The sequence below is a fragment of the Ahrensia sp. 13_GOM-1096m genome, from assembly GCF_000620605.1.
Classification (GTDB): Bacteria; Pseudomonadota; Alphaproteobacteria; order Rhizobiales; family Rhizobiaceae; genus Ahrensia; species Ahrensia kielensis.
This window is the reverse complement of record NZ_JIAX01000015.1, coordinates 1-56,300: the sequence shown is the minus strand read 5'-3', so window position 1 is coordinate 56,300 and position 56,300 is coordinate 1. Positions and strand designations below refer to the sequence as shown.

General features: G+C 48.7%; 62 protein-coding genes and 2 pseudogenes. 24 read left to right on the top strand and 40 right to left on the bottom strand.

What is annotated here, in order from left to right; translation table 11 throughout:
• The first annotated feature begins 55 nt into the window (after positions 1-55).
• From N530_RS0113535 to N530_RS0113525, 3 genes are read left to right on the top strand one after another with little or no spacing between them, the layout of a single operon-like run.
• Positions 56-2,266, top strand: coding sequence for a heavy metal translocating P-type ATPase (locus tag N530_RS0113535; protein ID WP_026481127.1), 2,211 nt, complete (start codon positions 56-58; stop codon positions 2,264-2,266).
• Between the two features lie 53 nt (positions 2,267-2,319).
• Complete coding sequence (locus N530_RS0113530; RefSeq protein WP_247869204.1) at positions 2,320-2,853, top strand: DUF411 domain-containing protein; 534 nt, start codon at positions 2,320-2,322, stop codon at positions 2,851-2,853.
• 39 nt (positions 2,854-2,892) lie between these two features.
• Positions 2,893-3,624 carry a heparan-alpha-glucosaminide N-acetyltransferase gene (locus tag N530_RS0113525; RefSeq protein ID WP_026481125.1) on the top strand — a complete coding sequence of 244 codons (732 nt, stop codon included), beginning with the start codon at positions 2,893-2,895 and terminating at the stop codon, positions 3,622-3,624.
• 8 nt (positions 3,625-3,632) lie between these two features.
• Here the strand turns inward: N530_RS0113525 and N530_RS0113520 are convergent, their stop codons facing one another.
• From N530_RS0113520 to N530_RS0113480, 9 genes are all read right to left on the bottom strand, one after another.
• Positions 3,633-4,634, bottom strand: coding sequence for a murein L,D-transpeptidase family protein (locus tag N530_RS0113520; protein WP_035267187.1), 1,002 nt, complete (start codon positions 4,632-4,634; stop codon positions 3,633-3,635).
• Between the two features lie 49 nt (positions 4,635-4,683).
• A complete protein-coding gene (locus tag N530_RS0113515) occupies positions 4,684-5,352 on the bottom strand; it encodes a L,D-transpeptidase (protein WP_026481123.1) in 669 nt (222 codons plus the stop codon).
• 75 nt (positions 5,353-5,427) lie between these two features.
• Complete coding sequence (locus N530_RS0113510; protein ID WP_035267185.1) at positions 5,428-5,988, bottom strand: L,D-transpeptidase; 561 nt, start codon at positions 5,986-5,988, stop codon at positions 5,428-5,430.
• A 59-nt stretch (positions 5,989-6,047) separates the two neighbouring features.
• Positions 6,048-6,329: a hypothetical protein gene (locus tag N530_RS0113505; RefSeq protein WP_155852007.1), complete on the bottom strand. Its 282-nt coding sequence runs from the start codon at positions 6,327-6,329 to the stop codon at positions 6,048-6,050.
• Between the two features lie 170 nt (positions 6,330-6,499).
• Complete coding sequence (locus N530_RS0113500; RefSeq protein WP_026481120.1) at positions 6,500-7,012, bottom strand: hypothetical protein; 513 nt, start codon at positions 7,010-7,012, stop codon at positions 6,500-6,502.
• Between the two features lie 76 nt (positions 7,013-7,088).
• A complete protein-coding gene (locus N530_RS0113495) occupies positions 7,089-7,694 on the bottom strand; it encodes an SCO family protein (protein WP_026481119.1) in 606 nt (201 codons plus the stop codon).
• Positions 7,691-8,173, bottom strand: coding sequence for a copper chaperone PCu(A)C (locus tag N530_RS0113490; RefSeq protein ID WP_051540962.1), 483 nt, complete (start codon positions 8,171-8,173; stop codon positions 7,691-7,693). Before N530_RS0113490 ends, N530_RS0113495 begins: the two co-directional genes overlap by 4 nt.
• Before the next feature lie 14 nt (positions 8,174-8,187).
• On the bottom strand, positions 8,188-8,898 hold the full coding sequence (locus tag N530_RS0113485) for a thioredoxin domain-containing protein (protein ID WP_026481117.1): 711 nt from the start codon (positions 8,896-8,898) through the stop codon (positions 8,188-8,190).
• The gene (locus N530_RS0113480) at positions 8,895-9,338 is read right to left on the bottom strand and encodes a disulfide bond formation protein B (protein ID WP_081773976.1); all 444 of its coding nucleotides are present in this window, start codon (positions 9,336-9,338) and stop codon (positions 8,895-8,897) included. Before N530_RS0113480 ends, N530_RS0113485 begins: the two co-directional genes overlap by 4 nt.
• Before the next feature lie 283 nt (positions 9,339-9,621).
• On the opposite strand from N530_RS0113480, the gene N530_RS0113475 reads away from it, so the two are divergent.
• Positions 9,622-10,530, top strand: a complete 909-nt coding sequence (locus tag N530_RS0113475; RefSeq protein ID WP_026481115.1) for a cation diffusion facilitator family transporter — start codon at positions 9,622-9,624, stop codon at positions 10,528-10,530.
• A gap of 28 nt (positions 10,531-10,558) precedes the next feature.
• Here N530_RS0113475 and N530_RS0113470 read toward each other — a convergent pair whose 3' ends face one another.
• Positions 10,559-11,368: a ZIP family metal transporter gene (locus N530_RS0113470; RefSeq protein ID WP_247869203.1), complete on the bottom strand. Its 810-nt coding sequence runs from the start codon at positions 11,366-11,368 to the stop codon at positions 10,559-10,561.
• 223 nt (positions 11,369-11,591) lie between these two features.
• On the opposite strand from N530_RS0113470, the gene mntR reads away from it, so the two are divergent.
• Together mntR and N530_RS0113460 are read left to right on the top strand one after the other, a co-directional pair.
• On the top strand, positions 11,592-12,059 hold the full coding sequence (gene mntR, locus N530_RS0113465; protein WP_051540961.1) for a manganese-binding transcriptional regulator MntR: 468 nt from the start codon (positions 11,592-11,594) through the stop codon (positions 12,057-12,059).
• A gap of 141 nt (positions 12,060-12,200) precedes the next feature.
• Complete coding sequence (locus N530_RS0113460) at positions 12,201-12,791, top strand: transglutaminase-like cysteine peptidase (RefSeq protein WP_026481112.1); 591 nt, start codon at positions 12,201-12,203, stop codon at positions 12,789-12,791.
• A gap of 79 nt (positions 12,792-12,870) precedes the next feature.
• On the opposite strand, the gene N530_RS0113455 is transcribed toward N530_RS0113460, so the two are convergent.
• Positions 12,871-13,065, bottom strand: a complete 195-nt coding sequence (locus N530_RS0113455; RefSeq protein WP_026481111.1) for a hypothetical protein — start codon at positions 13,063-13,065, stop codon at positions 12,871-12,873.
• A complete protein-coding gene (lspA, locus tag N530_RS18195; protein WP_051540960.1) occupies positions 13,055-13,552 on the bottom strand; it encodes a signal peptidase II in 498 nt (165 codons plus the stop codon). Before lspA ends, N530_RS0113455 begins: the two co-directional genes overlap by 11 nt.
• Positions 13,553-13,868: 316 nt before the next feature.
• Between lspA and N530_RS0113445 the strand changes: the two genes are divergently transcribed.
• Positions 13,869-14,453 (top strand): transglutaminase-like cysteine peptidase, encoded by a 585-nt coding sequence (locus tag N530_RS0113445; RefSeq protein WP_051540977.1) that lies wholly within the window; start codon positions 13,869-13,871, stop codon positions 14,451-14,453.
• A 39-nt stretch (positions 14,454-14,492) separates the two neighbouring features.
• On the opposite strand, the gene N530_RS0113440 is transcribed toward N530_RS0113445, so the two are convergent.
• The 23 genes and pseudogenes from N530_RS0113440 to N530_RS0113330 all read right to left on the bottom strand — a co-directional run bounded on the left by N530_RS0113440 (position 14,493) and on the right by N530_RS0113330 (position 35,198).
• Positions 14,493-15,062, bottom strand: a complete 570-nt coding sequence (locus N530_RS0113440; protein WP_202899084.1) for a DedA family protein — start codon at positions 15,060-15,062, stop codon at positions 14,493-14,495.
• Between the two features lie 174 nt (positions 15,063-15,236).
• The gene (locus tag N530_RS0113435; RefSeq protein WP_035267183.1) at positions 15,237-16,736 is read right to left on the bottom strand and encodes a multicopper oxidase family protein; all 1,500 of its coding nucleotides are present in this window, start codon (positions 16,734-16,736) and stop codon (positions 15,237-15,239) included.
• Positions 16,737-16,840: 104 nt separating this feature from the next.
• Entirely contained in the window at positions 16,841-17,566 is a 726-nt protein-coding gene (locus N530_RS18190) for a TVP38/TMEM64 family protein (RefSeq protein WP_211097909.1), read from the bottom strand.
• A gap of 83 nt (positions 17,567-17,649) precedes the next feature.
• On the bottom strand, positions 17,650-18,426 hold the full coding sequence (locus tag N530_RS0113425) for a DsbA family protein (RefSeq protein WP_211097908.1): 777 nt from the start codon (positions 18,424-18,426) through the stop codon (positions 17,650-17,652).
• Positions 18,427-18,433: 7 nt separating this feature from the next.
• Positions 18,434-18,973 carry a disulfide bond formation protein B gene (locus N530_RS0113420; RefSeq protein ID WP_026481106.1) on the bottom strand — a complete coding sequence of 180 codons (540 nt, stop codon included), beginning with the start codon at positions 18,971-18,973 and terminating at the stop codon, positions 18,434-18,436.
• Between the two features lie 2 nt (positions 18,974-18,975).
• Positions 18,976-19,464, bottom strand: a complete 489-nt coding sequence (locus N530_RS0113415) for a cytochrome c (protein ID WP_026481105.1) — start codon at positions 19,462-19,464, stop codon at positions 18,976-18,978.
• A gap of 14 nt (positions 19,465-19,478) precedes the next feature.
• A complete protein-coding gene (locus N530_RS0113410; RefSeq protein WP_035267211.1) occupies positions 19,479-20,159 on the bottom strand; it encodes a L,D-transpeptidase in 681 nt (226 codons plus the stop codon).
• A gap of 5 nt (positions 20,160-20,164) precedes the next feature.
• Positions 20,165-20,653: a DUF411 domain-containing protein gene (locus tag N530_RS0113405; RefSeq protein WP_035267181.1), complete on the bottom strand. Its 489-nt coding sequence runs from the start codon at positions 20,651-20,653 to the stop codon at positions 20,165-20,167.
• Positions 20,650-20,958, bottom strand: a complete 309-nt coding sequence (locus N530_RS18185) for a hypothetical protein (protein ID WP_051540958.1) — start codon at positions 20,956-20,958, stop codon at positions 20,650-20,652. Before N530_RS18185 ends, N530_RS0113405 begins: the two co-directional genes overlap by 4 nt.
• Positions 20,955-21,470, bottom strand: a complete 516-nt coding sequence (locus N530_RS0113395; RefSeq protein ID WP_247869202.1) for a L,D-transpeptidase — start codon at positions 21,468-21,470, stop codon at positions 20,955-20,957. Before N530_RS0113395 ends, N530_RS18185 begins: the two co-directional genes overlap by 4 nt.
• Before the next feature lie 98 nt (positions 21,471-21,568).
• Positions 21,569-21,898, bottom strand: coding sequence for a hypothetical protein (locus N530_RS0113390; RefSeq protein ID WP_026481101.1), 330 nt, complete (start codon positions 21,896-21,898; stop codon positions 21,569-21,571).
• 97 nt (positions 21,899-21,995) lie between these two features.
• Positions 21,996-22,352, bottom strand: coding sequence for a copper-binding protein (locus N530_RS0113385; protein ID WP_247869201.1), 357 nt, complete (start codon positions 22,350-22,352; stop codon positions 21,996-21,998).
• 27 nt (positions 22,353-22,379) lie between these two features.
• Positions 22,380-25,583, bottom strand: a complete 3,204-nt coding sequence (locus N530_RS0113380) for an efflux RND transporter permease subunit (protein WP_026481099.1) — start codon at positions 25,581-25,583, stop codon at positions 22,380-22,382.
• A complete protein-coding gene (locus tag N530_RS0113375) occupies positions 25,580-27,802 on the bottom strand; it encodes an efflux RND transporter periplasmic adaptor subunit (protein WP_026481098.1) in 2,223 nt (740 codons plus the stop codon). Before N530_RS0113375 ends, N530_RS0113380 begins: the two co-directional genes overlap by 4 nt.
• Positions 27,803-27,883: 81 nt before the next feature.
• Entirely contained in the window at positions 27,884-28,246 is a 363-nt protein-coding gene (locus N530_RS0113370; protein WP_026481097.1) for a hypothetical protein, read from the bottom strand.
• Positions 28,247-28,352: 106 nt separating this feature from the next.
• Positions 28,353-29,744 carry a multicopper oxidase family protein gene (locus N530_RS0113365; protein ID WP_026481096.1) on the bottom strand — a complete coding sequence of 464 codons (1,392 nt, stop codon included), beginning with the start codon at positions 29,742-29,744 and terminating at the stop codon, positions 28,353-28,355.
• Positions 29,745-29,755: 11 nt separating this feature from the next.
• Positions 29,756-30,667, bottom strand: coding sequence for a copper resistance D family protein (locus N530_RS0113360; RefSeq protein WP_155852006.1), 912 nt, complete (start codon positions 30,665-30,667; stop codon positions 29,756-29,758).
• A gap of 6 nt (positions 30,668-30,673) precedes the next feature.
• Positions 30,674-31,033, bottom strand: coding sequence for a copper resistance protein CopC (locus N530_RS0113355; protein ID WP_051540957.1), 360 nt, complete (start codon positions 31,031-31,033; stop codon positions 30,674-30,676).
• A 54-nt stretch (positions 31,034-31,087) separates the two neighbouring features.
• Entirely contained in the window at positions 31,088-31,528 is a 441-nt protein-coding gene (locus N530_RS0113350; protein WP_026481093.1) for a cytochrome c, read from the bottom strand.
• Positions 31,525-31,920 carry a Cu(I)-responsive transcriptional regulator gene (gene cueR / locus N530_RS0113345; protein ID WP_026481092.1) on the bottom strand — a complete coding sequence of 132 codons (396 nt, stop codon included), beginning with the start codon at positions 31,918-31,920 and terminating at the stop codon, positions 31,525-31,527. Before cueR ends, N530_RS0113350 begins: the two co-directional genes overlap by 4 nt.
• Positions 31,907-32,092 carry a hypothetical protein gene (locus tag N530_RS0113340; protein ID WP_026481091.1) on the bottom strand — a complete coding sequence of 62 codons (186 nt, stop codon included), beginning with the start codon at positions 32,090-32,092 and terminating at the stop codon, positions 31,907-31,909. Before N530_RS0113340 ends, cueR begins: the two co-directional genes overlap by 14 nt.
• 62 nt (positions 32,093-32,154) lie before the next feature.
• A pseudogene (gene petA / locus N530_RS18180) lies at positions 32,155-32,712 on the bottom strand (ubiquinol-cytochrome c reductase iron-sulfur subunit).
• A 35-nt stretch (positions 32,713-32,747) separates the two neighbouring features.
• Positions 32,748-35,198, bottom strand: a complete 2,451-nt coding sequence (locus N530_RS0113330; RefSeq protein ID WP_026481090.1) for a heavy metal translocating P-type ATPase — start codon at positions 35,196-35,198, stop codon at positions 32,748-32,750.
• Between the two features lie 133 nt (positions 35,199-35,331).
• Between N530_RS0113330 and N530_RS0113325 the strand changes: the two genes are divergently transcribed.
• The 5 genes from N530_RS0113325 (at position 35,332) to N530_RS0113300 (ending at position 39,353) form a co-directional block, all read left to right on the top strand.
• Positions 35,332-35,808, top strand: a complete 477-nt coding sequence (locus N530_RS0113325) for a DUF305 domain-containing protein (RefSeq protein WP_026481089.1) — start codon at positions 35,332-35,334, stop codon at positions 35,806-35,808.
• Entirely contained in the window at positions 35,808-36,554 is a 747-nt protein-coding gene (locus N530_RS0113320) for a MauE/DoxX family redox-associated membrane protein (protein ID WP_026481088.1), read from the top strand. The genes N530_RS0113325 and N530_RS0113320 overlap by 1 nt, the downstream gene beginning before the upstream one ends.
• A 98-nt stretch (positions 36,555-36,652) precedes the next feature.
• Positions 36,653-37,984, top strand: a complete 1,332-nt coding sequence (locus N530_RS0113315) for an APC family permease (protein WP_026481087.1) — start codon at positions 36,653-36,655, stop codon at positions 37,982-37,984.
• Positions 37,985-38,308: 324 nt separating this feature from the next.
• Positions 38,309-38,788, top strand: a complete 480-nt coding sequence (locus tag N530_RS0113310) for a hypothetical protein (protein WP_026481086.1) — start codon at positions 38,309-38,311, stop codon at positions 38,786-38,788.
• A 157-nt stretch (positions 38,789-38,945) separates the two neighbouring features.
• Positions 38,946-39,353: a DUF6010 family protein gene (locus N530_RS0113300; RefSeq protein ID WP_026481085.1), complete on the top strand. Its 408-nt coding sequence runs from the start codon at positions 38,946-38,948 to the stop codon at positions 39,351-39,353.
• Here N530_RS0113300 and N530_RS0113295 read toward each other — a convergent pair.
• On the bottom strand, positions 39,346-39,924 hold the full coding sequence (locus tag N530_RS0113295) for a Crp/Fnr family transcriptional regulator (RefSeq protein ID WP_162150962.1): 579 nt from the start codon (positions 39,922-39,924) through the stop codon (positions 39,346-39,348). The two genes, N530_RS0113300 and N530_RS0113295, sit on opposite strands and share 8 nt — an antisense overlap.
• A 67-nt stretch (positions 39,925-39,991) precedes the next feature.
• Here N530_RS0113295 and N530_RS0113290 point away from each other — a divergent pair, with 67 nt between their 5' ends.
• On the top strand, positions 39,992-40,576 hold the full coding sequence (locus N530_RS0113290; RefSeq protein ID WP_026481083.1) for a hypothetical protein: 585 nt from the start codon (positions 39,992-39,994) through the stop codon (positions 40,574-40,576).
• 260 nt (positions 40,577-40,836) lie between these two features.
• Here N530_RS0113290 and N530_RS0113285 read toward each other — a convergent pair whose 3' ends face one another.
• Complete coding sequence (locus N530_RS0113285; RefSeq protein ID WP_051540955.1) at positions 40,837-41,544, bottom strand: RES family NAD+ phosphorylase; 708 nt, start codon at positions 41,542-41,544, stop codon at positions 40,837-40,839.
• A complete protein-coding gene (locus N530_RS19370; protein WP_026481081.1) occupies positions 41,541-41,957 on the bottom strand; it encodes an antitoxin Xre-like helix-turn-helix domain-containing protein in 417 nt (138 codons plus the stop codon). The genes N530_RS0113285 and N530_RS19370 overlap by 4 nt, the downstream gene beginning before the upstream one ends.
• A 360-nt stretch (positions 41,958-42,317) precedes the next feature.
• Here N530_RS19370 and N530_RS0113270 point away from each other — a divergent pair, with 360 nt between their 5' ends.
• The 8 genes from N530_RS0113270 (at position 42,318) to N530_RS0113235 (ending at position 50,208) form a co-directional block, all read left to right on the top strand.
• Complete coding sequence (locus N530_RS0113270; RefSeq protein ID WP_026481079.1) at positions 42,318-42,662, top strand: DUF736 family protein; 345 nt, start codon at positions 42,318-42,320, stop codon at positions 42,660-42,662.
• Positions 42,663-42,803: 141 nt separating this feature from the next.
• The gene (locus N530_RS19090) at positions 42,804-43,274 is read left to right on the top strand and encodes a hypothetical protein (RefSeq protein ID WP_155852005.1); all 471 of its coding nucleotides are present in this window, start codon (positions 42,804-42,806) and stop codon (positions 43,272-43,274) included.
• Positions 43,274-44,665: a zeta toxin family protein gene (locus N530_RS18720; protein ID WP_051540954.1), complete on the top strand. Its 1,392-nt coding sequence runs from the start codon at positions 43,274-43,276 to the stop codon at positions 44,663-44,665. Before N530_RS19090 ends, N530_RS18720 begins: the two co-directional genes overlap by 1 nt.
• A 302-nt stretch (positions 44,666-44,967) precedes the next feature.
• The gene (gene repA / locus N530_RS0113255; RefSeq protein ID WP_026481078.1) at positions 44,968-46,173 is read left to right on the top strand and encodes a plasmid partitioning protein RepA; all 1,206 of its coding nucleotides are present in this window, start codon (positions 44,968-44,970) and stop codon (positions 46,171-46,173) included.
• Positions 46,174-46,244: 71 nt separating this feature from the next.
• On the top strand, positions 46,245-47,231 hold the full coding sequence (gene repB / locus N530_RS0113250) for a plasmid partitioning protein RepB (protein ID WP_026481077.1): 987 nt from the start codon (positions 46,245-46,247) through the stop codon (positions 47,229-47,231).
• 170 nt (positions 47,232-47,401) lie between these two features.
• On the top strand, positions 47,402-48,718 hold the full coding sequence (repC, locus tag N530_RS0113245; protein ID WP_026481076.1) for a plasmid replication protein RepC: 1,317 nt from the start codon (positions 47,402-47,404) through the stop codon (positions 48,716-48,718).
• Positions 48,719-49,001: 283 nt separating this feature from the next.
• Positions 49,002-49,382, top strand: coding sequence for a YkvA family protein (locus N530_RS0113240; RefSeq protein ID WP_026481075.1), 381 nt, complete (start codon positions 49,002-49,004; stop codon positions 49,380-49,382).
• 7 nt (positions 49,383-49,389) lie between these two features.
• Entirely contained in the window at positions 49,390-50,208 is an 819-nt protein-coding gene (locus tag N530_RS0113235; RefSeq protein WP_051540953.1) for a DUF1194 domain-containing protein, read from the top strand.
• A 243-nt stretch (positions 50,209-50,451) separates the two neighbouring features.
• Here N530_RS0113235 and N530_RS0113230 read toward each other — a convergent pair whose 3' ends face one another.
• Positions 50,452-51,624, bottom strand: coding sequence for a tyrosine-type recombinase/integrase (locus N530_RS0113230; protein ID WP_081773974.1), 1,173 nt, complete (start codon positions 51,622-51,624; stop codon positions 50,452-50,454).
• 124 nt (positions 51,625-51,748) lie between these two features.
• On the opposite strand from N530_RS0113230, the gene N530_RS0113225 reads away from it, so the two are divergent.
• The 3 genes and pseudogenes from N530_RS0113225 to N530_RS18165 form a co-directional block, all read left to right on the top strand.
• The gene (locus tag N530_RS0113225; RefSeq protein ID WP_026481072.1) at positions 51,749-52,729 is read left to right on the top strand and encodes a DUF1403 family protein; all 981 of its coding nucleotides are present in this window, start codon (positions 51,749-51,751) and stop codon (positions 52,727-52,729) included.
• Complete coding sequence (locus N530_RS0113220; protein WP_026481071.1) at positions 52,726-53,334, top strand: SMC-Scp complex subunit ScpB; 609 nt, start codon at positions 52,726-52,728, stop codon at positions 53,332-53,334. The genes N530_RS0113225 and N530_RS0113220 overlap by 4 nt, the downstream gene beginning before the upstream one ends.
• A gap of 114 nt (positions 53,335-53,448) precedes the next feature.
• Positions 53,449-53,853: pseudogene (locus N530_RS18165) on the top strand (phage tail protein); the annotation flags it as partial.
• A 19-nt stretch (positions 53,854-53,872) separates the two neighbouring features.
• On the opposite strand, the gene N530_RS0113210 reads toward N530_RS18165, so the two are convergent.
• Positions 53,873-56,023, bottom strand: coding sequence for an SbcC/MukB-like Walker B domain-containing protein (locus tag N530_RS0113210; protein ID WP_026481070.1), 2,151 nt, complete (start codon positions 56,021-56,023; stop codon positions 53,873-53,875).
• Positions 56,024-56,300 lie beyond the last annotated feature (277 nt).

Genomic DNA, 56,300 nt, shown 5'->3' with positions numbered 1-56,300 from the left:
AAGCAGCTAGAGGTCGTAGAAATGGATGACATACCAAAAGTTGGAGAATTAGAATATGAAGTTGGAAAAATACGAGTGGACTGTCTCAGGTATGGACTGCGCCTCTTGCGCTTCCAAAATTACCAAAGCTGTCGAGCGATTGCCAGGCGTTGGCACGGTCAATATATCCATCATGTCAGAGAAACTGAAAGTTGATCTTGATAACGATGCGGGAAATCCTGAGGCAATTGAGAGCACAATTAAAAAGCTGGGCTATGGCGTAACCCGGCAGAAACAGGTCAACTCTAATTTAGTTGAAAATGCAGAAGCCCATGGCGAAGACCATGATCATGATGAACATTCAGATTCGGCACGGCATACGCATGATAAGCCCGAAGATCGCGGCAAGAACTGGTATCAAACAGCCAAGGGCCAATTGGTTATCGGCACCGGCCTCCTTCTCGCGATTGCTTGGGTCGTTGAGCTTAGTGCAGGTGCAGAACTAGGAAAATGGGGGTTTGTAGCAGCTTGTTTAATCGGGTTAATTCCGGTTGCGCGTAGAGCTTTTGCTGCTTTGGCAACGGGTCAATTTTTCACTATAGAAATGTTGATGACAATAGCTGCAACAGGCGCTTTGTTCATCGATGCTGCAGAAGAAGCCGCCCTGGTCGTGTTCCTGTTTGCTGTTGGCGAGCTACTTGAGGGTGTCGCTGCAAACAAAGCACGTGATGGCATTCGCGCGCTGGCGCAGTTGGTGCCGAAGACAGCCCTTCTTGAGATAGATGGAACGACAAAGGAAGTCCCTGTAGCAGCATTGAAGGTTGGTGAAATTGTCTTGGTGCGCCCAGGTGATCGCGTTCCTGCTGATGGTGAGATTATATCAGGGTTCGGCGGTTTAGATGAAAGTCCTGTCACCGGGGAAAGCATACCTGTTGCGAAAGAGCCTGGCGATGAAGTCTTCGCTGGATCCATCAACACGGACGCAGCTTTGCGGATAACTGTAACGAAAACGGCGCAAGACAATACGATATCTCGCATTATTCAGCTCGTAGAAGAAGCAGAGTCCGCTCGCGCACCGACCGAACGTTTTATTGATCGTTTCAGTCGCTGGTATATGCCTGCCATCGTTATCGCGTCCGCCCTTGTTATTGTCATCCCTCCCCTAGTTTTTGGAGAAGCATGGGATACATGGATTTATCGTGGTCTGGCTTTGCTTTTAATCGGCTGTCCATGCGCGCTCGTCATTTCAGTACCGGCTTCCATTGCTTCTGCTTTGTCATCTGGTGCGAAAAAAGGTCTCCTATTTAAAGGTGGCGCTGTTATTGAAGCAGCCGCGAAAACGGATAAAATTGCCTTTGATAAAACGGGCACCTTGACCTACGGCCGGCCTGCTGTGACCGACATTGTAAGGCTCGGTGATCACACAAACGATGTAATCTTGGAAATCGCTGCTGGCGTAGAAACGGGCTCCAGCCATCCTCTGGCAACAGCCATTTTGCAAAAGGCCGAAGCAGAAAACATATCCCTACCCCAATCTTCAGGCGCCAAAGCGCTGATGGGCAAGGGAGTGGAAGCAATAGTAAATGGCATACCAGCTTGGGTCACGAGCCCCAAATATGCACTTTCTAACAAGGTGATCAGCGACGAAGTAATGGAAATTGCAGCCTCTCACGAGAGGCAGGGCAAAACTGTCGTTGTAGTTTACCGGAAAAATGAACCGCTTGGCTTGATCGCCATGCGTGACGAACCGCGTAAAGACGCTCCTGACGCGATCGCTCAAATCAAGGAACTTGGCATAACCCCGATAATCTTGACTGGCGATAACGAGCGCACGGCTGCTGCAATTGCGGGTGGATTGGGGATGGAATTTCGCGCAGGAATGCTGCCGGAAGACAAGTTAGAGCATATCCGTACATTGAACCTTACCGGCAGTGTTATGATGATCGGTGACGGCATCAATGATGCACCTGCATTAAAGCAAGCAGCGGTAGGCGTCGCAATGGGATCGGGGACAGATGTAGCGCTCGAAACGGCCGACGCGGCGATTTTGCGAGACCGGGTTACTGACATACCAGCGATGATCCGTATGTCGCGTGCAACCATGGCCAATATCAGGCAAAATGTTGCTATAGCTCTCGGGTTGAAGGCTGTGTTTCTTGTAACAACCGTGCTCGGTATGACAGGACTCTGGATTGCAATTTTGGCGGATACGGGTGCGACTGTACTTGTGACGATAAATGCATTGAGACTGCTAGGATATAATCCATCTAAAAACGATGCCAACTAACAACGAGAAGCAGCAGATGTGGACACAAGATTTGAACTATGTTCTGAGATGTATTGGAGCATGCTATTTTAACTGCTCGCTGCAACAGCATTAGCTTAAGAAAAAAGGGCCTCGAAATGGTAATGACTCGACGTAGTTTGATTATGGGATCGGCAGCAGTCTTTTGTGTTTCTGCTACGAAAGCGGTGAGCAACACTTCGCCAAAGCTTCATGTCATCAAAGGTCGCGGTTGCGGTTGTTGTTCAGCTTGGGCTGATTTGCTTGCCGATCAAGGGTTTGAAGTGACTTCCGAAGAGCTGCATCCTGCAGACCTAATCCAATTGAAACTTAAAAAAGGTGTCCCGCAGGAGCTTGCCTCATGTCACACCGCAGAGATTGATGGCTATATAATTGAAGGCCATGTGCCTTCGGCAGATATTCGGAGATTGATTTCAGAACGCCCAGACGCGCTTGGCATCGGCGTAGCTGGCATGCCTTTTGGATCACCAGGAATGGGGACAGAGGACGAACGTGAACAATATGATGTCGTCTTATTCAAGATGGATAACACTACAGAGATATTCAATTCATATGACTCAGCGAACTAAAAAATATGTCGAAGTTTTGCTTGGATTATTTCCCTCCAAATGACAGATAAATCTGCACGGCTCGTCGAAGTCGACATAATACGTGGAATGGCAATCCTCGGCGTGGTTGCCTTTCACATCGTATGGGATCTCGAATTTACCGGATTTATTTCAGGCTTTGCCTTCCATCCAATTTGGCTGGGATTTGGTAACTTGTTGGCGGGAACTTTCATGTTTCTTGTGGGATGCAGCCTCGTCTTAGCGCACGCGCGAACTTTCAAAAAAAGGGCGTTTCTCAAACGGCTGCTAGTAGTCGCGTTGGCAGCGTTTGTTATTAGTGCAGTGACTTGGTTCGCATTCCCAAATAGTTTTATCTACTACGGAATCTTGCATGCCATCACCGTGGCGAGTTTGATTAGCTTTCTATTTCTAAAACTGCCCGTACTTTTGATCATATTTGCAGGAGTGATATCATTGCTACTTCCGCAATGGTTTAGCTTTGAAACTTTTGATACACGCTGGCTTGCATGGACTGGGCTTTATAACCTTGCCCCAAGCAGCAACGATTTTGTGCCACTTTTTCCGTGGGTTGGCCTCAGCATTTTAGGCGTTGCCTTTGCAAAATTCGTAAATTTGCCGAAACGAAGTAGTGCACTATCGTCAAAGACGAGAAACAACCCAATTGTGAAGTTTATCGCCTGGGCAGGACAAAAAAGCTTGCCAATTTACCTCCTACATCAACCGATACTCTTGGCGCTCATCATCCCGCTCTCGTGGCTATTTGTCGCCTAAATTCTCATTCATTTGGGTAAGAACGGATCGGACAATGCTGCCTTTGGCCTGCTGACGGGAACCTGAGTTGAGGATGTGCGCTTTGACAAAAAATCAGCTCCCTTCTGTGACAATATACTGCGATAAGTCGGGTGCATTCCGCCATCAGAATATGCGTAGGTTTTCGTGTATCCATCGTCCAACAGTGTTGCCACCTTGCTTAAGTCGTTGGCCGTCTTTGATGCCACCATTTCTGGTTCTGGTGCAAACGTCGGGCAGCTTCCCATGGCACTAGCGGGCAACTGCCCCTCTACGGGCGAGCCAAATCGATAACCTCCTTCGCAAAAGTTGAACTTGGGCGGCTGTTTAGTGACCTCGAAGTGATCATATCCTTTTTTTAAGTCCAGCCAGAAGTCATAATTTGGGTTGCTGCTATAAACTGCTAAGTTCTCCGGTTCCATTCGGAATGGATAGGACTGAACTTGAAACGCAGTTTGCCCGCCTTTGAGCGCATCACGTACAATAGAATATAGTTCTGCAACATATTCATCTGAGATCGCAAAACAGCCAGAAGACGAACAGGCTCCATGCACCATTAGTGCGGAGCCCGTATATCCTTTTGCCTTTTCAAGTTTGTTAGGAAACCCCAAATCGAAGGATAGGTAGAACTGCGAGTTGGGGTTAAGCCGGCTATAGTTTACCTCGTAAAACCCTTCAGGTGCTTGGCGATCACCCTCGGCCTTTTTGGGACCTAGCTGTCCAGACCACCGACACATTGGATACGTGCGCAGAAGTGCATACTTGCCCGTGCTATCTTGTTTCCAAAGCTCTAGTTCGCTTTCCTTTTTGAAAATTCTGACCAAAACAGGAGAGCTTATGGACATGCCTCTCTCACGCATGTCTGTTCTAGCTTTTGATGGAATAGAAACAGACCCCCGATTAGAAAGATCGAGTGTACTGCTCACACATCCTGATATAGCGGCGGTCGTTAACAGCAGCAGAGAAATACGCAGTCCGTTCCGAATATTCATATCAGATCGCCCTTTTTATGCACTGTAATCAGCTGCGTTATTAAACAAATCACAGTACAACAAGTCGATTTTTTCCGGACGCACGCCCATAGAGGTCAATGACATCATGGTTTATCATTCTGACACAACCGCTGGATACGGACTTCCCGATCGTCCAAAATTCCGGCGTGCCATGAATACGATAAAGTGTGTCTTTTCCATCTTGGAAAATGTAGAGCGCTCTTGCTCCCAAGGCATTGCCTAATCCTGGCGGCTGACCACCATTCGCCGCACTCCACTTTTCAAGTTCAGGCTGCCTTGCAATCATTTCTGCTGGCGGTGTCCACTTTGGCCACTTTTGTTTCCATTGAATTACGCCTTCTCCAGACCATTCGAAACCTTGACGCCCCAGGCCCACACCGTAGCGCATCGCCTTCCCATTTGGTTGCACCAAATGTAGGTAATATGACCTCGTATCAACAATGATTGTGCCAACAGGATATTTGGTGGGAAAACTCACCTCCCGGCGCCAAAACTTACTTGGAACACGGCCAAGATCGATCCCGGGAATAGGAAACCGTTCTTGAGGTAACGGGCCGTACATTGACTTATAATTTGCAGGAATACTCGGCTCACTTTTCACTGCCGGATCGACAGCGTCTGTGGTCGTTGAGCATGCGGCAAGCGGCATAATAGACAATGCAGCCGAACCGGTTAAAAATTGGCGTCTTTTAATCATGATATAAACTTTGAACTGTGCCGCAACCAACACCGAGGTTACGGCTATTAAATGAATTTTGATCGGTTCTAATGTCTAGGTAACAACTACTTGCGCCCCGAGTGAAACACGCTCGTATAAGTCTTCAACATGGGCGTTGATCATACGAATGCATCCATTAGAAACAGACTGACCGATTGACGAGGGCTGAGTGGTCCCATGAATTCGGTATAACGTGTCTCTTCCGTTTTTGTATAAATAGAGAGCTCTTGCGCCCAACGGATTTTTTGGTCCGCCAGGCACGCCACCAGCAAATTTTTCATATTTCTGTGGTTCGCGCTTGATCATGTTTTGAGTTGGCGTCCAACGTGGCCACTTTGCTTTTCGTGCAATAGTCGCATTACCTTTGAACCTAAGACCCGCGCGGCCTACCCCGATACCATAACGCCGCGCCTTACCGTTTCGAAGTTGAAGATAGAGAAAATGGTTTTTAGTATCGACCACGATAGTACCCGGCTTATAGCCAGAGTATTTTACGGTTTGTGGCCGATATTTAGAAGCTACATTGGCATCTTTTTCATGCGCAAACGCGCTGATTGGATTCAATGATAGTGTTGTTGCGGCTACGCCGCATAGAATAGATCTGCGAGAAAGCATTAAATGTCTCCAAAAGTAAATGAAAGTCATACGGGCGAGCCGGTATTAATGAACTCGAATTATACTTTTGGTGGGCGTAGCAATTTGAAATAGTTTTCAGAAAGCACGATTTCAAAACTCATCATATTTTCAATATGTGATGTGATGACGAAATTCTGTCCCATTTCTTCAGGCACCATGAATACTGCGTGCGTTAAGCAGTGTTCGTTACTGTTGGCATCAATATCAAGTGACTGCGGTCTTGCAAAATCTGTTTCAGCTAAAACGGTCGAAGCATGCCCAACATCTTTGATGGACGGATGCTCAAAGGCCGCCTTTGCCGCATGCATAGAAAAAAACATACATGTTAGAAGCATGAGCGCACACAATAGAACATTTGAGCCTTTTAAAACCATGCAGTCTTTATACCGCGATTAAAGTCAACACGCAGTAAACATTTGCGTGAAATAGATTTTTGAGTTTTTGCAGATAAATTCTGTTGCAGTTTAGGCACAATTACTGTTTTGCCAATTCATTCACCATCAAGCAATCCGTGGTGATGATCTGTGGGATCGGTGCCAAACGGTAAAACCATTGCGGATGCTTCGACTGGCTGCCCGTCGACAAGTTGAAACAGCATACGGAGCTTATCGGCTTTGACATTATTGAGTACAGCAGCATCGACAATGAGGCGGAATAAGCCCTCTTTAGCGGTAAATTCGCTTTTAGGTGGTATTACTTTTGGCATAGAGGCGTTCTGCCATTGTAAGTCTCCATTTAGTTCTTTTGATTTTTGAAGAGTGAATACTAGACCGGATTGATCGGTAATTCTGGCTAAGTAGATACCCTGTTCGGTGCCGTTCCAAATGGTGAAATACGCTTGTGCATTCGGAGCACCTCGCAACGGTCTTATTATTTCGAGATGTTCAAGCGCTATCTTATCATTCAACATCAATTTTGCGTCCGATGCTGTATGGCCTGCCCCAGCTGACAATATCAGGGACAGCAGGACCACGAAGCGGCTGACGCCGGAATTGGATTTCATTTCTACTTCCTATCTATCGATATCAACGACAGCGGTGCCGCTGATTGACGTTAGAATACCAATCTGGTCTGGTATTCTAACGTTCGAGAATGGTTCGTTTGATTTTCGGCAAAGCCTGTTCTCTGGATTCATGATAATCGATTGTGCGCGCAAAGCGGCCATCTGCACGAAAGAGATATACACCTGATGTATGATCCATCGTATATTCGCCGTCGTCTGTTTCAACACGCTTGTAGGTTATTCCGAATAACCTCGCTGCTTCACGAATTTGCGCCTGATTGCCGACCCAGCCTTTAACTATTGGATTGAAATAACTGAGATATTCTGCCACGGCGTCCACATTATCGCGCTCAGGGTCTACTGTGATAAAAACCACGTTCAAGGACTTCGCGTCATCGCCTAGCGCTGCTATCCATGACGATATGTCATTCAACGTGGTTGGGCAAATATCCGGGCAGTAGGTGAAACCGAAGAACACCATTGTAGGCAAACCGACCAGTTCTCGTGGGTGAACTGTAAGCCCCAGATGATCTGTCATCTGAAAGTCCATATTGGCCAACGAAACTGGTACGTATCTGGGCCCGTCTTTTTTGCCGGGTCCATCAACCTGCCACCACCCAAAGGCGATGAGGACGGCTACAAAACAGATAGCAATACCGGCGGACTTAAAAGCTGACGTCATTTGGCGTCTGCGCTACGAGCGCCGATACTCAAAATTGGAACATTGAACAGCTTCTGCGAGCCATCATCAAAGATGAGAGACAAAGAAGTGGAAGCCCCTTCCAAAAGCGGCTCATTAAGCTCCATAAGCATAATGTGATAACTTCCAGGCTTAAACTCTAATGTTCCACCGGGCGATAAATGCACCTCTTCCACAGGTTTCATCGTTCCTACACCGTCGGCGCTTACCGACGTTTCGTGGATTGAACTTCGAACAGCAACTTCAGATACAACACCAGTAATAGTGATGATCTGCTCACCTGTATTGACAACGGTCAAATATGCTGCAGTTGGCCTCATGGTCCCAACACTGGCTCTAGCCCACGGTGAGGAAATTTGAACTAGCTCACTCTGAACAGCTTCTTGAGCCGACAAAACGCTGGGGAGAATTATGGCAATGAATGTTGTAAAGACCTTCATACATAACATTAGATGCTTCATAATCGTTGTCACCCTCACTTACTTACTTCGCGTGATTGCTCAACAGCTGCACGTACCTGCGCAATTAGTTGTTTTGCACCAAACTCAGCCAAAGGTTTTCCGTCGACAAAAAATGTCGGTGTCTGGCTGACGCCAACAGTCTGCACATCAGCTTTATCTTGATTGAGGATACCTACGATGCTGGGAGACTTAATTTGCCTGAGCGCCTCCTCCATATTAAGTCCCGCATCAGCAGCAATCTGTAGTATTTTTCTGGTATCAGGCGTGCCATGGGAGGCCCACTCATCTTGATTGTTTAGCAGCGCTTCTTTGACAGGAACAAAAATGTTTTGAATACGTGCGGCCTCCAATATTAGAATTGCCAATTCAGATCCCTCGCCGTGAAATGCCGTATATCTCACTACAACTTTTACCTCTTCGGGGTACTCGGCCATTATGTCTTTCAAGATAGGGTAAAATGCACGGCACGCCTCACATGCCGGATCGAAAAACTCAACGATAGTCACGGACGCATCTTCTGGCCCCATAATTGGTGAATATGGACGCACCAGTGCTTCTTGAATTAGGCCGTTAACTTCATTTGACTCGGAAACAGCCTCGGATGCTTGGTTTTCCATCGACAGTTGCGGTTGTGAATTGTCCTGCTGAGAGACTAGCCAGCCACCCACCGCAAATGCTCCGAGTGCTAAGACGAGGGTAGCTGTAACTAAAGTTTTCCGATTCATTTTGTTACCTTCCGAAGAGCTAATAGAAATATAAGAATTATTGTGAAAGCGCCGATAGCTAACGCTGGAATAGGCAATCCTAATATCAGCATCGATTCACCGGTACATGACGGCCCGCTGGCTGTACAAGGGACAATAGGCGCTGGAATGATGCCGGCATATAAAAGCGTGTGGTAAATTGCGATCAGCAAGCCGAACCCAGCCATGGGTATTGCATAGAGCCAAACTCCCCAATCTGATCGCCATAGTGCGATGCCTAGTATCAAAGGAAGCGGGAGCATAAATACGCGCTGAAACCAACAAAGATCACAAGGAGCCTGACCAAGAACTTCTCCGATAAAGAGAACGGCCAATGAAGCGGTGAGAGCGATTGTCCAAGCCGCAAAAAGATATGCGAAGGTCCGTTCGTTACTCACTTGCTCATTAATAACGCTCGACATACCAATCTCCTCTGGCGTTCATTACCTAGATCAATCTGCCGGCATTGGAAGCTTTGGCCTTGAGCGCAAAACGACGCGGGAAACTATTAGGCAATCAATGACGCTTATAAAACCTCAGGTAGGTAGAGGTTCAAGAGATTTCTTCACAACAAACAATTGGAACAAATTCGAGTGTTAGCGCCTTATAACTCAAGAAGTGATAACGATTGTGCCTGTTGCATGCGTTTCTGGGATCGGCTGTTTGCTTTTCGCAAATGAAGCCAAAATATGAGGGGTAAGAGAATTGCCGCATGATCATTCACATCTTGACGCTGACTCTGGAGATAAGCGCGTTGGAATTGCTATATTTGCTAATGCGTTACTCACTGTCGTCCAGATAATTGGCGGAATTTATTCGGGTAGTCTGGCGCTTATAGCTGACGCCATCCATAATTTCTCAGATATGGCATCGCTCGTCATCGCTTTCGTCGCGCGCAAAATAGCGCGTCGTCCAGCTGATTCAAAAATGACTTATGGATACGGGCGAGTAGAGATTGTAGCCGCTCTGATAAATTATACCTCACTTATAATTATTGGGTTTTATCTGGTCTATGAAGGCGCAATGCGGCTCATTGATCCGCCAGAAATCGCAGGTTGTACAGTTGTGGTTTTGGGTGGAGTAGCGTTGATCATTGACGCGCTGACAGCATTGCTAACCTATTCAATGCAGAAGGGTAGCGTGAACATACGTGCTCTATTTCTACATAATCTATCTGACGCACTGGCATCGGTCGCAGTTATTATTGGCGGCTCGTTAATACTTCTCTACGATATCCGTTGGGTGGATCCCGCCATTACCATCGGTATTGCAGCCTATATCTTGTATTTGTCTTTCACCGAAATCGGTGGGCCAATAAGAACACTTATGCTGGGAAGCCCCCCCGATATTGATGCCGAAAAGGTGATTAGTTTGATAAAGCAGATTGATGGTGTCAAAGAATTGCACCATGCGCATTTATGGCAAATGGAAGAAGGAGAAGCCGCGCTCGACACCCATGTTGTCATCACGAGCGATCAAATCAGCAAGCTTGAATCCATCAAGTCTGACATAAAGACGTTGCTTGTTGAGGAATTTGGTATTCGACACTCAACGCTAGAATTCGAAAATTTGGAACACCGGCACAAAAATCTTTCCAAAATTGGACACGAATAATTAATCGCATCAGTTTTTAAACCGATAGTTATCCGAGCCATACATCCAAAAACAGCATGATGACCAAGCCAATAGCAAGCCCCATCGTTGCATGATTTTGATGACCGCTTCGGTGCGTTTCCGGGATAATCTCATGGCTGATGACATAAAGCATCGCGCCAGCGGCAAAGGCTAAACCCCACGGCAACAAGGGTTGCGCAAACACGATGACGCTAGCGCCAAACAGGCCGGTGACAGGCTCCACAAGACCTGTAAGCGCCGCAATCGAGAATGCGCGTTTCGCCGTATATTTTTCGCCAAGCAAAGCAACTGCAACAGCAAGACCTTCCGGCGCATTCTGCAATCCAATACCCAATGCGACGGGAAATCCACCCTCAAAGCCCTCTGCGCCGAAGGAAACACCCACGGCAAGACCCTCAGGGGCATTGTGGATGGTAATCGCAATTATAAAGAGCCAAACTCGTCTTAGCGAAGCAGCCTCTGGACCCTCCCGCCCTGAGCTAAAATGCTCATGTGGGATCAGTTCATTCAACAAGGCTACAGCACCCATCCCTATCAAGATAGCAATGCATACAATAAACGCTGGTATCGACCCATCGCCGTAACGGATTTCTGCAATATCCAATGCTGGAATAATTAATGAGAAAAACGATGCGGCCAGCATAACCCCGGCAGCAAAACCGAGCGAGACATCGCGCCACTTCCGTGATGGTGTTTTGCCAAACAGGACTGGTAAAGCTCCAACACTCGTCATGAGACCAGCGGCTAAGCTACCAAAAAAACCAAGCGCTATTGGTGACATGCCATCTATTGCACTGAAAATCTCGGAACCGTTCACGTCAACTCCCTGATAAATAGCCAATTCTTTGCTGGCGTTGTTTTTGATTCATTGCGCCAACAGGATTGCTGCGTTGGCCAAAGATCTTAATTAGCCTTTTACTTAAAACATAGCAATGGCTATATTATTATGGACTTAACCAACTTGCGTAGCATTGGCATGATTGCGTACTGTGATGACTGCTAGACTATCTCTGGCGTTTTACATTATGAGATGACCAAAAATGAGCACATTGAAGAAAACGGCAACAACTTCAGAGAAGTTCAACGAAACTGACTTGCAAGTTCATGGATTTCGCCAAACGCGTCACAATCGCCGCTTGGAACTTGTTGAAGATTACGTCGAGCTCATTGCAGATTTGATTTCTAAACATGGCGAGGCACGGCAAGTTGATATAGCACGAGAACTTGGCGTTGCTCAGCCGACTGTTTCCAAGATGCTCAAACGGCTTGCCGCAGAAGAAATGATTGTGCAAAGGCCCTATCGCGGCGTATTCCTTACCGACAAGGGAACTAAGCTGGCGAAGCACTGTCGGGAGCGTCATGTCTTAGTTAAAACGTTTTTAGTAGCGCTGGGCGTACCAGCTGAAGTTGCGAGCATTGATGCTGAAGGTATTGAGCATCATGTAAGTGAGCAGACAATTTCTGCTATAAAGAAATTTCTGCATTCTGATGACGCGGCCAGAAATTAAGGCTACACAGAGTAAACAAACTACTGCCAATATTATTTGTGTTTTAATCGCATTTACTTTTAATCCAAGTATCTGATTTTACAGAGATTTCAGCCCTTTATGATAGTCATATATTGACTGGCTAAATGGAGGATGGACCAAATGCTGCGCGCTTCACTGATGACTGCAATCTTAATCTTGTCAATAATTTCGGCAAATGCCAACGCACTGCACTTAAACCCTAGCCAGCCTGAGACAGCGTTCAGCATGCAGGCTTTCGGAGCAACAACGATACCTATTGGTTACTACGAGTATTGTAAGCGCTATCAAGCGCGCTGCGCGCGTCCTTCCGGCGGTTCTTACATCGAATTGACACAACAGCGTTGGACAGAAATCGTCGATGTGAACTATCAGGTGAACCGAACAGTCAAACCGTTGACTGATCCGGAAATCTTCGGCGTTGAAGAACTTTGGGAATACCCAAAAAACGTGGGTGATTGCGAGGATTACGTACTTCAAAAGCGCAAAGTTCTTAACGAGATGGGCTATCCACTTGGCTCGTTATTGATCACCGTCGCACGCGATGCCCAAGGCGGTGGACATGCGGTCCTTACTGTTGTGACCGATAGGGGTGATTACATTCTGGATAACGTCGAGCAAAATGTGATGCTTTGGAAAGACGCGGAACTCTATTATTTGAAACGCCAATCTGGATCCAATCCTAATACATGGGTTAGCTTAGTGCAAAACTGATGGCGCTCAAGTACAGCGGAGCTAAGACGTGGGAACAGGTTGGAGTCGTGAATTTGTGAAAATAGCAGGCCTAACTGCGCTAATCGGGCTTAAATTTTTCGATTAAATTCTCATTCGACTCTTTTTGTAAATGTGTAAAACTAATGGTGAAAATTACTCCTGCAAAAAGGAAAAGTAAAAACAAAAAAAGAAAATTCGATTTGCGCCGTTTATTGATGAGCTCTGCACCTGTGGTCGGATTAGCTGAATCATCCACTTTTTTCTCAAACATCATTTTTGTGTTCCTGCTCAATATGAGAGCTCGCTGAAGTCATGACAAGAAATATAGAGCCCAGCACAATAGCCATATCGGCTAAATTGAAAGCAGGCCAAGATAGTCCTGCTATCTGAATATCGATAAAGTCAGTCACCGCGCCTCGCAGGCTCCGGTCTATAATGTTGCCGACAGCACCGCCAGAAATTAGCCCCGCACATAAAGCTTCTGCTGTCGTACGGTTAAAAATGCCACCCCAAATAAATACAAAGACTGAAATGATTGATGTAAGAGCAATCAACAATATTTGTGAACTTTGAAACTGACTTGCAAACAACCCAAAACTCACTCCAGTGTTATGGCTCAAAACAAAGTTTAAATTTGGCAATACGGCAATAACACGCGGCGGGTGCATGATGACTTCAACAATTATAAGCTTGCTAATCTGATCGATACAAATGACAGACACCAACATGAATAATGTGAGATATAGATTTCGCCAGCTCATCTAAAAGCCACTTCTTTCAATTAAAATAAATAATTTATCTTACGCTGAGCGACTATAAAATCTCTAGTAGGGTGAGGTGCAAGAGCGAACCAGAAATAATTCTGAACCATAGCAGATCTAGCCGATGCATCTATTAGGCTCTGCTCAATCCACTTTTTTAAGTGCACTACACGTCACCACCGAACGAGCGTCGAGTTATTAACCATTTCTTAATCAAGTGACTTCGTTTGTTGATTCCAAGCATCGATAATGATTAACTTTCTATTAACAAAATGTTTGGAGAGATGATGTGAAGAAAACCGTCAATATATATGGAATGGCCAGTTCCATATTATTTGCCATCCTCTTTTCGACAACAGCCATAGCAACCCCTATGCAAACTGGAAAACTCACTTCGCAACCGATTGGCCACTATGAGTTTTGTCTCGCCTATCCTGATGAATGCAAACAGCTTCGAGGTATCGACATTAAACCAGTGAAGCTAACCAAAGATATTTGGTCATCCATGGTGAACATAAACTCAGCTATTAACATGGTCATAGAACCAAAAAGCGACCTAGATATTTATGGCCGTGAAGAAGTTTGGACATTCCCTGATCAAGCGGGTGATTGCGAAGACTACGTACTGTTAAAACGACAGATGCTAATCAACGAAGGCGTTTCGCCATCTTCTCTACTAATCACTGTTGTACGACGTCCTGATGGAGAAGGTCATGCAGTTCTCACGGCAAGAACCGACCGAGGCGACTTCGTACTTGATAACTTAACAAATCAAGTGAAGTCTTGGGATCAGACGCCCTACACGTACCTTAAGCGCCAGTCTATAAGGCACCAAGGGCATTGGGTTAGTATAGAAACAACTGACGACACGCTAGTGGGTTCGGTGACGAAATCCGAGTAAGAAGTCTTAACAGCTAGGTTCTTAAATAACGTACTTGAACTAGCTTTCGACCACTGCCTCCGGAATTTTGAATATTCGGCGCCACAAGAGCGCAATAATCAAAACTACAATGAGAAGAAGAACGAAACTGAAGGCGCCCCAACCCTGCTCTACAGCCCTTTCAATTGCGGACCCCAAGAAGTAGCCGGCCCCAACCATTAGTGTTGCCCACAAGAGTGCGGACGCGCAATTCAAAACTGTGAATTTTTGCCACGAGATTTCTGTTAGACCCACAGGCAAAGCACCTATGGTGCGCATGCCCTTTGGATAGCGATAGATGAAAATATATGCCAAGCCATAGCGATCAAGCAAAGTTATTGCCTTATCCGCTCTCAATTTTAGCTTGGGGCGAGATTTAAGGAAACCAGCGCCATATCGCTTTGCGACGAAGAAACGTAGTTCATCTCCCAAATATCCTCCAGCAAACGAAACTGCAACCACGAGAGACAAATCCAACGCTCCGAATTGAGCTGCGTATCCACCGAATAAGGGGAGTGAGCCACTCTTGAGTGCGCAATATCCAAACAGGAAAAGATAAACAGCCGTGCCGTGGTTATTGATGAGCGTCAAAATTTCTTCCACTTATTTTTTGGGATGATGGCGATCGGTGCTCATCATCAGCCACACCATTTTGGAATAGCAACGGGTCAAATGACACACTAAATCACAAGGGTAGTGTCTGGACAGCGCTTAAATAGGCCCAGACACTCGATTGCCGACAAAAGGGCTTTTATGTATCACGGCTCACGACACTATAAATTGACCCATCATACCTCGATCCTCGTGTTCAAGAATATGGCAATGATACATGAATGGGTTTTCCTGACTTGCCGGCATATCAAACTTAACTAGCAATTCGGTGACTCCGTCCACAACGACGGTATCTTTCCAACCGATGCTTTCTGGTTTCGGCTTGCCACTATTTTCGCTCAGCACTTGAAAAGCGACACCATGAATATGAAACGGATGAGCAAGCATTGAAGTTGAAACGATCCATTTTTCGACTGTGCCGAGTTTGATGCTCAAATCCATACGAGACATATCAAAGCTCTGACCGTTGATGCCCATGTTTGACATCATACCGCCGCCCATCATGCCACCACCCATCATTCCGCCAGACCCCGTGTTCATGTCGAGCGAGAATTGTCGAACGGCAATTTCCTTGTTTTCCAAGTTTGGTTCATCACCATTTAATTGATCAGGCAGAGCCGCGAATTCAGCAGGTAACCTTTCGTCGACAACAAAGGGCATAACGACGAAGGAACGATCAACCACATTATCGATCACCCCGCGAACACGTCCCATCATGCCCCCTGGCCCGGTGTTTGGATCACCTGCTGAGATCATTGTCATGGAGTTCCCGTTGCCAAAATCAACAAGTAGCTCTGCGCGCTCGCCAGGAGAAAGCCGAAGCGTATCAATGGCTCTTGGTTTGTCCAAGTACCCGCCATCTGTAGCGATCAGATGGAGCGAACGATCGTCGTCGGCCGACAGGGTGTAAATGCGTGCGTTCGATCCATTGATCAGGCGCAGCCTCACAATCCCCTTGGGGACAGAAGCCACAGCATTCACCTGCCCGTTCACCAAAATGGTGTCAGCCGTAAAGCCATGCATTGCGTCCATCATAGATAAATCATAGCTAAGTTGGCCCCGGCTCGTGAACCTGCGATCCTGAATAACCATCGTCAAGTCATCAACACCATACTCACTCGGAATGGCGCGATCTTCATCACGGTCATCGGTCACATGAATAATCCCTCCCAAACCCGCGTAAACGTCTGAAGCGGTCCGGCCATGAATGTGGGTGTGGTAGAAAGCGGTTGCAGGCTGCTGATTAATTTGCATTTGCGGCATCCAACTTTCGCCAGACATTATGGGAATGTGTGGGCCACCATCATGTTCACCGGGCACCAAGAGTCCGTGCCAATGGACTGTCACTGGGTTCCGCAACTCGTTGTTGACCTCAGCCTGAAGTGCGCCGTTTTTCATGCGGATTGTTGGACCAAGATAGCTTTGATTAAACCCAATTGTGTCAGACACCATATTCTCGAAGAAGGCAGTTTTCCCCGATTGTGCCGTCAGGTTGAGCTTGCCGCTGTTTGTCGTGTCCAGAAGCGGCGGCATCTTCAGGGCCGTGCGCTTGCTCAAGTCTACTTTCAAGTTCCCGGAATTTGCGGCTAGCGCATATGCACCACCAAGTGCGATTAGCGCGCCTCCACCGAGTAGAAAATTTCGACGTTTCATGATCGATTTCCTTTATGTGTTTGAAACAGAGCGTAGGCGTTCCACCAGATGGAAGGTCAAGGCTTAGTTGCGAGTGGCATGAGCATAATTGCCCATCCGCGATATCAAGCGATCGCTGGACGAATTTTCCGATAGACGAGCAACAGTAACGGTATCGCAACCGCTATCCCAAGAAGCGCTGAGAACCACATAGCGATATCGGTATCGCCATCAATTGCCATTTCTCCCAGATGTGCCATGAGAAACGCCGTAGGAATAACGCCGATGAGCGTAGCCAAAGCAAACCGCCATGTTTTGATGACACTTAGCCCAGCTACATAGCTAATCATGTCGAATGAAACGAAGGGTAACAACCGACTAAAAAAGATTGTCGCGGTTAGCGCATTCTGTGAGCCTAGAAGTCCCTTGTCTGCTTTTTCACCAAACCACTTTTGAATAGCATTTCGTCCAAGCCACTTGGATAAATAGAATGCGATCATCGCACCAATGAAAGCGCCTATGATAACATAAATCGTGCCAACCGTTTGCCCGTAGGCAGCACCGGCTGCAATCGCAATCGGCGCAGTTGGAATTGGACTGGCAACGACTGCGGCCACCATAAATCCAATGATAATCAACGGGCCCCAATTTCCCGCACGCTCAAACCAGGCTGCGATGTTATTGGAATTTACACTATTGAATAACGAGCCAATAAGACCTGACGCCCACAAATACCCCAGTATCGTGATTGCAATGAGCGTGATCGTTACCTTTAACCAGATCATCTTTGAAGACTTTTCAGGCACCATAAATTCCAATTCTTGATCGGCAAAGCCGTCCGCCGAAACCATTCGTACGCCTTCCAGCAGATGGAAGGTCAAGCAATATTAAACGTAACTCAGTCGGCATACGAAATCTCCATAAAACTATATGACTACTGGCTCTCAAGCCTTGCTTCATCGACCATTTGAACCAAACGGTCTGTCTCGACCAAGCCTGGTGCTATTGAATTTCCGATAATGAATGTTGGTGTGCCAGTGATGTTTAGACCTTCAGCAAGGCTCATTGAGACAGCGATATGATTATCGATCTCTGGAGCATTCATGTCAGCTTGCAGTTGCTCAATGTCCAACCCGATTGAAGCTGCGGTCTCCAATATAGCCTCTTCTTCCGCCCGGCCTTCCAGTGACATCAAAGCCCAATGAAACTCCTCGTATTTCCCTTGTTGCTGCGAAGCCAACGCAGCGCGCGCGGCAAACACCGAACCTGGTCCAAGAATCGGCCATTCGCGATACACGAGACGCACATTGTCATCGCGCTCCAACAGCGCTGCAATCTCTGGCTTTACACGTCTGCAGTAGGGACAATTATAGTCAAAAAATTCGACGATCGTTACATCGCCGTCAGGATTACCTAATATTGGTGCATTGGGATCACGCTCCAACTCATCGCGTCGATCCGATAAAATAGATGCTAGCTGCGCATCTTGGCGCTCTTGAGCGATCTCTTCCAATCGCTCGAAAGCCTGTTGGATTATTTCGGGATTTTCCATGATTGCTTCAAGCGCTAATTGCTTGATTTGGTCTTCGCTCATTTGCTCATCGGCTGTTGCGGGGACATACATCCAGGCAAGGGCAAAAATCACGAGCGCGCCGCGTAAGAGATGGATGATCATGTTGGATCGTGTGATAGCTTTAGTGTTGGCTCTCATGATGAACTCACTTTGCGTTGCTTGATTTGTTTGAAACTGACGTAGCGGCTAGAAAACAAGCCGCTGACAAGCCGATGCTGGCCACGACGTTCCAACCGGCAAATGAAAGGCCAAAAAATCGCCCAGCAGCTTCATTACAAGATGGAGGACGAGTGGTGGATAACGCGCCTAGCAAGTCGTTAGCATCAGTAGTGGAGAAATTGCCTCCAGCACCGCAGCTTGTGGGTCCAGGCCAGAAACCCCATTCTACGCCTGAGTGATACATCGCAAGTAATGTACTGCCGACAAATATGAGACCCGCAACCAAAAGGATAGCTCGAAGCGCTCGTTTGCTTAGGCTGCCGCCGAACGCAATCAATCCGGCCCCTAATAGCAATGGTATCGCAACATAATATGGTATTCTCTGCCATAGACAGAGTTGGCAAGGCAGATAGCCTGCGAACTGAAAGGCCCATGCTGAGCCAACCACTGCGAGCGCTGCCGTGCCAAGTGCCAGTGTAACGGATGCGGTTTTTTCGCGCGCAACATTTTGGAGGTCGGCGATCATATTTATTCCTTTGCTTGGTAGGATTTGTTCATTTCATCGTGGCTAGCTCGCGTTTCCTCGGACCATGTGCTTTTGATGTACGAAAGCACGGCGATGATTTCTTTATCGGACAATACACCCTCATAGGCTGGCATCGCAGACTCGTAGTTTTTCAAGTTGGCCGCTTTAACAACGCCAAGCTTGGTAATGTTGAACAAGACTTGATCAGGATGATGCCAGGTATGGCCAGTTTCATCGTGAGGTGGTGCCGGCATCTTCCCGTCTGCACCAGGGCTTCTCCAGTCGGCAACCTGCCCCTCCAAATTCACACCATGACAGGACGCACAGCTTTCGCGGTATACGCGCTTACCAATAGAAACGAACTCGCCGTTGTCGGGTAAAAGAATGCCTACAGTGTCAGCGCGACTTGGAAGCAACCAAAAGCTGACCGCAGCGGCAACGATTGCTGCACAAAGTAAAGCGAACAGCGTGAAACGGAAATTCCTATTCATTTTACCGTTCCACCCTAAACGACAATCAGCGTTGAGCCCTTGGGCACCCGTGCATAAAGATCAATGATGTCTTGGTTCATCAATCGAACGCAGCCGCTGGAGACCGCGGTGCCTATTGACCAGTATTCTGGCGAACCATGAATACGATAAAGTGTGTCGACGTTTCCCTCGAATATATAAAGCGCGCGAGCACCAAGTGGATTATCCAAGCCTGGCGGCATCCCACCATTGGCAGCGCTCCATTTTTCGAGTTCAGGTTCACGTTCGATCATTTCAGCAGGTGGTGTCCACTTTGGCCACTCCTGCTTCCAAGCGATCCGTCCTTCCCCAGACCACGAAAAGCCGGCACGGCCGAGACCGACACCATAACGCATCGCAGTGCCACCCTCTTCGACCAGGTAAAGAAAAAAGGTACTCGTATCGACGATGATCGTCCCCACTGGATATGGCGTCGTGTAATCGATTTGCCGACGCCAGAATTTTCGTGGAACTTTGTTTAAGTCGACGGATGGTAATGGAAATTGCTCCTGCGGCATTGGTCCATATGCAGCGACATAGTTTGGTGGAATTGAAGGCTCTTTGGGCTCAACAGGTTTGTCCGAAAAGACATCTGTGGTTGTGCAGCCGGTTACGGCAAGCCCCAACAGGCTTGCCGACCCAGTTACAAAACGTCGTCTATGGATCGTTTTGTTCATCAATGTCATTTGCCACGGCCAGCTTCATAAAAGACGGTCGGCTCAACGGCAGAATCTATAGTAAACGCATAGACTGTGTATTGGGCGTTTTCGTCGTAGCCCATACCTAGTGAACCCATTGGCATCCCAGGTGTAGAAATCCCCTTGATAGCCGGCTTTTCCGATTGCAGTTTTTCAACTGCAGCTAGAGGTACATGGCCTTCCAGCACATATTTTCTCTCGCCACCTAAGACCGCTGTATGACAAGCCTCTAAATCCTTAGCGACGCCTGCCTGCTGTTTGATATTCGACAAATCATCCATGTCGTTGACTTCGACAATATACCCAGCCTTTTCCATTGCTTCCACCCAGACTTGGCAGCAGCCACACCAAGGCGTTTTGAAAACAGTAATGGTTTTATCATCGTGACCGCTTGCTGCGTGTGCAATCGCACCAGCTGACAATGTTGAAAAAGCAGCGAGAACCAACGAAGTAATAAGTTTTGATTTTGTCATTTTGTGTCCTTTTGGTCTGTTTTGCTGTGGCAAGATTTGCCCATGAATTTATGCACTACGAAGTGCAAAGCTACGCAGCCTGCTAACGGCGCAAGTGCGTAGAGGCGTGCTCCCAAACCAAGCTCCGCTGGGATCGAATAAAAGATAAGCGCGCCACCGATGACCATTGGAACGCAGCAAGCCATCATGAATAAATTCATGACTTTGCGGTTCTGTTGCTCTTTAGTTTGCGTTGATTTTTTAATTGCCGGTACGCCGCTTGTGTAAGTGTATGGCGACATTTTTTCTTTTGTTTGCTCAATCATAGCACCACCACTTTTGAGCCGATTGGCACGCGTTCATACAGATCCTCAACATGTGCATTGATCATACGAATGCAGCCATTTGAAACGGATCGTCCAATCGAGGATGGGTCGGTCGTGCCGTGGATTCGGTACATCGTATCTCTTTTTCCTCGATAGAGATAAAGCGCCCGAGCGCCCAGTGGATTGCGCGCTCCGCCCGCTACACCACCTGCGAATTTTGCATATTTTTCTGGCTCCCGCCGGATCATATTTTGTGTTGGTGTCCAACGAGGCCATTTTGCCTTTCTTGCAATTGTCGCAGTGCCCCGGAAAGCTCTGCCAGCCTTACCGACCCCGACACCATAGCGGCGAGCTTTGCCGCCCGGCAGCTGCAAATAAAGAAAATGATTACGTGGATCGACAACAATAGTACCGGCCGAATAACCTTTAAATCGCACAGTCTGTGGCTGATATTTCTTATCTAAATTGAATTTTTTATGCGCCATCGCCGGGGCGATAGGAGCAAGTGCCATGACCCCAAGGCCAAGCACAAAACTACGTTTCGTAAGCATGATATACCCTTTTTTCACTAATCAGAAAAGACGCCAATAAAGGCGCCAGCTAGGTTTGATTAGTTGAAAATAGGCGGGCGGAAGTGGCTCGAAGTCGTCTCAACAACGCGCTGATCGCTGCCAGATGGGGAGAACTGCACGGTGTCTGAACCAAAAGATATATTAGAATAATAGACCAATGTCTGATAGTCCATTGAACAGTGGACACTTCCATGATGCATTGAATTCATAGGCATTTCACAGCAATCAGCAAGTTTGTTTTCCGCTCCATCATGGGAAACAGATTCCATCAGATGGTTTTCAGCAGATGCATTGACACCTACCGTTTGCAACGGCAGCGAAACCATCGTCAAAACAAGAACCAACAATGTTGCTACAAACCTACGCATGCTAATATCGTACACTTTTTCTAATTAAATTGCCATAAACTTTTTGCTTCGAAGAAATGCGCGTGGCGCACTATTTCGCGCGCCACGCTTAGGTGTTTTATTCAGTCGGTATGAGAGCTTGCACGGCATAGATGCCGTCCTCACCCTTGACCAACATCATAGTGACTGTGTCACCAGGATTAACAGTGTCCATCATTTCTGCATTTGGTGACAAAGGCATATCCATTGTCATCGCAGGCCAACCGATTTCAGGGATTGGTCCATGAGAAACATTCACAGGGCCGTCACCAAGTGAGTTCACTACAACTTCTGCGTGAACTGCGCCTTCAACAGCCTCGGAACTCATGTCCATCTTGGAATGGTCCATGTTGTGAGTGGTTTGTGCTACAACTACGGCGGTTGTTAAGGCTGCAATTCCCATAACGACGGCGCCGATAATAAGTCGCTTTTTCAAAATGTAGTCCATCCTATTGTTCGGCGATTATTCACCGGGGGTTGGTAGAGGGGTAGGCAAAGATTCCGGCTCCTTATTTGTTACCGAGAGCTTTGTGAGTTCACGATTGACCCTTGGCAGAGCCAATCGTTTCCAGATGACAAAGACCGCTGGAATGACGAAGAGCGTAAGCAGTGTTGCAGTAGCCATGCCACCGACCATTGGAGCTGCGATACGCTGCATAATTTCGGAACCTGTTCCGGTCCCGTACATAATCGGGATGAGACCGGCAAAGATGGTTGCGACCGTCATGATTTTTGGCCGCACCCGCAAAAGTGCACCTTCAAATACCGCGTCTTCGACATCAGTTGTGGTAAGCGAACGTCGCTCTTCGACGGCCATCTTGCGCCGTTTTTCCCAAGCTAAGTTGAGATAAAGCAGCATGATGATAGCTGTCTCAACCGCAACGCCTGCTAGGGCAATAAAGCCAACAAGTACGGCAACAGAGATATCAAAATTCAAGTACCAAATAAACCAGACACCACCGGCCAAAGCCACAGGTAAAGCCGCCAGAATGATCGCCACTTCGGTCACCCGGCTAAAAGCCATAAAGAGCATCAAAGTGATAATGAGTAATGTAGCGGGTGCTACGAGTTTAAGCCGTTCCTGCATTCGTTGAATGTATTCATATTGCCCAGACCATGTAATCGAGTAGCCCGGAGGAAGCGTGACCTCTTCAGCCACCTTGTCGATAGCTTCATTCACATATCCACCAAGATCGCGACCAGCAATGTCGATAAATACAAAGCCAGTGCGCCGAGCATTTTCTGATCGGATCATACCCGGCCCATCCACAATGCCGACATCAGCAAGAGCTGACAACGGAATTTGAGCCCCGGACGGCGTTACAATAGGCAGATCACGAAGACGCTCGGGACTGTCACGCCACTCCTGCGGGTATCTGAGATTGATTGGAAACCGTTCTAGACCTTCAACGCTTTCCGAAACCTGCATGCCCCCAATAGCAGTTTGCACCACGTCCTGAATTTCACGCACACTCATATTGTATCGAGCAGCGTCTTCTCGTTTGACATTGATTTCGATGAAACGCCCACCAATAGGTCGCTCAGCGTAAGCAGATGTTGTGCCTTCTATATCTGCAACAGCCTTTTCAACCTCGATACCAATTTTTTCGATAACCGAAAGATCAGCACCAGATATTTTGACACCGACGGGTGTTTTGATGCCTGTCGCAAGCATATCAATCCGGTTCTTTATCGGCTGGATCCAGACATTCGTGACCCCGGGAATTTTCACAACACGGTCGAGCTCAGTGCGGATGCCATCCATCGTCATTCCCGGCCGCCAATCCTTTTCAGGATGCAACTGGATAGTAGTCTCAATCATTGTGAGTGGCGCAGGATCTGTAGCTGTTATCGCCCTTCCCAATTTGCCATGAACAGTTTTTACCTCTGGGATAGTTGCAATCAGTCGGTCAGATTGCTGTAGAACCTCTCGTGCCTTTCCAATCGAAACGCCTGGATAAAGCGTTGGCATATACAAGAAGTCGCCTTCGTTCAGTTCGGGCATAAATTCCGTTCCAAGACGCTGCAAAGGCCAAGCCATAGAAGCGACCAACAGTCCAGCCAGCAAGGTTGTCGCCCACGGCCATGCAACCGCTGCATCCAAAAACGGACGATAGGTAACGATAACCGCTTTGTTGAGCGGGTTTTTGTGCTCCGGTAGGATTTTGCCCCGCACGAAGTAGCCCATCAAAACCGGTACGAGCGTAATCGACAGAATTGCGGCGGCACCCATCGCATAGGTTTTGGTAAATGCGAGCGGCTTAAATAGTCGCCCCTCTTGGCTTTCCAGAACAAAGACTGGGAGAAAAGAAACTGTAATGATCGCCAGTGAGTAAAATAACGCAGGGCCAACCTCACTTGCGCACTCAGCTACTATTCTCCATCGATTTTCGTTCGTTAGTTTTTCCTTCTCAATGCGCCGATGCATAGCTTCAATCATGACAATTGCAGCATCAACCATTGCGCCGATGGCAATCGCAATCCCTCCTAGTGACATGATGTTGGCATTTACACCTTGCAGTTTCATAACGATGAACGCGACGAAAATGCCAAGCGGAAGCGACAACACAATCACGAGAGACGAGCGGACATGAAGAAGAAAAGCAGCGCATACTAAAACAACAACAAAGAACTCTTCGGTCAATTTCTTTCGAAGATTATCAATGGCTCTTTCGATCACCCCGGCACGATTGTAGGTGGTGACGATTTCAACACCTGCAGGCAAACTAGGTTTTAGTGTTTCTATCTTTGCTTCTACTGCTTTTATCGTCGTAAGAGCATTTCCACCCCAACGCATGATAACAACGCCGCCAACGGCATCGCCTTCGCCATTGAATTCGCCAACGCCGCGCCGCATTTCTGGTCCTAGCCGGATCTCGGCCACATCACCGAGTGTGATAGCCGCACCGCGAGAATTGACCATTAGAGGCGCACTGGAGAGGTCAGAAATTTCATCAACATATCCAGTGGAGCGAACCATAAATTCAGCTTCGCCCATCTCCACGACGCTACCACCCGTCTCACGGTTTGCGTTTTGAATTGATGATCTTATCTTCTCAAGTGTGAGGCCATATGCGCGCAACTTGTTGGGATCGACGACAACTTGGTACTGTTTGACCATGCCGCCAATGGTGGCGACTTCTGACACACCCTCAATCGTCTGCAATTCGTATTTTAAAAACCAGTCTTGCAGCGTGCGCAATTGCGACAGGTCATGACCGCCGGTTCGATCAATGAGTGCATACTGATATATCCAGCCAACACCTGTCGCGTCGGGGCCGAGTTCAGGGGTAACACCATCGGGCAAACGTGAAGTAATCTGGCCAAGATATTCAAGCACACGCGTTCTAGCCCAGTACAAATCCGTCCCATCTTCAAAAACGACATAAACGTAGCTGTCGCCAAAGAAAGAAAATCCACGAACATCTGTAGCGCCTGGAACAGAAAGCATAGCTGTAGCGATTGGATATGAAATTTGGTCCTCAACAACTTGAGGTGCCTGTCCGGGATAAGACGTTTTGATGATAACTTGAACGTCTGAAAGGTCGGGTATCGCATCGACAGGTGTATTGCGAATGGCCCATACGCCAGCGAATGCCATCATTATTGCGAGTGCAAGGACGATAAACCGATTTGCTATTGATCCACGAATAATTGCTTCAATCATTGTGTCACCGCATTTTCTTTCTCAAGACCGATCAGGGTCAAAGAGAAATCTGCGTTTTTAGAAAACAACAACATGGTTTCGGCTGAAATGGGCAGGTCGTCGACATTCAAATCTGGGCTGATGGAGAAATCCATCGTCATGCCCGGCATTCCAATTTCTGTCATTGGGCCATGCGTGATATTTGCCGTACGTTTCACTGGGTCAATTTCGTTTATAGTCCCGGCGACAATCATCGGTTTTGCTACTGGGTCTGCCGCTGCTAACACAATAGAAGCTGGGTCGGGCCTATCGAATGTAAGCATCATTTCAGAACCAGTTTTTAACTGAGCTGCGTCCAAATCGGGTGCAATTTTGAAGTCCATAGTCATGCCCGGCAAACCAATAGCCGTCATTGGACCGTGTGTGATGTTGGCTATGCCCGCGGCCTGATCAACAGAGTTGATAGTTCCTGACACCTGAATTGCTGGCAATGACATTTCAGACGACATCTCTTTAACTGCTGTCTCAGTCATATTACCGGCGTCGTTTGATTCTTTGTCCTCTGCGGATTTCGCTCTGACTGCCACGATGATAAAATTGCCATCATCTGCTTTTGTAAGGTCAAACTCTACAGGTTGATCAATGGGCACGGTTTCAGGATCAAATCCTGTGACCGCCATGTCCATTTGCATTGGCGGCCATCCGATATCAGGAATGGCATCATGCGCCATCGTCAGTTTTCCGTCGGATGTGATGGCTTTCACCATGCCATTGCCCGTTGCGGCTACTCCATCATCAGGCCCAAGTTCGAGTGCGCTCAAAACACCGTCCGCGCCACGTGCAATTCTAAATGCTACCTGGGAACCCACATCAAGTCTGTCGACGTCTATGCCAGCAGCTATCGGGAAAGCTGTTTCCATCGCAGGCCAATCCAATGAGGAAAGTTCGTCATGCTTGATCGTTGCAATGCGGCGATCGGTATCTAGTGCCAACAACATGCCAGCACCTTTCGCAGGTTCCTCATCAGTTGGCGCCATACGCATCAAACCAGCAGAAAGCGAGCTTTCGCTATCAATCAAGAACTGGGCTGACGCAACAACTTGCTCTCCTACGCTTAAGCCTTGAACAATTTCGGTTCGTCCGCCTTCGCCAAAGCTATTTCTAAGCCCTGTCGTCACTAGACGCGGTTTGAAGGTGCCATCTCCGGTTTTCACAATGACGCGCTCAGCGCGGCCAGTGCGAATAATCGCTTCGGATGGAAGTGTTACAGCAGTCCGCGTTTCTTTCGGCGTCAAACTAACTCTGCCAAACATGTTGGGCTTTAATAGGCCTTCAGAATTGTCAAATCGCAATCTAACGGGGAGCGTTCTGGTGGATTGATCTAACGCCGGATAGAAATACTCGATGGTTCCCTTGAAGGTCTTGCCCGTTATATGGTCAAAACTTGCAACAGCTTCCATATCCTCGGATAGCCGACCAATATCACGTTCAAAGATATCGACGATTAGCCAAACGCTTGACAGATCGGTCAGTGACACCGCCTGAATGTTTGGCTGCAGATACATACCTTCAGCGGCTTCTAAATTTATAACGACACCATCTTGTGGAGCATAAATATCAATGACACGGGTCATCGCACCTGATTTGGCAATTTCATCTATCTGGCGATCCGAAGCACCGTGGCTGCGCAATTTGCTTCGAGCAGACTCAATCGCGCGCTTGTTGCCTGTGTTGTAGATATTGATGAAATCGAAACTCGCGATGGCGAATTCCTGAGAAAACATCTGAAATAGACGATCTCCTTCTTTGACGATTTCACCAATTGAGCGCACATCAAGTGCTTCAATCCATCCGTCTACACGTGTGTGGACGTGCGCGGTGCGTTGTTCGTTATAGCTGACAAAGCCGACCGTCTCTATTTGGTGCGAGATATTGGAAATCTGCGCAACAGCGGTACGCACACCAATTGCATTGATTTCCTGCCCCGAAAGTGTGACTTCGGCAGGATCGCCACTGGCCTCCTGTCCGTCATAAACAGGGATTAGATCCATCCCCATCGGTGACTTACCAGGACTATCTTTCCTAAAGTTAGGATCCATCGGCGCTACCCAATATAAAATATTTGGGCCAGCATCCGCCATGCTTTGTTCAGCATTAAAATAGAAGCGTTCGGCTGCTATTCCTCCGGCGACGCCAGAAGCTAGGGCTAGAATTGAGAGTGCTATATATCGACCACGCATCGTAATCTCCGCGCCGATGGTCTAACCATCTGGCGTTGCGAACAAAATAAGCAGGACTTAGGCCCTGCAGTTAATTGAAAATTAGTTCGTGCGCGGAGGACGGTCTTCGATAACACCGCCGAATGAGGTTGCGGCTTCATAAGTCCAACCGGCCGCTACATCTTTCGAATAGCGACCCGTCACATATATATTCGTAAAATACTCAGAGAATTGTTGTGCGCATATACGTTCACAAATGTCGCGGCAATCATCACCATCGGTGTTGCCAGAGTGTTCAAATCCCTGATCACAATCGATTGTTGCCTGCATCGTGCTGTTATCACCATGCTGCATATCAATGTGATGCGTAGCAACAGCGTCAATCGTTTGACTCGCTATTGCCTGAGAAAAAGGCGCCAAGAAAAGCAGTGCCACAGCGATAAGCTGCGCAGCTACGAATCTCATTCGACCATTTTTTCTCATTCTCATAATTCTGATATGTCTCAATTATAATTTTTAGCAAGTCATATTTTCGTGTCGAAATCGACAGGCTTTAAAGATACTGCCAAATCTAGCTAATGTTAAACCAGGTGTTCATACCCGCTGCGGCATGCTCCAGCATATGACAATGATAGAGCCACTTGCCTTTATTATCTGCAACAAATGCTATTTGGGTTGTTTGTTCAGGACCAATCAAGAATGTGTCTCTCCACATCTCGCCCTCATCTATTTCAGCACCAGATCGATCGAGAATTTTAAAATGATGTCCATGCACATGCATGGCATGAACCCATCCTGTGTTGTTGATGGTTTCGATTATTACTGTTTCACCCGCCGCCACATCAAAGAATGGATCCTCCGCGAGATTGGCGACGCCGTTAAAGGCCCAAGCTTGTTTCGTTGTTCTGAAAGCCTCGCCTTCCAATATTTTGCCATTGTAGACCATCTCCACAAAGCCGCCCATCGCGCCGCCAGCCATGTTCAACGTAAATTTCTTGGCGTTCTGCAAATCAGGCACGGGTATGGAATTGGGAACCAACTTGATCTGATTTGGTGACGGTATTCCATCACCAGAGACTTCAAACTCAATCATCGAAAATGGATCATCGCCAGAAATTTCATCAAGCGTGAAATCATTATCTGATATGATTAAGAGATCCACACGTTGTGCTGGACCAAGCATCAATGGGCTGTAGTTTAAAGTTTGAGGTTCAGACAGCAGTTGCCCATCATAACCGAGCACCTTTGCGTTGAAGCTGTTTGGATCGATTTCAAACACACGTGCATTTGCGGCGTTTATAATTCGCAAGCGGTAATTTTCATTACGGTTCAATCTTATTTTTGGTACCGCTTTGCCATTTACAGTCAGCCAGTTACCCAATCTCCCGCCATGGCTCCAATCCATGAGAGACCCAAGGCTCGCTGCGTCGAGCGTACCCTCTCCGGCCAAACGCCAATCATCAATCATCAGTGTCAGATCATGCGCGGCATCGAACGCCGGTTCGACATCATCTATTATAAGCGGACCATATAGGCCGCGTGCAACTTGGTTCCAACTTTTATTGTGGGCATGGTACCAATAGGTACCAGCGTCAGGCGCAACGAAATCGTAGACAAAACTGTCGCCCGGCTGAACCGGTTCTTGAGTGAGGCCTGATACTCCGTCCATTGCATTTTCAATGCGTATGCCATGCCAATGAACTGAGGTTGGCTCTTCCAAATTATTGGTGAACTTAACCTGGACGCGCTCACCCTTTTTTACTCGGATTTCTGGCCCTGGGGCTGAACCATTATAAGTCCATAGATCAGATTCTGCGCCATCTGGCCTATACAATTTCTGCTTTGATGGGCCAGCTATTAGCTCAAAATACCCATCATCAACCTTTGCAAGCGCAAGGGTTGGCAGTTGAGCAGCTGCGGCTGCACCTGCAAATCCAAACAAAACATTACGGCGAGAAATCATAAATCGTGACCTTATATGGGAACTGTAAATGAGGTTGTTAGAACGGCGGTAACTGCAAAAACTAATAGAAAGACAAAACCTTCCCATCGCAACGAACGACGAAAGCGAATTGCTGCGCCCGGTACGGATTCGGCAAGATCTGGAACAAATTTGAGTTTATTTATTGCTGCAAACAATAAAATTATTGAAACGATCCCAAGTTTGACCAACAGGATGATACCATAATTTGTGCCAAATAGTTTTGCGGGACCGCCAAGAATAAACCATGAGAACGTAACGCCCGCAGCTATTAGCATAGGGACAATGATGCTTGCCTGTTTGCCAAATTTATCTGCTACTTCCGCGGCATGACCGGCGTCCTTGCTCGGGTGTGCCAATCTGTAAAGCGGTGGCAATGCGCCAAACCAATAACTCACTGCCAATAGATGAAATGTGATCAGACCACCGAGAAGCCATTGTGGGTCACGTATGGCATGTCCGGTTAAAGCGAACGATGCGGCGACCATTATAACGCCAAAAAGAGTAGCTGGCGCACGCACTGCACGTGATAGCACAGCAATCAAAAGCAACAGCAGTCCACCTAATCGTATATAGGTTGACTGGCCCAGTGGGCCTTCAAGACTAATCGCAATGATCTCTGGATCAAGCATGCCAGCGATGCCGTCGTCCATCATACGACCGGCTTGTACGAGCACACGAGCTATCGTGGATAAGGCTGCCACTGCGATAACAATCAAAGCCAATGGCCTTAAGGTATTAGATATTTCATCTCCAGCACGCGGCAATGCCATGCGAAAAAGCAATAACCCGACGGCCATCAAGCTGCTGATGTAAATCACAAATTTGGTGAGGCTTGCGGCAATCCCCCAAGAGGTGAAGGCCGTAGCGTTTAGAGTGCTCCAGAGAGAAACGACATTTTCCAATTTGGCTTATCCTGACACATCAAAAGTGAAATCGCCTTTGATTACATGACCGTCTTCGCCGAGCGCCCGCCATTCAATTTTGTAATTTCCTGCTCCCATGAATTCAGGCGTGAGATGCATTTCTTCTACCGCTTCTTTTGTCGGAAGTTCCATCCGCATCTCATTCGATGCATCTGCGGTCGAGTGCGTCATCACTACTTTTAGAACTCGCGCGGGCTTTGCAAAGTTAAGATGCAACATCTCCGGCGCAGTATCTAACGTTGCCTTATTTTCCGGCGATGTCGATTTCATTGGCGAATGCGCAAGCGACGCAAACGTTGAAAACAAGACTGCAAAGACGCTAAAAAGTATCGATTTCATCTTCATGTTCTTCTCCTAATTCGGCTCGCGCCAGATTTTCAATTGAGTATATGTAGGCCGTTATTGGATACCGTTTGCGCGTTGCAACTCGCGAACATAAGCCACGATTTGAGCCACTTCTTCGTCTTCAACGCTTTTAATTTGCGGCATGTTACCAAAGCGCCAATGGTGAGCCCGCACGCCATTCTTGACGGCAAGCAAGAACGATGCATCACCATGATGATTTGGCTCATAGATTTTATGAACCAATGGCGGTGCAACGCCGTCTTGCCCTGCGGCGTTTACGCCGTGGCAGCTCGCGCAATTAGCCTCAAAAGCAATTTGTCCAGTTTCTGCAACGGCCGATAATTCAGGAACATTCACATTGGCCAAGGGAGCACCCTGCTCACCAGAGGTCGCCTGGACTGAATGAGGATTTTGTTCAGCAGGTATAAATTGTTTGCCGATGAACACGACAGCCGCCAAACCAAAAAATCCGAGAACTAAATATTTGGGGTTCATTTATCCATATGTCCTGCAATGTCGTTGATGATTGGACAATCGGGACGTCCGTCGCCGTGGCAATGATCAGCCAATTGTTTGAGTGTTGATCGCAGCGATTTTATTTCTTTTAGTTTGCGGTCAATCTCGGTTATTTTTTCCAGTGCAAGATCTTTCACGTCTGAACTTGCGCGCTCTTTATCCTCATACAGTGACAATAGTGAGCGACATTCTTCAATTGTAAAACCCAAGCTGCGAGAACGTTGGACAAACGCCAAGCGATGAATGTCCGCATCGGCATAATCGCGGTAGCCATTGGCGGCGCGCGCTGGTTTCACGAGTTTGATATCCTCGTAGTAACGTATGGTCTTAGCCGGCAGACCAGTTGTCTCGGATGCTTCACCTATATTCATGTTTTGCCTCCTCTAGTTCTGCGCTGTAGATCTCATTTAACTCATCAATTTCTTGTTCGTTGAAGCCAATCTTACGGGCTATTGAAACGAAACTCACGCTTACTCCGTCGACATTCTTGGGATCATATCTCGTCCCAAGTAGTTTATCATGATCTGATTTAATACGACTCATGACAAAGCTCCTACTGCTTCCACCTGCTGTAAGGTCAAGCTAAATTTATGCGATTTCTTCCATCATCCAATTGCGATCAATGTCTCAGATTTAAAAGCATATGGAGGAACAACGAGATTCTTTGGCGCTGGACCCTTCATTATGCGCCCGGATTTATCATAGTGCCAACCATGACATGGGCAGAACCAACCACCCCAATCGCCACGTTCATCGCCGTTATTTTGGCCAAGCGGAATGCAGCCTAAATGCGTACAAACACCGACAACAACAAGCCACTCGTCCTACTCGACCCGCATTTGATCTGTTTGCGGATCGCGCAATTGAGAAATATCGACAGTTTGCATTTCGTTTATGGTTTCAGGCATTCGTCGGTCAATAAAAACGGGTTGGCCGCGCCAAGTAACCGTCACTCTTTGCCCCGGTTCAATTGATGACACATCTATTTCTACTGATGCCAAGCTTAAAACATCAGCAGCGGGGTTCATTTGATCAATAAATGGCCAGGCTGTCGCCGCTAGACCAAAAGCGCCCATCATACCGGTCGCTACGTAGATGAAGTCCCGACGCGTACCTTCGGGTTCTTGGTCTAATTTATTTCCTTCTACTGCTATTTTCGTCATCATATCTGCCTCCAATTATGGGCATTTGACTACTGTTAGAGTTTAACGGATCGAAGCCTTAGAGAGTTTGCTACTACAGACACCGATGACAAACTCATCGCAGCGGCAGCAATCATCGGCGACAAAAGTGTGCCGGTAAGCGGGTAGAGTATACCTGCCGCAATCGGTATGCCTGCGGTATTATATGCAAACGCAAAAAACAGATTCTGTTTGATGTTACTCAACGTTGCTACAGAGAGTTTTCTTGCACGTACAATGCCTGTGAGATCGCCTTTCAGCAGTGTCACACCCGCGCTCTCAACGGCCACATCAGCACCTGTTCCCATCGCGATGCCAACCTCTGCAGCAGCAAGTGCAGGCGCATCGTTTACACCGTCGCCAGCCATAGCCACCTTGTGACCTTGCGCATGAAGTTCGTCGACAAGCGCCTTCTTATCTTCCGGCAATACGCCTGCTCTCACTTCATCAATACCAAGTTGATCAGCAACAGCGCGCGCTGTTTTCTCATTATCGCCGGTCGCCATGATGATTTTTAAACCTGCTTCATGCAGCGCAGCTATCGCATCGCGGGATGTCGCTTTTATAGGATCGGCAACAGCGATCAAACCTGCTAGCTTTCCATCGATTGCGACATACATTGCCGTCTTGCCTTGTACACGCAGTGCATCGGCCTGTTTGTCGGCAGCTGTGTGATTTGCACCAGCGGCCTTCATCATCGCGGCATTGCCCAACGCGATTTTCTTTTTACCAGAAGTTCCTTGGACGCCTTTGCCAGTAATTGCCTCAAATTCGGCTATTGGTGCCGCTGCGATCTCTTTCGCCTCAATGCCTTCCACAATGGCTTCGGCCAATGGATGTTCGGATCCTGCTTCTATACCCCTCACCATTGCGAGCATGGCTTCCTCGGATACATTACCAAAAGTGACCACATCAGTTAGCGTGGGCTTGCCCTCGGTGAGCGTTCCAGTTTTATCGACCACCAATATATCAACCTTGGCCATACGTTCCAACGCTTCGGCATCTTTGATAAGAACACCCGCTTGGGCGCCACGCCCCGTGGCCGTCATGATCGACATGGGTGTCGCCAAACCAAGCGCACAGGGACATGCGATAATAAGCACGGAAACGGCCGATACAATTGCAAATACAAAGGACGGATCGGGACCAAAGACCAACCAAATGAAAAACGTAAGCACCGCGATGATGACAACCGTCGGCACAAAGTAAGACGCGACTCTGTCTGCCAGACCTTGGATAGCTGCACGCGAACGCTGCGCCGACGAGACCATCGAAACAATACGCGCGAGTACCGTCTCGTCACCGACGCGCGCCGCCTGTATGATAAGCGATCCATTCTTGTTAATCGTGCCGCCTGTAACCGCATCACCCTCTGATTTCTCAACGGGCAGCGGTTCTCCGGTCAACATGCTTTCATCGACCGATGTGCGCCCTTCCAAAACAATTGAATCCACAGGGATCGCTTCGCCGGGACGAACGCGCATGTGATCGCCTTCAATGATGTTTTCCAGCGGTGCATCATATTCATCACCATCTGGCGTGATACGGCGCGCCATCTTAGGCGCTAAATCTAGCAGAGCGCGGATCGCATCGCCGGTGCGTTCCCGGGCGCGCAGTTCCAAGACCTGCCCAACGAATACCAATGCGACAATGACAACTGCAGCCTCATAATAAACAGGCATGTGGCCGCCTGGCATTTGCAAGCCAGCAGGGAATAATCCGGGCAAGAACGTCGCGATAGCAGAATAGAGATAAGCCGCCCCGACACCGATCATGATTAGCGTCCACATGTTGAGGTTCCATGTTTTGATGGAAGTCCAACCGCGATGGAAAAACGGAGCTGCGGCCCACACGATCACTGGTGTTGCTAAAGCGAACTCTAGATACAAACTGACCTTCTCGCCTAGCCATTCGCGAATAGGTAGCCCGAGCATCGGGCCCATTGTCATAATTAGAAGAGGAACCGCTGCTCCGATACTCACCCACAGTCTGCGCGTGAAATCGATTAGCTCATGGTTAGGGCCTTCAGCAACACCGTCCATCGGCTCCAACGCCATGCCACAAATCGGGCATGTGCCCGGCCCTTCCTGAACAATCTCTGGGTCCATCGGGCAGGTAAACATGGCATTCTTGGGCGCAGTCTGCTTCTTTTTGGCTTTGTTGCCGGAGAGATAAAAATAGGGATCATTTCCAAACTTGTCGTGACAGCCTTGGCTACAAAAATGAAAATCGTCACTCTTATGTGAAAGCGTTGGCTTTCCCGCATCCAGTTTAACAGTCATGCCGCAAACCGGATCTTTTACCGCACCGTCTTGCAGCACGGTCGCATTTTTCAGAATATCTGCAGGTAAAGCTGTCTCAACAGCCTTGGCATCATGTTCAGAGTGATTGTGGTTATGACCACTGTGATCACCGCCGCAACAACTGCTCTTATCAGCCTTATGATCGCTGTGGTCTGCTTTTTCCATCGTCCTATCTCCAAGTTTGTATCGACCGTAAGGCTTCCGGCTGATGGAAGGTCAAGCGATATTTTTTATTTTCTTTGGAACCCTCCAGCGCTGGAATGTTGTTGTAACCGCGTAAGGCAAAAAGGAGATGACAATGGCTTACTCACGCTTCTTCGCAATGATTGTGACTTCGACCATAATCATGCTGGGGCTTATGTACCTAAATACCTATGCACTAGACCATGTGTTTTTCAGTGAAACACGCGCCTATATGGCGCTTTACATGGGCTCTGTGATGGCGATTGTGATGCTCGCATTTATGCTCGGCATGTATACCAATACTAAGATGAACATTGCGATCTTCGCTAGCGCGGTAATTATTTTTGTTGGATCGCTTTACTTGGTGCGCAGTCAGGACACGGTCGCAGACGTATCGTGGATGAAAGCGATGATACCACACCACTCAATTGCAATCCTTACTAGTAGCCGCGCAAACATCAGCGACCCGCGTGTTCAAAAACTGGCTGACGATATTATCAAAGCACAAGAACTTGAGATTGCTGAGATGAAAGCCCTGATCGCTGATCTTAACGGCGGTCCTGCTGCGACGCCAGAAATTGATGGGAAGTAATGATGACCAAGACCGCTGAGCTTCACCGTATGGTCATGGCAGATCATGTCTGCCCTTATGGCTTAAAATCCAAACATCTGCTCGAAAAAAATGGGTTTGAGGTTGATGACAATCATCTGACAACGCGCGAGGAGACTGACGCGTTCAAACGAAAGCATGGTGTCGAAACGACGCCGCAAACATTTATCGAGGGAGAGCGCATTGGCGGCCATGAGGCGTTACGCGAACACTTTGGCCAAGAAGTGCGCAACGAAGACGAGACGACCTATCAGCCTGTCATCGCAATATTTGCCGTCGCCGCAATGATGGCCGCTGCGCTTGGCATTGGATTGCTTGACATGATGCTGACAATGCGTGTTGTGGAATGGTTTATTGCGATTTCGATGTGTTTTCTCGCTGTGCAAAAGCTGCAGGACATCGAGAGTTTCTCGACTATGTTTTTAAATTACGACCTACTGGCACGCCGCTGGGTACCGTATGGCCGCGTTTATCCGTTTGGTGAGGCAATCGCTGGCATATTAATGGTTGGCGGTATCTTACCATTTGTCTCTGTGCCCATCGCTTTGTTCATAGGTTCAATTGGCGCGGCATCAGTTTTCAAGGCGGTTTACATAGACAGGCGTGAATTAAAGTGCGCATGCGTTGGTGGTGGCTCTAATGTGCCGCTCGGCTTTGTCTCGCTTACAGAGAACGTAATGATGGTCGTTATGGGTCTCTGGATGGGGTCTAAAGGGCTATTCTTTTAATCCGCTTGACCTTCCGCCCACTGTAAGCCGTAGCAACGCGGCGTGAGGCTCTATTGGCGAAGTACCAATGCACGATATTGAAAGAGAACTTTAAAGTTATGCAACATAACCAATCGGCACACGAAGGCAGTAAAAGCTCAATTACATTGAGCAGCGCGGTTGCAATGGGAACCGGCGTGATGATTGGAGCGGGGATATTTGCGCTGACAGGGCAAATCGCCGAACTTGCCGGCCCCCTATTTCCATTGGCTTTTATAGTAGGTGCGTTCATCTCAAGTGTGAGTGCGTACGGTTATATTAAAATGTCAAATAAGTGGCCGTCGTCAGGTGGCATCGCAATGATATTGCAAAAATGCTATGGATCTGGCGCGATCGCTGCTGGCGCTGCATTGTTGATGGCGCTGAGTATGGTGATTGCTGAAAGCTTAGTGGCTCGCACGTTCGCAAGTTATGTACTTCGCCCCTTCGATATCACAGATGGCCCGTTAGTACCGATACTCGCAGTCGGGGTCATTGCTTTTGCTTTTCTCGTGAACATAGCTGGCAACAAGTCAGTTGGCCTCTTTTCGGTTATAATGGCAGCCATAAAAATTGGCGGAATTGCGTTGTTCGGTATAGCTGCTCTTTGGTCGAGTGGCTTCCAATTTGCTGCTGCTTCGCAGTCGAGCCAAGCATTTACAATCACCGGCTTCATCGCCTCAGTCGCTCTAGCAATTTTGGCATTCAAAGGATTCACGACCATTACCAATAGCGGCGGAGAAATCGTAGAGCCCAACAAAAACGTGGGACGAGCAATCATTGTTTCGATAGCAATTTGCGTTGCCGTCTATTTATTGGTTGCGTTCGGTGTTGGGTCGAGCCTTACCATTGATGAAATTATCTCCGCGCGAGATTATTCGCTTGCAGAGGCGGCCGAGCCCGCGCTTGGACAAACAGGATTTTATTTGACGGTTCTACTTGCGGCAGTGGCAACCGCATCTGGCGTACTGGCAAGCGTTTTTGCAGTATCGCGGATGCTCGCTATGCTCACAGATATGAAGATGATCCCGCATAGCCATTTTGGCATGAAAGGGACGATCCAGCGTCACACGCTGATTTACACCGTAGTTATTGCTTCCGTTTTAGCCGTGTTCTTTGACCTAGGCCGTATCGCATCCCTTGGCGCTTTCTTTTATTTGGTTATGGACATGGTCGTTCAGTGGGGTGTTTATCGTTTTCGCCGGCAGGAAATTGGTGCATCTGCGGTCGTGCTATTGGCCGCCATAGCATTTGATGCGGTAGTACTATTAGCTTTCACAGTGATGAAGTTGCAAAGCGACCCTGCAATCGTAGCCTATGCGGTTATCGCAATTTCCGCCGTTTTCATTTTTGAAAGAGTCTACCTTTCAGCTTGGATAGCATCTGAAGGGAGCATCAAACATTCAAATTGACCGCATTGGGACGTCAGTTATTGGCATAGTTTTGCACCATAAGGGGCGCTTCTTCAACTTTGTTAGTCGCCTATGTGAGGGAAAACAATAATCCACACAAAAGCGGAAAGTACACCCGCAATTAGACCAAGAATTATGAAGCTAAATGTCATGGGCGCTTTCTAACAGGTTTCGAATTAAGCCAACGCGTTTCGGCTAATGGCGTCGTTCTTAGCAATCGTAAGGTGTCCACCGGTTGTAAGGTCAAGTGGAAAGCGCATTAATTTGAAAAAAAAGATTTGACCTTCTACCCACTGGAAGCGGTACCACACAATTGGAGGCCTCATGAGTAAACCATTAAAAGCAATAATAAACACACCAGAATTCAACATCGCGGTATTTTCGTTTTTGCTGCATTTCGTGTGGGAGTTCGTTCAAGCACCGACTTACGCGGGCATGATCGAAATGAACCATTGGGACGGCATAAAGCTGTGTATGTCCGCCACGTTTGGTGATGTAGGTTTTGCGCTTACGGCCTTTATTGTGACGAGCATAGCAGCGAGATCACGCGACTGGTATGCGTCTCCTAAAGCTTGGCAGCTTATGCTTTTCTTGAGCGTTGGGATCGCACTGACTGTCGGCTTTGAATATTACTACACAAACATCACCTTGCGTTGGACCTATTCTGAACTAATGCCTTTGGTGCCACCATTTGGAACCGGACTTAGTCCCCTTCTCCAATGGATTATCGTACCACTTCTCGCATTGGGAATAACACGTCGCCAAATTGCAGGTGCTGTAACAGCGGAGGTAACTCAACAATGAATGAAACAATGGGAAACGGCATGATGGGATTTGGCGGTATCGGGATGGCGCTATTTGGCCTCTTGGTTATCTTAGCAATCTTCGCACTTATAAAATACTTGATGAAGTGAAATATCGAAAGATGGCGGACTTAAAGATCGAGTGAGCGAAGAGAGCTATGAGCGACCATCAACTAAAGAAGCATCCGATACCAATTGCAGGACTGCTCGCGATAATCTCGGTTCCCCTTCACTTCTTTCTTCCGCAGGACGCGTCTTTTGCTGTTGCCGCTGTACTTTTGGCTGTAATCGCCGGAATCTATGTTGGTTTCGCTGTTGTCGCAGATCGCATCGGGCAGATCGTGCTTCAGCTGAGCGTCGCGCTCGCATTTGCTGGGTTTGCGGTGATCGCTTTGTTGACAAATCCAGTATGGATCGCTGCAGGCTATGTTGCGCACGGCCTATGGGATGCAGCTCACCATTTTCAATTATCTGATTTGAAATTTCCGCGCTGGTACATCCCAATGTGCGCTGCTTATGATATAGCCGCCGGAATTGGTCTGGCTTTAATCTGGACGATCAAGTGACATCGTATCGGCCACGCCCTGTTTTGACGAGGCGCTTCTGTCTTACCAGTTCTGCTAGAGAACGGTATACTGCCTCATGGCTAAGGCCAATCTCACGCGACAACTGCATGATGGAACCAGTCAGCATTTGATCGGTAATAGCCGCAAAAGTGCGCTCAGTTGCGTCATTAATAGTTAGCAATTCCAATCGACGCCGGTATCCTTGGATTTGCGACCCTAATCGTTTCATCAGTTTCTCGGCGAACGCGTAATCCGTTCGGATCGCCGCGAGAACGGAATTTTTGCTTAGCAGAACAACTTTGCTCGGCTCAGTTGCCCGAGCATCGCAATGGTAGAAATCCGAATAGAGAGAAGCTTCCGCGAATGTCTCGCCCTGCCCCGCTTTGTAAATGACGACTGAATGACCGTTTTGGTGATTACGGATCAACTCAAGTGAGCCTTCTATAACGCAGTACAGCCCCTTTGTTTCATCACCTTGCCTAAACACTGTTTCGCCGAGTTCAAGATCGATTATCCGCCGTTCAGGCGCGGCGATTAGATCAAATGGAGAAGGGATAATAAAATGGCTCATTATGACTGAAATCATATTTTATTTTTTGTACGCAGTCTAGGTTCGCTCAACACCCAAGGAGTACCCCATGCGTAAACCTATCATCTATTCAGCATTATTTGTGTCTGCAGCGCTCGCCATCGTAGGCTACAACACATATGCAACGGCTCAAAATGAACATAGTGGTCATGCTGGACATTCATCGTCTGACAATATGGTAATGGCCGGTGTACCCACTGAGCCAGGTCAGTCGGCATTTGCCGCTATTGCAGAGATTGTGAAAATCTTAGAAGACGACCCCAGTACAGATTGGTCCAAAGTCAATATCACCGCGTTACGCGATCATTTGGTCGACATGGAAATGCTCACGACTGAAGCTGTCGTCACCCAAGTTGAAACCCAAAACCAAGTTATTTTTGAAGTAACTGGCAGCGCAGCGGCGATAGATGCTGCCAAAAGCATGGTGCCTGCCCACTCAGCGGAATTACGAACGAGCTTTGGCTGGGATATCGAAGCGCAGGTAAAAGAAAGTCGCGTGGAAATGATTGTCAAATCATCGGAAAGCCTACCGCGCGAAAAGATTAAAGCACTAGGCTTCTTCGGCATCATGGCTACAGGCGCGCATCATCAACCGCATCATTTGGGGATGGCCACCGGCGCGATGATTCACTAGCCGGAGAGCCCCAATATTGCAGGTGGCTCACACACATACATAGTTCGGTATTGGTATTGTAGGATTTTCGTAGCTCAGGCATTTTCAAGCGTTGAAAATTTTGCCCACCAAAAGAACAGGCGAAAAAAATATCCTCTTGGCAATTTTGCGCTTCGTATCTCGCACCGCAACAAATATCTATTTGAGAACTTGAGCTAAAAATAAAGTGAAGTCGGTTTGTCCGCTGAGCCGACCTTTATAAAGAATGCTTAAACCTTCTATCAATTCCATTTCGATATCGAGGGGTTAGCTGAACCACGCCATTCAAAGAGCCATCGGTCGCCTTGCCGAACGTTTTGAACGACGCGAGGGCGAAACGCGGCAAGACAAAGCCCACATTCATTTCTGACGGACGGGTACAAGATTCCAGCCGACCCGTCTTGTCTCAGTGCCGAAGCTAGTAATTGCCCCTTTGGATAGGCTGCTTCAGGTTCAGAGGCAAAAACTTGATTGTCAGCAAATTCGCGTAAGTCGTGCATATCGACGATGAAGCCGGCAAGAAGTTCGCGATAAGATGTCATGTTGTCAAACACGTCGGTCGCTTCTAACTCTTTCGTGAGGTGCCATGACACTTCGGCGTGCGCGGTCTGAATTGCTCCCTGCCCCCAAGTGGCATACCAAGCACCTCTGTCAGGTCCATTGAAGCGGTTACCCGTCGACCGCGTATAACAAAAAGCAGCGTTTACATAGGACCATCCATAGCCATCCCGCTCGCTTAACAGCTCTTGTGGGAAGACGCCTATAGGCAATGGCATTGTCGAATTTTGACGGGTAGATGTCAGGCCTTCGAATGCTTCCAAGAAAGCTAGTTCATCATCATCATCAACAAGCGGTGCGATTGCAGGTTCATCGATATAGGCCGTTGATATGAGCCTAATTGTATCCCTCTCACTGAAAGGAGCGAGAGGCACCTGAGTGGCATCGATCACATACCACCTCGCAGAGTATCGATGTGCTGTCGAGCGCGCATCATTGCAGGAATACCGCCGGCAATCATGGTTTCTACTGGCGTGCGGCCGCCATAGTCTGGTCCAGAGTTCTTAGTCTTCGGCCAGCCATAAGTCAGAGGCCCATTGAAAAGCAAACGAAGTCCTTTGAACAATCCGATCATGAGACTGGCTCTGGTGACTTTGTCTTGATCCAATGTTCCCTTGTAGGAACCAGATTTCATGCGACTCCAGGTTGCTGTAGGAACATCAAACAATGAAGCGGCCTCTGCATTGGTGAGCTCCCAGTGTTCGGCGGTTCGGACAACAGCCTTCACCACAGCTGAGATTTGATCTTTCTCACTCAACGGAGCCAGCTGACGAATGATTGGTGCTTGGAGTGCCGGTTGTGACATGTATAGCCTCATAAGATTATATTCTTCTTATCATATGATGCGTTCAGTTGTCAATTGCAACGAGTGTGTTGTGCCTTGCCTTATTGGAGCTTTGTCTTGATCGAATTGCAGACGAAGGTATTCGAAGTCATTCTCCAGTGAGGCCTTTGCTTCAAAGAATGTTGGTCGCAGGTGTCACCCCTGCCCCAAAGGTTGCCATCTACCTTTTTCCCCTTCCCGCAAGCGGTCATTCCTCGCGAGACAAAAAGGTTGTTGCCTGCCCCTCTACGCTCCGCTGCGCCTCCGGTTCCCTTCGGTGGGGCTGTGTCTAAGCCCCCTGCCCTATGACCATCATTCGCAACGCCATCAAGGAGAACGGCAATGAATACCAACATCATCAAATTTCAAAACGACAACATCGAAACTTCCAAAGGAACAGGCTCAATTTCAACTCTGACATTTGACGTCGACATCACCATCGAGCCAAACAACAGCGACAACCCCATGGCACCTACTCATCGTGTCTTTGCCCGCTCGCCCCGCGGCAAACTCGTTGAATGTGGCGGTGTTTGGAAAAAGCAGAACCAAGAAACCGGTGCTGACTACTTTACGCTCTCGATCCGCGATTACGCATTTAACGCCAATCTAGGCAAAGCGGCCGGTCAAGATGAGGACAGTGTCCAAGCAGTCATCCCTTGGGGCCCTGAAAAGAAAGAGGCCGCGTAAGCGGCAAAACACAATTTAGTAAAAGCCGGTCCTTGCGACCGGCTTTTCAAATGGTTCACTTAACTTAGTTTAGCATTGCTATCGTTGCTCGGATTTAAAAAATACGATACACATGCTGTTGAAATATCAAGGAAATAGTCAATGCCAAAGGATCACGAAAGCCAAGGCAACGTTCTAATTGAACCAGCTGAAATCGCTTCACGATTGGAGAGCATTGACCCTCAACAACATGAGGCCGAAAGCAGGCGGATCGAGGAACACTTAGCTCATCGTTTGCGCCTGGGTGGAGCCATCACCTACATAGATGTAAATGGCCATCACGTCATTGAAGATAAGAATGGCACTCGTCCGTTTGCAGCTGGCGATAAGTTTCCCTCCCCTCCGAACAATGCTGAGTTCGAAATACGAGAATTGGCATTCCTGCATGGTGTTCATGGCGTCAGATCTGATCTGGATGAATGGACTGAGGCGGTCAGTTCTAATGCTGGAGACGAGGTGATCTCTGATGAAATTGAATTGCTGGTCATTGGTCTTAGGCGAATTGAAGCCGTTGATGGTATCGCACTGACCAAACTCCATGCGCGTTATCTGGAGGAAGTTTTCAATAGCTGATGGCTTTCGACCCCTTCAATGATTTTGAAACACGCGGATATCTCCGAAACCATGCAGGTGTAAAAGATCCAGCCATCGTGCGACGCCTTGAACACAACGCATTCGCGGGTAATATTTTAAGAGCTCTAGACGCTTTGCAAAATGCGCCCGAGGTGAATCTAGAGAGTGTGCGGGATACCCATCGCATTCTCTTTTCGGATGTTTATCCTTGGGCTGGGCAAGATCGTTCCCAAAATGCAGCCCATTTAGCTATTGGTAAAGGTGACATAGACTTCCAGTTTGCTCCTTATGTTCCGCGCGGCGTAGGTCACGCGCTTAGCAACGCAAACAACCAAGAAACTTTTCGGAATGATCCTGGCAAGATCATCGGTGAACTTGCCTATGCCCATCCCTTTCTCGAAGGCAATGGCAGAACCATTACCGCAATTGCCTCAGAATTGGCCCGACGATCGGGTTTCCACATCGCTTGGGAAGAAACGAACAAATCGGACTATCTCAAAGCGCTAACGGCTGAGCTCGATCAACCAGACAAAGATCACCTGACGAAATACCTACGTCCATTCATTCGAGAAGGCGAATTGCAACTTGATCAATCAGCCAATCAACTCAGACGACTTCCAGGTTTCAATCGTTCAGGCCCTACGCTCGATAGAGAACCGACTCCAATCCTAACCATCATTGCGGGACCTAATGGTGCAGGTAAGAGTACGCTCATGGCTGCATCTCAATGGCTCGGCCAGCCAGTCATCGATTCAGATGCCGCTGCGCGTTCTCTCAATCCCACAAATCCAGAGGCATTGGGCACAAAAGTCGGCAAGCGAGCATCGGAGCTGGGAAAAGAATATCTCGATAGCAAACGATCCTTTGCTGTCGAGACGACACTTTCAGGCAATTCGATATATGGATTGATTGATATGGCGCGAGATAATGGCTTTCGAGTTGATCTGAAATATATTGGATTGCATTCGCCAGAATTGGCTAGAGCGCGCGTAGAGGCTCGAGTAGCGATGGGCGGACGCGATATCCCTGATGAAGATCTCCAGCGCCGTTATCGACGATCGATGGAGCAGCTTCCTACGATCATGACAAAAGTCGACCATACTCAATTGCTGGACAACTCAAGTCACGAAGCGTTTCGCAAGGTGGCAGATATCAGTAGAGATCGAGCGGAGTTTTTCGATGCGCCACTATGGGCTTCCAAGGCTGGTTTTGAAGCAGCTCAATCGGAGCTTGGGAAAGCCGAAACCGTTACAGAAATTAAACGGGCTTCTGAAAAAGCCTTATCGGTTGCAAATGCCGGTGGCGTTTCTGACAATCAACTTAAGACGGTCACTCGAAATCTCGAACGCGCGCAGACGAGAAGTTTGAAAAATGATGGCTACGATTTGTAAGCGGCATGTCCGCCTGCTTCGCAATGACCTGCGTGGATAGAAATTGACAGCCGTGCAGAATTCAGAAAATCGCAATATAATCAGACAGTAAAGCGAATCGCACTTACGTTTTGCGCGGACGATAATCTATGATCACGCTCTTTATCGCTGGCACTCTTTCCAAAACCCCAAAAGGCTCACGCTGCCGTTAACTTTCCGTTAACTATAAATCGGTTGTCCCGACAATAGAATCGGAGTAAATAACGCTTCAATATAAAAAATGCATAAAAAAGCGATATTTGGAGTTTGTTGGAATGCGTTCCATGGTTGACGGTACAGACAACAGTGGCCTGAACTTTGATCAAATCATTCTCCAACAGGGCGAATTGATTTCCGACAAGCTCAATATGCTGCGTATGGAGCAGTACCCTCCAAACGCGAAAAAGAACCTACGCCAGTTCACTCTCGCTGAGACCGCTTATTTCTTAGGCGTTACCCAATCCAACATCAAGAAACTTCATCTTGAGGGCAAAGGCCCCGTTCCCACAACTTCGAATTCCGGGCGCCGCTCCTACACTGCCGAACAGATGTTGGAGTTGAGACAATATCTCGACAAGCATGGACGATCCGGTGCAAAGCAATATGTTCCGCACAGACGTGAAGGTGAAGGTCTACAAGTTGTATCAGTCGTAAACTTTAAGGGTGGTTCTGGTAAAACAACGACAGCGGCTCATTTGGCGCAGCACCTTGCTCTGACTGGGCACCGCGTACTTGCAATCGATCTAGATCCGCAGGCATCACTCACCGCACTTCATGGCATCCAACCGGAACTGGACAATGTACCATCACTCTATGAGTGTTTGCGATACGACGACGAAAAGCGATCTATAAAGGATGTTATCCTCGCGACTAATTTTCCAGGTCTTGATATCATTCCAGCCAATTTGGAATTGCAGGAATACGAGTACGACACGCCCGTTGCTGCATCTAATCCTGAGACACCTGAAGGGCGTCAGTTTTTTACGCGGATATCGCAGGCTCTCAAAGAAGTAGATGGTGATTACGATATTGTCGTTATCGATTGCCCTCCACAGCTTGGCTATCTGACGCTGACGGCTCTTACAGCTTCGACTTCAGTCCTCATCACAGTTCATCCTCAAATGTTGGATATCATGTCCATGAGCCAATTTCTCTTGATGCTGGGCGGCATTATGGGAACGATTCGTGAAGCAGGTGCAGACATGAAGCTGCAATGGTTCCGATACCTGGTGACCAGGTATGAACCGACTGATGGGCCACAACAGCAAATGGTAGGTTTCATGCAGGCAATGTTTCCAAACCAAATGCTCGGGCCTCAAATGGTGAAGTCAACAGCGATATCCGATGCCGGCATAACCAAGCAAACGCTCTATGAAGTAGATCGATCTCAGTTTGTGCGCAAAACATATGATCGTGCAATTGAGGCTCTCAACAGCGTGAATGAAGAAGTTGCATCTTTGGTGCACCAAGCATGGGGGCGCAAGGTATGAGAAAATTGACAGCCGTGCAGAATTCGAATTTCCGATGTAAATTCAATGTTTTGGTGAGAGGGTAGGGCGTTATGGCACGCAAAGGCCTTTTAGATAGTGTTATGGGCGAAGAGCCAAACACCGCGCAGAAGAAATCGCGCTCAAGCTATGCACAAACGGGTGCCTCTAAATCTATGAAGATGTCATTGGAAGATTTGGCCGATAACGCCAAACGTCTGACCGATGGTGAAACCGTTGTGAAAATTGATCCCTCGCTCATTGATGCCTCCTTCTTGCGGGATCGCCTTAGCGGAGACGACCAGGCGTTCGAAGATCTAAAATCAATGATTGCTGAACATGGTCAGGAAACGCCTGTTCTTCTAAAGCCCCACCCTACAAAGCCCGGTCGCTACATGGTTGTCTTTGGCCACAGACGGGTGCGCGTGGCGCGAGCTTTGAAAATTGAAGTACGCGCTGTCATACGAGAGCTTGAAGACATCGCTCATGTGATTGCCCAGGGACAAGAAAACACAGCCAGACAAGACCTCTCTTTCATTGAGAAGGCGCTTTACGCTAAAAGCATTCTTGATCAAGGGTATAGCAAAGATGTGGCGATGGCGGCCCTTACAATTGATGCAACTCTGTTATCGCGGATGTTGTCGGTTTCTCAAAAGATCTCGGTCGAATTCCTCGAAGCTGTTGGCACTGCCAAGTCAGTCGGCCGCGACCGTTGGGAGGAATTAAAAAAGCTCATCATCATTCCTGCAAACAAGAAAAAAGCAGCAACTTTGCTCGAAACCAAGCCGTTTCTGGATGCGAATTCCGATGATCGATTTGAACAGCTGCTTAACTTGCTTAAAGAAAAGGGGGCTTCTCGCATAAAAGTAAAGTCCTCTTCTTCACAAAAGCGAACATGGGAAGCAGGTGAGGGCAGGATAAAAGCCTCACTCAACCGCTCCGATAAAGCATACAGCATTTCCCTGAAATCCACCGATGCGGAGGGTTTTGGTGAATACCTTTCTGAAAATCTTGAGGCGCTCTACACAGCGTTTGAAGAACAAAAGAAAGGAAAATCGTAGTGTTCTAACGGCAAAAGAAAAGCCCCCAAACCTGGCGGAATGAGAGCTCATCTAAAGATTTAAGCACCTTGTAGATACCTCTCCCGCGAATCACTGTCAATGCATTTAACACCGATTCGGTGAATGGGGATCTTTTGCCTTCTTTCAACTAAAGGAGGTCAATAAATCACATGACACATAACGGATGGCGCAAGCCAACGCCGGGACTCGTCGAGGCTGAAAAGCATGCACGAGCCGGCGAAAAGCTTTCTGTACCTAAATCACAAGCGATTGTCGCAGCTAAAAAAGTGGCCGCAGCGATCGGTCTAAAGGCACAAGACCTCTTACTTCTCGACACGTTCGGTGCAGTGACCCAGAAGCAAGACTGGGAGCAGGGGAAGCGACCTATTGTTTGGGTCTCGAACAATTTCCTGATGGAACAGACGGGGTTCTCTCTACCCACATTGCGTCGCCATATCCGCCGCTTATGCGAAGCGGGCATTATCTGGATGAAAGACAGCCCAAACGGCAAACGTTGGGGGCGTCGAAATGAGGAAGGTTATATAACAGAGGCCTATGGTTTCGATCTAGCACCTCTTGCAGCGCGCACGGCCGAGTTTGAAGCTCTGTATGCGCATCTTCAAGAAGAACGGCAATTTTGTGCGTCTCTACGCAATACAATCACAGTCACACGCCGTGTGATACGCGCTAAGATTGAGAAAGCCTTAGAATCCGCTCTTAGAGGGCCCTGGAAAGACTTGCAGGAAGAATATGTGATGGTGATCCAAGGACTTCCCAGCCGCGCTGTAGCGACTGACAGGCTGCTTGATTACGTGGATATTATCAAAGAGTTCAAAGTACGTGTTGAAGACGCCTTCGAAGCGGCATTTGATTGGCCGGCAGAATCTGACGCTAAGCCTTCAAATCAGGAGTCCAAAACGAGTTCTAATGTGGTCTCTTTTAATAATAAAGATACACCCACGAGTCTTAAAAACGATACCCACTTACTAACTACAAACCAACCTAAATCTGTATCTAGTAATAGCTTTGAAAAAAAGCACGTCGCGAACATCGAGCCAGATCATTCAATAACTGACCAAGTTGATGGGAATGAAAAGGTTGATATGGATATAAACTGGAGCACTCACGGCCAGAAACGTGGCTCTGAGGTGGATATACCTATGCTGATGATAGCTTGTCCTGAATTTGCTCAAATGGCGCGCGCGCTTGGGGGGACCTATCTAAGGGATTGGAACGATGTACATCGGGCGGCCGCTAAAATGCGTGGTATTGTTGGGATTTCTGAGGATGCATGGAACGTGGCTAACCAGATCATGGGCCCAGCTAAAGCGGCAGCGGCCATCGCGTTGATTTATGACAAGCAGTCTGAGGGCCTAGTTCAGTCAGCAGGTGGATATCTCAGAGCACTCGTTCAGCGTGCTAAGGCAGGTGATTTACACTTAGATCGTAGCTTCTTTGGCCGATTGAGCGAGACGAGGGCACATTGATGGGTGTTTTGAAAAAAGAACGTCGGTCAACGCAATAGAAACTTTTGGCTGTGCAAATAGCGTCACGGAGAGGTGCTGGAACCACAGTTTAGTGGGCCGCACGGAAATATATTGCGTACCGCAGTTTGCATCAAAACAAACGCCTCTCCAGTTTCACCAAGCCCGTTAAGCGGACAAACTAACGAAATTTCCGATGTCGTAATCAGGGCTGATTTCCCTGCAATCAGTTATTCAACAATAAAAAGCACTCGCCAACAATAATGCGTTGGATTAAATTGTGCCAATGTTCAAAAAAGCAAAATTATGGGCGCGTTCAATCAAGACAGACATTGTAGCGCTCTACATTGCTGCAAAAGACACTCGGACGCCCTTGTCTGCCAAGCTAATATCGGTGGCAGTAGTCGCCTATGCTTTAAGTCCGATCGACCTAATTCCTGATTTCATTCCTGTTATCGGATATCTTGATGACATCGTAATCGTTCCCTTGGGAATAACTCTCGCTGTATATTTGATACCCAAAATATTGATGGCACAATTCCGCGCTATGGCTGACGACCATGAACGACTGCCACCAAACAGACTTGCAGCGGCAATCGTCATTTGCCTATGGATAGCAAGTATGACAGGTTTCGTTTGGTGGCTTTTTGTCAACAGAGGTGACTAATTTTGCTATGCAAATCTTTCCCATTTCTAATCTTGCGTCTCGCAATTTGATAAAGACTTTGGCTCTCTTTGTTGGTTGGCTTTGCTTACAAACAGGTATTTTGCATGCGTCAGAGTTAGAAGTTGATATAGAACTCGTCCTTGCAGTTGATGTTTCCAGTTCAATGGATGTCGAAGAGCAGTTAATCCAAAGGTCAGGCTATGTTGCTGCATTGACTGACCCCTCGGTAGTAAAGGCTATTGGTTCAGGTTTGCTGGGTCGCATTGCTCTCACTTATGTAGAGTGGGCTGACGATAATCTTCAGACGGTAATCGTGCCATGGCGACTAATTGATGGTGAAGTAAGTGCTCGCAGTTTTGTCTCAGAACTTGACTCCAAACCGTTGACAAGTGGAAATGGCACGTCGATTTCCAATGGGTTATTGTTTGCGTCTGGCCTGTTTAATGGCAATGGTTTTGATGGCACAAATCAAGTAATCGACATCTCTGGAGATGGTCCCAATACTCTGGGTCCATACGTGACGGTGGCCCGCGATGCTGTCTTGGCGGAGGGAATTATTATTAACGGACTTCCATTACTCATCCAACCATCGCCTACAGGTTATGCCACACGACCCAATCTCGCTGACTATTACCTCGACTGTGTCATTGGCGGTCCAGGCTCTTTCGTCGTGCAAACTAATTCGATGGAAGAGATAGCAACAACAATTCGGCGTAAACTCATTCAAGAAATCGCCTTTGTTTCATCTCCGATTATGAAAGTTGCATTTTCCCAGCCAACAGAGAAGGCAGACTGCACCATCGGGCAGAAAGATTTTCACGAATAGTAGCCGTCAGCGCAACTTTCATTTTAGCCTAGTCGCAGTAATCATTGTTTTCGCAATTTTTCTGGCTAAGCAATACCAACGACTTGGTTGTCGCAAATAGCACTCACAAAACCCAATCGAATGTCTTAGTTGGGCTCTTTTTCCTCTTTCGCCGCGTTGGGACGAACGGCGGCTAACCCGAACAGGGCTTAGAGTGTCATTTAGCCCCCTCCTGCAAACGACCCCTGATTGCATGATCTATAGTTAAAGACCTGCCGCGACGGTTAGATTAACTGTGAACCTGTCACGTCTTCTTTGATATCTGCGGGTCATTTCAGCTGATGCATGGCCAAGCTGCTTTTGAATGTAGCGCTCATCGACTTCAGCATAAGATGCGAGCCCAGCGCGCAATGAATGTCCGGAAAAAATTTTGACCCTTTCGTTGTCGGGCAGTTCGGGCCGAAGGCCTGCTTCCAGCATCGTACGCTTGATGAGCCGCGCGACATGTTTGTCGGATAGGCGATCTGATTGCACGCCCGCGTTGTCGCGTGTCACTCGGCGGAAAATCGGTCCATGGACAATTTTGGCAAAGTGAAGCCATTGCTCGAGCGCGTGAACAGGGCAAGTTTGTTCTGAAGAGCCGCGGGCGATTTCCGCTTCTTTCCACCCAGTCTTCGTGCGCTGGATGATGATTGCGCCGCCGTCTTCTATCTCAACCCAACCTTTGCCGTCGTCGGTTTCATCGCGGCCTACATCGAGGCCAACAATTTCAGAGCGCCTAAAACCACCAGCATAGCCCAGCAGCAAAATGGCTCGATCGCGCATATCGCGCAGGCCAAAGGTGAGCGTGGCGACCATTTCGAGCAGCTCGTCCGGTGAGATAGGCTCTTTTTGAGCGGGTGGTTTGCTGTGCGCGCGCCTAATCCCGGCGAGCACCGTCGCTATATGCCTGTCTCTGCGATCTAGTGTTAGCCCACGCTGCTGATAGTTCCAGGCAAGGCCCGATAGGCGGCGCTCAATGGTCGAGACCGAGAGGGGAGGGGCGCCGTTTTGTGGTGCTGCGCAATCTGTAACGTATAAGCCAATGAGCTGAGGATCCGGAACGTGTTGGCCGCTCAGTGGCTCTGCGCCACGCCGCCGGCACCAGCTGGTAAAATGCGCCCAATCTTTGGCATAAGCCTTATTGGTGTTCTCGGCCGTCGCTTGTTCCGCATAGTTGCGGGCTGTCTCAACCAGACGTTCCAAGGAGCCGGATGCAGCAACATTTGCCGGCAGATTGATGTTTGCCGTTGTTTCAGGCTTTTCCCCTGCAACTGAGAAAAGATCATCCAAATCAATCTCAAGCAGTGCGTCTGTCTCGTCGCACTGAGAGGCGATTGTCGTGTTAGAGCCTTCTGAGCTCGAAATTTCGGCATTTTCGTTTGATTTTATAGCCATACTTAGACAGTATCTTTCTACGTCCGATAATGCAACATTATTGGACGTAAAAAAAGATCGCAAGGTGGGGCGGTTTGCACATTATCTGGTAGGCATAAGCGCCGCCATGAGATAGTGTTGTGCCATGACCTATCAGCCTGCCACTATCGCTGACGACCAAATCACCCTAGCAAAAATGCCCGGCTGGCTCACGGCGCGCGCGGGCGAAACGCCTCAGAACGTTGCCTTTTTGTCGGGCGCATCCTTCGCCATGCTGGATATGATCCTACAGCAATCGGGTGACTCAATCCCTAAGGCGTTGCTCAGCAACAACCTTGCCATGAAGGCGGCTGTCGCAACCTCCAAACTGGAAGGCCGCATGGCCCAAGAGGCTGATATCCGCGACGCTTATCATCTAACTCCGCCAGATGAAGAGGGCGTGCGGCATTGGGGACCGGATGGCGATGTACTTGACTTTTGGCGGCGGGCAGGTCGTGTGCGTCTTGGAGACAAGAATTGGATCGATAACGTTGCTGCGTTAGCAAACGGCGATGATCGGACTAAAGAGTGGCTTGAAACCGCCGTAACGACCTCCATCCGGCTAGGGCCAATGGCTGCGGCTGTTGAGATCATGTGCAAGGTTCTCAAGGCGGATGATCGGGCGGAGCGGCTGGCATGCTTTCTCGCGGATGTCGTTATAGCCAAGTTCTTTGGCTGGGATCGCCTGTATCCGCTCTCAGCCCTTCATTTGACGAAAGCCAAATTGCGCGACCTTCGGGATGGGACCAAAGAAAGGAAGTGCGAACCTGAAACAACGATCGAAGCAGCAATCACCAAAAGTGCCCAAACCGCTTTCCGACTGACCGTACAACTGAACGCTCGGGCTGAAGCGCTTCGCTCAGTTGCCCCCAAACTCCGAACTCGTGGATCAGAGGATGCCGTTGCGCTGTTCCTGGCTGAAGATGCGGTCGCGCCATCCGGCATGCTGTCACCGCTCATACGCGGAACCCGCACGCCGATGACCGGACGGGCCGCGCGTCGCCTCTGTGATCGCCTGGTTGAATTTGGCGTCGTCAAGGAACTGACGGGCCGTCCAACCTTCCGTCTTTACGGATTGGCTCCATGAGCGCGCTCGCAGAGCAAATACAGTCCCACGCGGAAGATGTTCTGTTTGATCGGGAACTCGAGGATCTGCCGGCCGATCTACGCTGGCGCGAATGGATGGGGCGGATCGAAGCGGTACTGTTTGCCAGCGGCTCTCCGGTGCCACGAGATGAGTTGCAGAAACTTGTTGGAGCTTCGGTCTCAATTGATCTGCTCATCGACGACATTCAAGCCGAACTGAAATCGCGACCCTATGAGCTGGCCCAAATTTCGACCGGCTGGATGTTCCGCACGAAGGTTCGCTTTGCGGATGCGATCAAGGCGGCCGCCGATCTGGGTAATCCGCGCGCCGAGTTCAACGAGATGGAGATGGCCGTGCTGTGTGCGGTCGCTTACCATCAGCCGATTGATCGTGCCGGCCTGGCCGACATCTTTGGCAAAGAGGTCAGCCGCGATCTGATTGCAAGATTGCGGTATTTGAAATTGATCGCAGACGGTCCGCGCGCGCCAAGGCGCGGTGCGCCGCATACATTCGTGACGACACCGGAGTTTCTGACGATGTTTGATCTTCAATCTCTCAGAGAGCTGCCAGAGCTTGATCTCACATTGGAGAACCTGAGCCAATGACGATCCAAGTGTAAGGGCCAGTCAACCAATGCGGAAATTGCAGTGCGAAGTACGAAGGAGAGATTGAAGAGTGGTGAAATACAAGATGCGGTCTGACCGCAACCCAAGTTCTACTTTGCATTCGATATAGGAAATATGGGGCAGAACATCCCTTTTCGGGAGGTTTCGGGTCTCGAGACCGAAACTCAGGTCACCGAATACCGCAAGGGCGACACGAACAAATTCGATGTCATCAAGATACCGGGAATCGCTAAGACCAAAGTGGTGACTCTGAAGAAGGGTGTTTTTGTCAAAGGTAGCAAATTCTTTGATTGGCATAACCAAATCAAAATGAACACCATCAAGCGCGAGAGCGTTACGATCAAACTTTTGGACGAGACCGGCAAGCCAACAATGGTATGGAAACTGACCAATGCCTGGCCCACAAAAATCACAGGTTCAGATCTAAAATCTGAAGGCAATGAAATCGCGGTTGAAACACTTGAGATTGTTTACGAAGGCATCGCCATCGATAAGTAATTTACACATGTCTCATTCGTCATCCCAGTCCTCTTCTTTCTTCCACCTGACTGCCGCTCGGAGTCGATCGAACGTAGAACCCTTGCGGTATGGCCTCCTGCACCAGCCCAACGTGCGAAATCAGCCCCACGGTTCGGTTGCCTTCGGTCAGAGCAGCCAGAACCTGCAGCACCTGGTCTAAAGTGCCCGCTCCATTCTCGGTGTCGAGGCTGCCAAATCCCTCGTCGATAAAGATCGTGTCCATACGGATTTTCCCCGACAGACTCTCGACCACATCGGCAAGGCCAAGCGCCAAAGCCAATGCCGCGATGAATGTCTCACCTCCGGAAATGGCTGTACTGGAGCGCGCTTTGCCTGTGTTGATATCAAAGACGTCGATTTCGAGCCCGCGTTTGCCACGCCCACCCGATGCCTCCAGCGCGCGTGTCAGCCGATACCGCCCGCGCGTCATGGGATCGAGTCTCATGTTGGCTGCCTCGAGCACCTGATCGAACATGGCGCCGATCGCGAAGGTCTCTAGCGTCATCTTGAAATCGTTCTTGCCATTGGCCAATTCAGCCAGCCCCCGAAGCGGCCCGGTTTCGGTCTCAAGCCGCTCTGTTTCGGCCAAGGCTTCGGCCAAAGATTCCTTGAACTTGGCCAGAGACGATACATCCGTTCTGGCCGTGGAGAACGCATCGTTGGCGGCGTTCAATTCCTGGGTAGCATTATCTAGTGCCAGTTGAAGTGGGACGAGGTCCGGGCGCTCGCGATCCCCACAGACGGCCCTTGCGTTCTGCCATGTCGTGCGCGCCGCGATCAGACTTTCACGATGATCGGTCACAGTCTTATGGTCGGCGTCGTACGTTGGAAAATGCACCTTGCAAGCTTCGTATCTTGCAACATCCAGCTCAACTCCAGCCAGCCTAGCACCAAAATCACCTTTCGCCTTTTCCGCGCGCTGTGCCTGCGCATCGCGGGCCCGCTTCGCTGCTTCGAGCTGCTCTTGCGCACGGGTGAGCGCTTCGCTCGCTAGTCGATCCCCCTGAATCGCCAATTCCAGTGCCTGGTAGAGTTGACTTTGTTCGTGTTGCAAAGCATCCCGCCGTGCGACGACAGCCTCGGGCGTGTGCAGCCCTTCCGGCAGGGCACCGACCACTGTATCGTGTTTGGCGCGCGACGCGGCGAGCGTGGTCGCAGCTTGACCTGCCGCAGTACGTGCCTTGGCCTCGGCAGTCTCGGCCTCGGTCACTTTCCGCTTCAAATCCGCCAGCTGCTCTGCCATCGCATCAAGATCGACGGCTTCCCCAAGAGCGTCGATTGTCCCCTCCAGCCGAGCGAGTTCAGCTTCGAGTTCCGCCAACGTGCGCTCAGGTCGTTCCTGCTCTTCCAGCGCCCGTTTCTTTTCGTCGAGCTGTGTTCGGCAACTGCCGAGTTCGCTTTCCGCCCGAACCCTGGCTTCAGCTGCCGTTCTCGCCTGAGCCTGAGCTCCACGAAATGCTTCGGTCAAACCAGATTGTTCGGGCGTACCGTGGGCCGGAGTTGGGTGATCGTGGGAACCACAGACAGGGCATGGCGCCCCTTCGGTCAGCTTTTCGGCCAGAATGATCGCTTGCGTGTGCGAAAGCCTTGCCTCGGTCTCAACCAAGGCCGCATCAGCGGCTTGCGCCGCTTCGGTTTTGGTAGCCAGTTCGCTCGAGACCGCTTCGACCTTTCGTTTGGCCTCTGCGACAGCTCCGTTTGCTTTTGCATGCGCCGCTGCTTTGACCAGTTCCCGGTTGACCTCAACCAGACCAATTTTCAGCTTTCCTCGCTCCGCCTCGGTCTTTCGCACTTGGTCAAGCGCCAGATCGGTCGCGCCACGCCGGGACTGGAGCCTTTCGCGTGTGTCGACGGCCTCTGACAGCACCTTCGTCGCCGAAGCTTCGTTCTTTGCATCCTCATCAAACGCCTGTTGTAGCTCCGCTGCTTGCCCGACCTGCTTCTCAATCACCTCCAACTTTGTCAGGTCGGCCTGAACCTGCTGCCGTCGCGCTTCTCCCGACTGCGCCTCGACCAGTTTTTGGGCCATTTCCTTCCTCGCCCCGTTGGCGGTGTTGAGCTCACCTTCGGCCTTGGTCACAGAATTCAACGCAGTCCGGCTGTCGCGCTCCGCATTGTGCCAAGCCGTTTCAAGATCACGGGCTTTCATGGCATTCTTGACGGCCTCAACCCGCTCGGCTAACGCATCGACCTCACCCGTTTTTGCTTCAAGATCGTCGAGTGTTTTCCGTGCCGTATCGACAGCAACAAAAGCCTTTTCGATCTGCTCACCTGTTGAATGTCACTCAGAACTGACCCGGTAGAGGTCAGAATTGTCACTGAGAAATGACCCATGTGCAACCTTGCCCTTGACCAGATTTGTCGGGGGTAATTGGAGTGATAGACATGGGATTTTTGAGCATTATTCGACGGTGGGCCTTGAGGGA

Coding starts and splice junctions, on each gene's coding strand:
- N530_RS0113480 (WP_081773976.1), bottom strand. CDS start 9,338: ATGTCGAGCGTTATTAATGAGCAAGTGAGTAACGAACGGACCTTCGCA.
- N530_RS0113290 (WP_026481083.1), top strand. CDS start 39,992: ATGCGTAAACCTATCATCTATTCAGCATTATTTGTGTCTGCAGCGCTC.
- lspA (WP_051540960.1), bottom strand. CDS start 13,552: ATGAGCTGGCGAAATCTATATCTCACATTATTCATGTTGGTGTCTGTC.
- N530_RS0113300 (WP_026481085.1), top strand. CDS start 38,946: ATGAGCGACCATCAACTAAAGAAGCATCCGATACCAATTGCAGGACTG.
- cueR (WP_026481092.1), bottom strand. CDS start 31,920: ATGAATATAGGTGAAGCATCCGAGACAACTGGTCTGCCGGCTAAGACC.
- N530_RS0113350 (WP_026481093.1), bottom strand. CDS start 31,528: ATGAACCCCAAATATTTAGTTCTCGGATTTTTTGGTTTGGCGGCTGTC.
- N530_RS0113500 (WP_026481120.1), bottom strand. CDS start 7,012: ATGAAATCCAATTCCGGCGTCAGCCGCTTCGTGGTCCTGCTGTCCCTG.
- N530_RS0113270 (WP_026481079.1), top strand. CDS start 42,318: ATGAATACCAACATCATCAAATTTCAAAACGACAACATCGAAACTTCC.
- N530_RS0113325 (WP_026481089.1), top strand. CDS start 35,332: ATGGCTTACTCACGCTTCTTCGCAATGATTGTGACTTCGACCATAATC.
- N530_RS0113230 (WP_081773974.1), bottom strand. CDS start 51,624: ATGGCTATAAAATCAAACGAAAATGCCGAAATTTCGAGCTCAGAAGGC.
- N530_RS0113355 (WP_051540957.1), bottom strand. CDS start 31,033: ATGAAGATGAAATCGATACTTTTTAGCGTCTTTGCAGTCTTGTTTTCA.
- mntR (WP_051540961.1), top strand. CDS start 11,592: ATGAGCACATTGAAGAAAACGGCAACAACTTCAGAGAAGTTCAACGAA.
- N530_RS0113410 (WP_035267211.1), bottom strand. CDS start 20,159: ATGAACAAAACGATCCATAGACGACGTTTTGTAACTGGGTCGGCAAGC.
- N530_RS0113435 (WP_035267183.1), bottom strand. CDS start 16,736: ATGAAACGTCGAAATTTTCTACTCGGTGGAGGCGCGCTAATCGCACTT.
- N530_RS18190 (WP_211097909.1), bottom strand. CDS start 17,566: ATGGTTTCGGCGGACGGCTTTGCCGATCAAGAATTGGAATTTATGGTG.
- N530_RS0113295 (WP_162150962.1), bottom strand. CDS start 39,924: ATGAGCCATTTTATTATCCCTTCTCCATTTGATCTAATCGCCGCGCCT.
- N530_RS0113490 (WP_051540962.1), bottom strand. CDS start 8,173: ATGAAGCATCTAATGTTATGTATGAAGGTCTTTACAACATTCATTGCC.
- N530_RS0113240 (WP_026481075.1), top strand. CDS start 49,002: ATGTTCAAAAAAGCAAAATTATGGGCGCGTTCAATCAAGACAGACATT.
- N530_RS0113340 (WP_026481091.1), bottom strand. CDS start 32,092: ATGAGTCGTATTAAATCAGATCATGATAAACTACTTGGGACGAGATAT.
- N530_RS0113415 (WP_026481105.1), bottom strand. CDS start 19,464: ATGAATAGGAATTTCCGTTTCACGCTGTTCGCTTTACTTTGTGCAGCA.
- N530_RS0113365 (WP_026481096.1), bottom strand. CDS start 29,744: ATGATTTCTCGCCGTAATGTTTTGTTTGGATTTGCAGGTGCAGCCGCA.
- N530_RS0113485 (WP_026481117.1), bottom strand. CDS start 8,898: ATGAATCGGAAAACTTTAGTTACAGCTACCCTCGTCTTAGCACTCGGA.
- N530_RS0113460 (WP_026481112.1), top strand. CDS start 12,201: ATGCTGCGCGCTTCACTGATGACTGCAATCTTAATCTTGTCAATAATT.
- N530_RS0113220 (WP_026481071.1), top strand. CDS start 52,726: ATGAGCGCGCTCGCAGAGCAAATACAGTCCCACGCGGAAGATGTTCTG.
- N530_RS0113330 (WP_026481090.1), bottom strand. CDS start 35,198: ATGGAAAAAGCAGACCACAGCGATCATAAGGCTGATAAGAGCAGTTGT.
- N530_RS19370 (WP_026481081.1), bottom strand. CDS start 41,957: ATGTCACAACCGGCACTCCAAGCACCAATCATTCGTCAGCTGGCTCCG.
- repB (WP_026481077.1), top strand. CDS start 46,245: ATGGCACGCAAAGGCCTTTTAGATAGTGTTATGGGCGAAGAGCCAAAC.
- N530_RS0113515 (WP_026481123.1), bottom strand. CDS start 5,352: ATGATTAAAAGACGCCAATTTTTAACCGGTTCGGCTGCATTGTCTATT.
- N530_RS0113510 (WP_035267185.1), bottom strand. CDS start 5,988: ATGCTTTCTCGCAGATCTATTCTATGCGGCGTAGCCGCAACAACACTA.
- N530_RS0113235 (WP_051540953.1), top strand. CDS start 49,390: ATGCAAATCTTTCCCATTTCTAATCTTGCGTCTCGCAATTTGATAAAG.
- N530_RS0113455 (WP_026481111.1), bottom strand. CDS start 13,065: ATGATGTTTGAGAAAAAAGTGGATGATTCAGCTAATCCGACCACAGGT.
- N530_RS0113445 (WP_051540977.1), top strand. CDS start 13,869: ATGGCCAGTTCCATATTATTTGCCATCCTCTTTTCGACAACAGCCATA.
- N530_RS0113520 (WP_035267187.1), bottom strand. CDS start 4,634: ATGAATATTCGGAACGGACTGCGTATTTCTCTGCTGCTGTTAACGACC.
- N530_RS0113495 (WP_026481119.1), bottom strand. CDS start 7,694: ATGACGTCAGCTTTTAAGTCCGCCGGTATTGCTATCTGTTTTGTAGCC.
- N530_RS18185 (WP_051540958.1), bottom strand. CDS start 20,958: ATGATTGAGCAAACAAAAGAAAAAATGTCGCCATACACTTACACAAGC.
- N530_RS0113535 (WP_026481127.1), top strand. CDS start 56: ATGAAGTTGGAAAAATACGAGTGGACTGTCTCAGGTATGGACTGCGCC.
- N530_RS18720 (WP_051540954.1), top strand. CDS start 43,274: ATGGCTTTCGACCCCTTCAATGATTTTGAAACACGCGGATATCTCCGA.
- N530_RS0113405 (WP_035267181.1), bottom strand. CDS start 20,653: ATGACAAAATCAAAACTTATTACTTCGTTGGTTCTCGCTGCTTTTTCA.
- N530_RS0113525 (WP_026481125.1), top strand. CDS start 2,893: ATGACAGATAAATCTGCACGGCTCGTCGAAGTCGACATAATACGTGGA.
- N530_RS0113320 (WP_026481088.1), top strand. CDS start 35,808: ATGATGACCAAGACCGCTGAGCTTCACCGTATGGTCATGGCAGATCAT.
- N530_RS0113315 (WP_026481087.1), top strand. CDS start 36,653: ATGCAACATAACCAATCGGCACACGAAGGCAGTAAAAGCTCAATTACA.
- N530_RS0113225 (WP_026481072.1), top strand. CDS start 51,749: ATGACCTATCAGCCTGCCACTATCGCTGACGACCAAATCACCCTAGCA.
- N530_RS0113210 (WP_026481070.1), bottom strand. CDS start 56,023: ATGAAAGCCCGTGATCTTGAAACGGCTTGGCACAATGCGGAGCGCGAC.
- repC (WP_026481076.1), top strand. CDS start 47,402: ATGACACATAACGGATGGCGCAAGCCAACGCCGGGACTCGTCGAGGCT.
- N530_RS19090 (WP_155852005.1), top strand. CDS start 42,804: ATGCCAAAGGATCACGAAAGCCAAGGCAACGTTCTAATTGAACCAGCT.
- repA (WP_026481078.1), top strand. CDS start 44,968: ATGGTTGACGGTACAGACAACAGTGGCCTGAACTTTGATCAAATCATT.
- N530_RS0113380 (WP_026481099.1), bottom strand. CDS start 25,583: ATGATTGAAGCAATTATTCGTGGATCAATAGCAAATCGGTTTATCGTC.
- N530_RS0113505 (WP_155852007.1), bottom strand. CDS start 6,329: ATGTTTTTTTCTATGCATGCGGCAAAGGCGGCCTTTGAGCATCCGTCC.
- N530_RS0113425 (WP_211097908.1), bottom strand. CDS start 18,426: ATGAGAGCCAACACTAAAGCTATCACACGATCCAACATGATCATCCAT.
- N530_RS0113395 (WP_247869202.1), bottom strand. CDS start 21,470: ATGGCACTTGCTCCTATCGCCCCGGCGATGGCGCATAAAAAATTCAAT.
- N530_RS0113375 (WP_026481098.1), bottom strand. CDS start 27,802: ATGCGTGGTCGATATATAGCACTCTCAATTCTAGCCCTAGCTTCTGGC.
- N530_RS0113390 (WP_026481101.1), bottom strand. CDS start 21,898: ATGCGTAGGTTTGTAGCAACATTGTTGGTTCTTGTTTTGACGATGGTT.
- N530_RS0113420 (WP_026481106.1), bottom strand. CDS start 18,973: ATGATCGCCGACCTCCAAAATGTTGCGCGCGAAAAAACCGCATCCGTT.
- N530_RS0113310 (WP_026481086.1), top strand. CDS start 38,309: ATGAGTAAACCATTAAAAGCAATAATAAACACACCAGAATTCAACATC.
- N530_RS0113370 (WP_026481097.1), bottom strand. CDS start 28,246: ATGAGATTCGTAGCTGCGCAGCTTATCGCTGTGGCACTGCTTTTCTTG.